The sequence below is a fragment of the Allokutzneria oryzae genome (assembly GCF_042429765.1).
Lineage (GTDB): Bacteria > Actinomycetota > Actinomycetes > Mycobacteriales > Pseudonocardiaceae > Allokutzneria > Allokutzneria oryzae.
The window spans coordinates 115,344-172,024 of record NZ_JBHLZU010000003.1 but is presented as its reverse complement, the minus strand read 5'-3'; the positions used below and the strand labels follow the sequence as shown (position 1 = coordinate 172,024).

The following is a 56,681-nucleotide window of genomic DNA, read 5'->3' as shown; positions in this document are numbered from 1 at the left end:
TCGTGGTCTCGACCTTGTTCGGGTAGAACGCCACGTGCCCGGCGATCTCCTCCACCGCGGCGTAGGGCTGCTCGTAGCTCCACACGGAGTCGATCAGCCCTTCGCCGCCGGTGATCGTGTAGTACGAGGCGTCGCCCTTGAACGGGCAGTAGGTCGTGGTGTCGGTGCGCGTCAGCTGCGACTGGTCGACGTCGTCGATCGGGATGTAGCGCACCGCCGGGTAGGTCGACTCCTGCAACACCAGCGCCCTCGTCGTGTCGGCGACAACGCGGTCGCCCACGCGCACCACGACGTGATCGGAGGACGGCGTCACGGTGATCGGGTGGTCGGGGCCTGGAACCTTGGCTTCGCGTGCCATGAACGGGTCGTCCTTCGGTCGACGTGGCGTGTGGACGGTTCAACCCACGTCCGAGGTCGGTCATTCCCCGGCGGCTGCCTGGCTCGGTGACCGCATCGGTGCATACCGCTGCTCAGGCCTTGTGACGGTCGTCCAGGGGGCACGCGACGACCAGGGGTTCGGGCGATGGCGCGACGCCGAGGAACGGCTAAGGCTGCAGAAACGGCAGCCCACCCCTGCGCCGCTCGTCGGCTGGCGTGGTCAGAGGCTTCGCGTTTTGTAGGCTTAATGTCCGAGAGAGCGCTCTCATTTCGCATTATGCCTACAAAACGCGAAAAGTGGGGGTGGCGGGGGCTCGTCGGGACAGCGGACCAGCCCCGCGATTCCAGACGAGTGGCCGTACTGGTGGGAGCCCCGGCCGTGGTAGGGGCAGTTCGCGTTGCGCGGCAAGGGGTTCCGGGTGGGTGTGCGCTCCGTGGAGGAGTGGCGTTCATGGCGGGGTTCCGGAACTTTCGCCGGAAGGAGGTTTTTCCGCCGTCCTCGCTGGAGCATTGTCGTAGTCGAGCCGCCGCACCCTGCACGACCGACTCGGGAGGTCCAACCATGCGGGACGCGAGCAGGAGCCGACGACGGCCCAGGAGACTGTCGTTGGCCATGCGTGCCCTTGCCGGCGCCGCCGCTCTGACCGTGCTTCTTCCCGGAGCCGCGTTCGCGGAACCGCCGCGCGCTCTGCCCGGCGGCGCCTCGGCGGACGAGCTCAGGTGGCAGCCGGCCTTCGACTACGACGGTGACGGCTGTTATCCCACTCCCGCGATCGGGCCGGACGGGACGCTCAACCCCGGGCTGAAACCGACCGGCGCTCTCAACGGGAACTGCCGCGACGCCTCCGATCTCGACAACACCAACACGTACTCGCGCGCCAAGTGCAACAACGGGTGGTGCGCGTACATGTACGACCTCTACTTCGAGAAGGACCAGGCCATTCCGCTGATCGAGAGCGGCCACCGGCACGACATCGAGCACGTGGTGGTGTGGGTGCGGAACAACAGCGCCCAGTACGTCTCGACATCCGCGCACGGGAACTACCAGACCCGGCCGTCCTCCCAGGTCGCGTGGGAGGGGTCGCACGCGAAGATCGTCTACCACAAGGACGGGATCTCCACGCACGCGTTCCGCCACGCCAGCGCCACCGAGCCGCCGGAGAACCACAAGGGAGCGTGGCAGTACCCGCCGCTGGTCGGCTGGGACCACTACCCGCCTGGCATCCGTGACCGGCTGGTCCAGGCCGACTTCGGCAGCGCCGGGTTCGGGCTGAAGGACAGCGCGTTCGGCGGGCAGCTGGAGAGGGCCAAGCCCTCCGGGATCCCGTTCGACCCGCACGGCTGAGGTTGCCGCGTCGGGCGCCCGGCCCTGGCAAGCGGGGCGTCCGACGCGAAAATGCTGCGGTCGGTATAGCGGTAGTGACCTACAGTGACACCGTGGGGCCGGCGGGGGAGCCGGTGGAGCACGGGGGGGCTGGGGGATGACGTCATGCCGGGCGCTTGCCGCGCGGCTCCGGGGAATCGCGACGAGCTTGCCGATCGAGCACCTCGTGCGTGCCGCGTCGCACGCGGAAGCGGCGGCGGCTCAGCTCCGCCACACCCAGGGGCGGCACGCGACCGCGCTCGCCGCGAGCGCGACGGACCTGGAAGCCGCGGCGGGGATCGCGACCACTGCGGCCGCCCAGCTGCGCCAGGCCGCCGAGTGGATGGACCGGTACTGCACCGACATCCTCGGAGTCGCCGCGCCCGGGCGCCCGCCGGACATCGGGCGCGAGCCCCCGGACCCGCTGCCCGCCTTCCTGGACGAGCACCTCTTCCGCGGCCACTCCCGGTACACCAGCGTGACCGGCTACCACCACCGGCGCGGCGGCCTGGACCGCGGCCGCATGAGGATCAGCGAACGCGACCCGGCCGATAGCCGCGGTGTCTACTGGGCGGTGGTGACAGGACCTACGACGACCGGGCGGTCGGCGCGGAAGCGGAGCGGGTCCACGTTCTTCCCCGACACCTGGTCCGAGGACGAGGTCCGGCACGCGGTGCGCGCCGCGTTCACCGCGCGACGCCGAATCCTCGACGACGATGGTGATGTGGTCCCGGGCAAGTGGGAGGGCGAGCACCGAGGCATCGTCATCCAGGGCTACCTGGTGCGGGGGACCGACTTCGACGCGGCGACCCTGGACGACATCGGCAGCCTCTACCCGCTACCCCTCACCCTGCCTCGACGAGCTGGAGACACATCACCATGACCGCACCCGACATCCAGGTCGTGCACCACGAGCAGCGCGGCGTCCGGGTCATCGTGCCCAAGGACCTCAAGCCGCTCGACCAACTGGTGCACGACGACCTCGCGTACTCGCCGACGTTCCTGGCCATGATGCTCACCGCGGCCGAGGACACCGGGCTCGACGAGTGGGGGATGGGCGGGAACAACTGCTCGGTCGACATCTCCGGGGACCGGGTCGCCGTCGTCAACGAGGGCAGCGGCCAGGCGACCGAGCTCGACCGCGCGGTCTTCGCCGACGTCCTTCGCCGCGTCGCTGGCATGCTCGGTGTGGCCGTCCCCCCTCCCGGCGGGACGGCCGACCACTGACGGGAGCGCGGCCGTGCCGAGAATCCTGGTGGCATCACTGCCCTTCGCCGGGCACGTCGGCGCGATGACCGCCGTCGCGGGCGAGCTGGTCCGGCGCGGTCACGAGGTGGTGGCCCACACCGGCGCCAAGTACGCGCCGCGCTTCACCACCGCCGGCGCGAAGTGGCTGGCCTGGTCCCAGGCGACCGACTTCGACGACGCCGACCTGGCGGCCACCTTCCCGGAGGTCGGGGACGGCAAAGGGGTGCGCGGTGGCAAGGCCAACACCGAGCTCGTGCTGTTCGGCACCGGCGCTGGCCAGGCCGAGGACATCCTCGCTGAGGCGCGGCGGGAGCCGTTCGACCTGATCGTGGGCGACCACCTGGCCTTCGGCGCGGCGCTGGCGGGCGAGGTGCTCGGGATGCCGTGGGCATCAGTCGCGGTGACCCCGTTGTCGCTGACCAGCCGGGACCTGCCTCCCGCGGGGATGCCCGTCCTGCCCGCGACCGGCCCGGTGGGCCGGGCGCGGGACGCCGTGCTGCGCGGTCTCGCCAAGGCCGCGTACCGGCGATTCGCCGACCCGATGCACAACCGCATGCGGTCGGCGATGGGGCTAGGACCCGCACCGGCGGGCAGTGGCCTTGACAGCCTGTACTCGCCGCATCTCGTTCTGGCCCAAGGAGTTCCCGGCCTGGAGTACCACCGTGGCGACCTGCCGTCGCACTTCCGCTTCGTCGGACGGCTGGCCGCCGCTGCCGCCACCGGCACCGAGCTCCCGCCCTGGTGGCCCGAGCTCGCAGCCGCCCGGGCCGAGGGGCGACCCGTCGTCCACGTGACGCAGGGGACGTTGGACGTAGACCCGAACGACCTGCTGAAGCCCGCGATCTCGGGACTCGCGGACCGGCGGGTGCTCGTCGTCTGCACCACCGGTGGTGCCCCGCCGTCCGCTCTGGGTGCCTTGCCGGACAACGTCCGGGCGGCCTCGTTCCTGCCGCACGACCTGCTGCTGCCCCTGGTCGACGTCATGGTCACCAACGGCGGGTGGGGCGGCGTGCTCGCGGCGGTGCGAGCCGGGGTTCCGCTGGTGGTGGCGGGCGCGTCATTGGACAAACCCGAGGTGGCTCGGCGGGTCGCCTGGTCGGGGACCGGCGTCGACCTGGGCACCGGCCGACCGGGCGCGAGCAAGGTCAGCCGTGCCGTGCTCCAGGTGGTGAGCCAGCCGAGGTTCCGGCAGCGAGCACAGGAGCTGTCGGTGTCGTTGACCGCTGCGGGCGGAGCGGACGCGGCGGGCGGTTTGCTGGAAGGACTGCTCGCCGCGCGGAGGTGAGCGGTGTCAGCCGGACGTCACCTCGGTGAGGGCCTGGTCGAGGATCTGGAGTCCTTCCGACAGCTCCTGCTCGGTGCTCGTCAGCGGTGGCGCGATGCGGAACACTCCGCCCATTCCCGGCAGCTGGACGATGTTCATGTGCAGGCCGAGCTCGAAGCAGCGGCGGGTGACCTGGCGGCCGAGCTCGTCGGAGCCTTGTTTGGTCTCGCGGTCCACCACGAGCTCAAGGCCCTGGAACAGGCCGCGCCCTCGGACGTCGCCGACGATGTCGTGCTTGGCGTGCAACGCTTCCAGGCCCGCTCGCAGGTGGGCGCCGGATGTGGCGGCACGGTTGGCCATGTCGTCGCGTTCGAGGACGTCGAGCACGGTGTTGCCCACGGCGGCGACGAGCGGGTCGGAGACGTGCGTGGTGAAGAACAGGTAACCGCGCTCGTGTGCCTGCTCTTCGAGCTCCGCGCTGGTGATCACCGCGGCGAGGGGAAGGCCCGCTCCGAGGGTCTTCGACAGGGTCAGGATGTCCGGGACGACGCCTTCCCGCTCGAAGGCGTACCAGGTGCCGGTCCGGCACAGTCCGGTCTGGGCCTCGTCGGCGATCAGCAGCATGCCGCGCTCGCGGCACTTCGCCTGGAGCGCCGTCAGGTAGCCCGCGGGCGGGTCGATGAGCCCTCCCGAGCTGAGGATCGGCTCGACGATGCACGCGGCGAGGCTGCCGACCGACTGGGCGTCGACGAGGTCGAAGGCGAAGTCCAGCTGCCGCCGCCAGTCGAGCTGCCCGTCGGGGGTGCGGAAGTCGGGGCGGTAGGGGTTCGGGGTCGGGATCGCGATGTTGCCCGGCACGGGCGGCCCGTAGCCCCGCCGCCCGGCGCTGTAGGTGGCGTTCACCGCCGCCTGGGTCATGCCGTGCCAGGAGCGGCTGAAGGAGACGATCTCGAACTTGCCGGTCACCAGCTTGGCGAGGCGGATCGCGGCCTCGTTGGCCTCCGCGCCCGTGGTCAGCAGCAGCGTCTTGCGCAGCGGGTCGGGCAGCGTCGCGGCCAGGCGCCGAGAGAGGTCTACGACCGGGCGGGAGAGCATGCCGCTGTAGAGGTGGTCGAGCGTGGCAACACCGTGGCGCACGGTGGCCACGATCTCCGGGTGCGAGTGGCCGAGGATCGCGCTCATCTGCCCGGAGGTGAAGTCCAGGATCGGCCGCCCGGCCTCGGTGAAGACGTAGCTCCCCCGGGCACTGTCGATGATCTCGGGGACGAAGTCCCCGCCGTAGCGGAGCACGTGGTTGTCGACGTCGGACCAGAACCGTGCGGAGTTCGACATGCCGGTCACGCTAGGTCGGTCCGACCATGCGGGTCCATCGATGATTTATGCTCAGGCTGTTCGGACTCCTCGAACAGTCGCGGCGATGGGAGCCCGTGTGCTCAGCCCCTGGCGGCTTCGGCTGCTCGTCCAGCTGGAGAGCCTCGGCACCATCCGCGCGGTGGCCGAGGCGCTCGCGATGAGCCCGTCCTCGGTGTCCCAGCAACTGTCCGTCCTGCAACAGGAAGCGCGCGCGACGCTGCTGGAGCACCACGGCAGACGGGTCACCCTGACACCGGCGGGTGTGCGGCTCGCGGCGCACGCGCGGGAGATCCTGCGGTCCATCGAGGTGGCCGAGGCGGACCTGGCCGAGCGCCGCACCGAACCGGTGGGCGAGGTCCGGGTCGCCGCCTTCTCCAGCGCGGTGCGCGCCTTCGTCCTGCCCACCGCGGCGGCACTGCGGCGGTCCCATCCCCGGCTGCGGATCACGGTCACCGAGCTCGAACCGCACGACAGCCTGCGGGAGCTGCGTCGCGGGGATGTGGACCTCGCGGTGCTCTACGACTTCGGCGACGGGTCGATACCGGTCGACGACCAGGTCCGCCGCGTGCGGCTCGGCGGTGACCCCGTTGTTCTTGTTCTGCCCCAAGGGCATCCGAGCGCGTCGGCGGACACGGTCGAGCTCGCCGCGATGGCGGGGGAGCGGTGGGTGATGGACCGGCCCAGCTGCCACCTGTCCGACCTCGTCACCCGCCTGTGCAGGCAAGCCGGGTTCGAGCCGGAGATCGCGGGCCACTACGGCAGCTACCCGTTGCTGCTGGACCACGTCGAGCTGGGGCTGGCCGTGGCGGCGCTTCCGGCGCTCGCCGTCCGCGGGCGCGACGACGTGGTCGTTCGTGACCTCGTCCCGACGGTCACCAGAACCATCTTCGCCGCCTTGCCAGCAGGTCCGACGCCGCTGTCAGCGGTCCGGGTGGTGCTCGACGAGCTTCGCGCCCGCGGCCGCGCGCTTCAGGGCACCCGATAGCTGATCCGCACCTTGAGCGGCGGCGCGTCCGGGGTGCCGCAGCGGTGCTCCACGGTTCCGGTGTCCCCGTAGGCACCGGCGAAGGTCCGGATCCGCTTGTCGTGGAACAGAAACTCGTCATCGGCGTCGAGCGCCCGCGAGGGTGATCGTGGTCGCGACTAGGACAGCGGACATCCTTCGCGTGGAGCCGAATTGTCCGAAGTGGGCGCGCACCAGTGATTCGATGTGTCGTCGGGGTTCCAGCGTGATCCAGGACTACGGAGGCTTGCGTGCGGCGTGTTCTCGGATTCTGTCTCGTCCTGTTGCTGATGTCCTTGCTGGGCAACGACGGCGCCGTGGCCGGGGCGTCACGGGGCGGGCAGCTCAAGACTGCCTCCGGCTTCTCGGCCGCGCTCGGAGAGGACGTGCGCTACACCGTGTACCTGCCGTCCGGCTACGACCGGGACACGGCCCGGCGCTACCCGGTGCTGTACCTGCTGCACGGGCGGGGCGACACGATGACGGCGTGGACTCGGGTCAAACCGGAGCTGGACCGGATGATCGCCGCCGGGGAGATCCCGCCCGTGCTCGCGGTCATGCCGGACGCGCCGTGGAGCGGTCGCGGCAGCTACTACGTCGACTCCGCCTACACCGGAACGGATCGCGGGCGCCCGGTGGAGACCGCGCTCACCCGCGACCTCGTGTCTCATGTGGACAGTTCGTTGCGGACGATCCCACAGCGGAGCGCGCGGGTGGTCGGTGGCTACTCGATGGGCGGCGCGGGTGCGCTCAGATACGCGCTGGCACACCAGGATCTGTTCGAGCACGGGTTGGTGCTCTCCCCTGCGGTCTACACACCACTGCCCCCTGCGGACTCCTCGACGCGCGAGTTCGGCGCGTACGGTGTGGGTGAGCGGCTCTTCGACGATGCGGTCTACCAACGGCTGAACTACCCGGCCCTGCTGAGCCGGCTGCGCGGGGAGCTGCCCACCCGGCTCTACATCGCGGTCGGCGACGACGAGTGGGCCAACCCCGACCCCGCGGACGCGCGGCACGACCTGGACTTCGAGTCCGCGGCGCTGTACAACGCGGCACGCCGGGCGCCCGGTGTCTCGGCGCAGCTTCGGATCACCGACGGCGGCCACGACTGGACGGTGTGGACTCCCGCGTTCGTCAACGGGCTCAGGCACTTCGCCCCGACGTTGGCGGTCGCGGCGGGTCAGTCGCGGTAGCTCCGCCGCCCTCGGAGTTCACTCCGCCGCGCCGGATGATCTGCGCTGCGGGAACACCCGGATGAGCCGATACTGCCGTGTGTGAGCACTTCCCGTGACGACAGCGCCGCAGACGCCCCTCCGCTGGACCCGGCGGTGACCGCCGGCCCCACGCCTCCGGCTGAGCCGCCCGCCCCGGCCGTGTCGCGGAGACCGCGGCCGACTCGGATCAGCGGCACCTGGGTCGCGGTGGTCGTGGCGATCGTGGTGCTGGCCTTCCTGCTGGTGTTCATCCTGCAGAACCTGACGGACGTGACGATCCACTTCCTGGGTGGCGCGTTCACGTGGCCGTTGGGGGTCTCGCTGCTGTTCGCCGCGCTCGCCGGTGCCTTGTTGGTGGCGTTGGTGGGTGCGGCCCGGATCCTGCAGTTGCGTCGTCAGGCCAAACGCGCGTCGCACTGATCCCGCATTCGCCGCCCGGAGTGCCCGAGTACCTGGTCACGGCGAACTCGGCCACGGAGGCGCGCACGATCGACGTGGTGGTGTTCCGGCTGGACTTCCCGGCCGCGGGCCCCGGTCCGGACGCCCGCGTCATCGTGCCCACGCTGGCGATCACCGTGCAGCGCACCGAACTGCGGCTGCCGGTGGCACCGGCCTGCTCGCCGCGGGCGGCGGCGTCCCGCAGACACAGGCGAGCTTCGTGTCCAGGGTGCCGGGCAGTCCCGAGTGGACGGTCATGGGCACCGGCACCGCCGGGCCGCACCGGGTGTTCGCCGACCTCTCCCGCCTGCCGAGCGCCCGGATCGAGCTGCGCGTGGTGGTCCGGGACGCGGCGGGCAGGCTCGGCGCGGACGGTGAGTTCACCACGCTGCCGCGATAGCCGGTCGCGTCATCAATGGCGGGACTCGCATTCCTCGCGGGCCCGCCTTGCGTGAGGACCAAGTGGCGGCCCGGTGGTTGCTCCCATGAAGTGATCATTTTGGCATTCGTGATGAACCGGACCAGGTGGGCATTTCCGGCGGTGTGACTCGGGCAATGCCGTGGCTACCTTGACGTCGTCATGATCGACAACTCGATGTGAAGGGAAGACGTCAATGGCGATTTCGGTGAACCTGAACAGTCAGCTCGACAAGGCCTACGAGCGGTTGTCGCTGGCCGAGATCCTCGCCGCGCCGGTGAGCGCGGTGGCCGGGATCACCCCGGCCGACGCCGAGAAGCTCAACGCCGCCTTCGGGATCAAGACGGTGCGCGACCTCGGGTCGAACAAGTTCATCAAGCTCGCTGTGGCACTCGTGGAGCTGGACCAGATGGCGACCCGGTGAGCTCCCGTGCGAGCCGATAACGACGTGCCTCGGCCACCTGCTCGGCGTCAGGCGCCGAGCAGGTGGCCGCGTTCGGTTCCAGGGCGACCGCCCCGGTCCGCGTGACCCTCAGGCTTTGCGGACCACGATCTCGATCAGGTTGTTGTCGTGCATGGGCGTCGTGTGCGTGCCGGAGCCGTACGTGTCGGGTCGCGTGACCGGATCGCCGTTCGGCTTGGTGCCACGGAAGTGCAAGGTGGCCTTGTAGCCGCTGCTGACCGTGATCTTCTTCGAGGTCTTGTTCGCGAGGTCGTGGCTGCCCTTCGCGTAGCAGCCCGACCAGTCGCTGTTGTGCCACTGCAACTTCGCGCCGGCGCACGCCGCCTGGGCGACGGAGGGTGCTGACGTCGTCACGAGCGCGGCGATGGCACCGATGAGGAGGCTGTTTCTCAAACGCATTGTGTGATGCTTACCTGTTCTGCGGAGACGTGCACATCGTGCTGAGCGGAATGTGCGGTTGCGCGGGATTCTACGAGCAGTTCCTGATGCCCGAGATGCCGTCGACGCTCAGGATCCTGCTGTCGAAGGTCTTGTCGCCCTTCTTCTTCGCCTTCACCGCGAGCATGCAGGAGGTGTTCGGTCCGGGCTCGCTGGGGTTGTCGAACTTGTAGGTGACCCTGATGCGGACCTGCTTGTCGCAGTGGTTGTTGTAGTAGAGGTTGGAGTACTTCTGGCCGAAGGCCCTGGTCTTGTCGGTGACCTTGTAGTTCACGCAGCCGAGCACGGTTCCGGTGTGCCCGGACTCCGCCGCGGTGCCGGTGGCTGGCAGGAGGAGGCCGGTCGCGCAGGCGAGCGACGCCGCGGCGGCCAGAACGAACTTGCGCATGGGAGATCCACTTCTGCGAAGGTGACGCACAAAAGAGGGAAATCTGTTCGTATTTTCCCGGGAGTTCCCGACTTTACCACCGTCGCCGGGAATGTCCCGCGAGCTTTCGGCGCTGGCCGACTGTTGTCACCCTGGTGCTTGGGAAATCCAAGGAAAACGTTCGGTCGCGGTAGCCCTCGTCTCACCCGCGCTGCCCTGCGTGCGGGCTGGCGTGGTCGGGTTTTGCGCGTTTTGTCACCTTGTTGCGGGATGGAGTGCTCTCATCTCGCGCTAAGTGCATGTCTTGTTTGGATCTCGGCGCGGTCCTCTAGTGCGATCTTCGGGAGCGGATGAGTTGTTGCGGCGGTTGGTGCCCGATGGGCTGTGGGCGGTGGTCACGGCGATGGTGTTTGTGGTGACCAGTGAGTGCCCGCCGTCGTTAGGGGTGGCGCACCGGTGGTTCACCACCTCGACCTGGGGCGGGGTGCGGGCGAAGCCGCATCTCTGCCCGGATGACCTCGGTTCCCAGGGGTTGATCGGCTGGTCGCGGGCGGTGCTGGAGGCGGCGTCCGTGCGGGCGACAGGGGGATCGCTGATCCGGTCCCGACCCGACCGGGGCACGCCCTTTCCTGCCCCGCCCCAATGGTCGAGGTGTCCGCAGCCCCCTCAACCGCCACCTCGCACCGGGAACCATGGCCACCGCAATCTCCCGCCGTACACCCTGGCCAGTTCCACGAGCCTCCCCGACTGAGGCACCCCTACGCGCCTGCCCGGCTTCGGCGATAGTGTCACGTTCGCCGACAGCGAAAGAATCAGCACACCATTTCACCCCATAGAGTCATGATCACTATTTTTGGCGAGATAGAATAGGAATATGACCCCCGACGAGACCCTCGATTCCATCGAGGACGCCTACCGTGCGGTGAATCGCGCGCACGCGGTCCTGGCTCGCTGTCTCGCCGAATTGGTGGTCAGCACGGATTTCGCGGAGTACCCGTATCTCGGGGATGAGGTCGGGGCGTTGTTGGCGATTTCCTCGCGCAAGGCCAGCACGCTGATCAACCACGCCGAGAACCTCGCCTCCCGCCCCGCCGTCCTCGCCGCCTTGGAGGAGGGTCGGATCGACCAGGGCAAGGCGTTGCTGATCGTGGACCAGCTGGAGTCGTTGACCGCTGTGGTGGCGGAGATCGTGGAAGCGGTGCTGATCGAGTACGCCCGCACCCACCACTACAGCCGGATCCGGCAGCACGCCCAACGCCTGATCGCCAAGATCGACCCGGAAGCAGCCGCGCGGCGGCACGAGGAGAAGAAGCGGACCCGGCGGGTGGAGAAGCTCAATCTCGATGACGCGATGTGTGCGTTGCGGTTCCAGTTCACCGCCCTCCAGGGAGCCCTGGTGTGGGACCGGATCGACCGCATCGCCCGAGGTCTGGACGATGAGCGCACCATGGACCAGCGCCGCGCCGATGTCGCCTTCGACCTGTTGATGGGTAAGGAGACTGGTGCGCCGCAGGGTGAGGTGAAGGTCCTGGTCACCCTTCCCGCCACGACGTTGATGGGGATGGACCAGGAGCCCGGGATGCTCGCGGGCTATGGGCCGATTCCCGCAGGCGTGGCCCGGGACATCGCAGCGGGTGGCACGTGGAAGCGGATCCTCACCGACCCCGTCACCGGGGTGGCGGTGGATGTGGGGCGCACGAACTACCGTCCGTCAGCGGCTCTCGCGGACCTGGTGCGGGCGCGGGATGTGACGTGTGTGGCGATCGGGTGTCGGCAACCGGCGCACCGGTGCGATCTGGATCATTGCGAACCCTTCGATGGCACGAACACGGTCGCGGATGATCTCGGGGCGAAGTGCCGGCGGCATCATGTGATGAAGCATCACACGCGGTGGAAACGAACCCAGCTCCCGGGCGGTATCCATATCTGGACCACACCGATGGGACGCACTTATGTCCGAGAGCCGGAACCGATAGCGGATCCCGCTCCACCGTTTTAAAACCCGACCCCGGCTAGCCCGCCACCATTAAAGGTGAGCGGGCTAGCGGTAGTGGATGCCCAAGGAAATCCGCGCCCGAGTCCGGAAGAATTGTCCGGGGGCAACCCGGCGGAGTCGGGGCGGCAGCACTGCCCTCAACGCCACCCCGGCCGTAAACGTCACCACAGCCTCAACGCCACCGTCACCACGGCCATTCGCGGGCTTATGGACGCTTCCGCGCCCCCACGAACGTCCATAAGTGGGCGTTTGGCCCCGGGAGTTCTGTCTTGTTCGGATTCAGGTGGCGTGCCAGGTCGGGGTCGATTCCCGGTGACGCGGCGGCGGAGCATGGGCCAGCCGAGGGTGCGCTCGGCCGCCCAACGCCTTGGCACTGCTGCGAATCCTCGGATGCCGGGGTCGAGGTGGCCAGCACTGCGAGCAGCGGGCCCAGGGTGTCGACGACGGCCCACGATCTTCTTCGCGGGGTCGGCGCCCTGGGTGGTGCGGGTCGACCCGCCGACGGGCTGCGTGCGAGTTCCACCGGGACACCGCCGCTCGGTGGGAGGCCGTTCAGGTGGCTTCTCCGTCGAACCCGCTCCGGCGGTTGCCCGGGGGGACAACGGGTACAGCGCCAGCGATGAGCGACACCGTTGCGAGGGAGCTGAGCGATGTGCCGACTGTTCGGGTTGTCCGCGGCACCGCATCGGGTGCGCGCCACGTTCTGGTTGCTGGAGGCGCCTGACAGCCTCGCCGAACAGAGCCGCCGCGAACCGGACGGGACCGGGCTGGGGGTGTTCTCGGAGAACGACGCACCACGGGTGTTCAAGGAGCCGTTGCCCGCCTATCGGGACAGGCAGTTCTCCTACGAGGCCAGGGAACTGGAGTCCGCCACGTTCGTCGCGCACATTCGCTACGCCTCGACTGGCGGGCTCGACGTGCCCAATACCCATCCCTTCGAGCAACACGGAAGGCTGTTCGCGCACAACGGGGTCGTCGAGAACCTTCCGGCTCTGGATGCCGAGCTCGGCGCCTACCGTGACCTCGTCGGTGGCGACACGGACTCCGAACGGCTCTTCGCGTTGATCACCAAGTACGCCGACATCCGAGATGGCGACGTCAACTCCGCGATCGAGGCCGCAGTCCGGTGGATGGCTGCCGAACTGCCGGTCTACGCGCTCAACTTCGTGCTGATCAGTCCGACCGAGATGTGGGCGTTGCGCTATCCGGACGTGCACTCGCTCTTCGTGCTGGAGCGCCGTGCTGGTGGGCCGCTCGGGTCACGGCACCTTGAGCACGCCAGCGCGGCGGGCCGCATCCGCGTCCGTTCCGGTGCCTTGTCGGGGCAGCCGGCGGTCGTGGTGGCCAGCGAACGCATGGACGACGATCCCGGCTGGCAGGCGTTGTGCCCCGGGGAACTGCTGCACGTCGACGACCGGCTCAACGCGACCCGCCGGGTCGTCATCGACCACGCGCCACGTCACCCGCTGGCGCTGGAGCAGCTCGGCGCCCATGCGGTCGCCTCGCAGGCAGGCTCCTGACCCGCGGTTCCAGGGGATCTCAGCATCCCGGTTCGCGCCGAGAGCCCGGCGGAACCCGTGCGGCGCGCTCCCATCGTGTCCTGCCAGCCGAGGACGGGGTCACCGGTGGCCCGGCGGATCCGGCCCAGAGGGCAGCGCTGCCCTCCTCCAGCGGCGCGTCCAGTGCGACCAAGAGGTTCATGTCGAGGCCGAGGTGTCAGGAGCCGTGCTTGTCGGTCAGCGGTTCGCTGCGCCAGGCCCACGACGTGCGGCGCGGGTGGCCGGGCAGGTCACCGCGGCCGGTGGCCCAGAGCAGAGTGGGCCAGGGCGGCGTTGTCGTTGGCGCTTCGGGGAAAAGCCGACCGAGTGCGCGGGTGCACAGGCCACCGGGCGGGTCCCACGGGAGGCCGAGCCCTTCGGCGAGGTCGTGGGTGTGCACCAGGGTTTCCACGATGCCCATCGCGGCGAAGCCTTCGGGGTCCGACACGCCGTTGCTGTGGTAGGCGCGGGTCGCCGCCGGGGCCGTGCGGACCATCGCGACCAGCAGAGCGCTGCTGGCTTCCAGCACTTGCAGCAGCCCCTCCGGTCCCGCCGAGCGGTCGGCGTGCACGGCGTTCCTGGGGCCGCCGGGCCTGCGGCTCTCCCACACGAAGGGGACGTTGCCGGTCAGCGGAGGCGACTTCGGCCCCAGTTGGACGGCGTAGGCGAAGAGGTCGTCGCTGAGGTGTTCGACGGTCTCCCAGCAGTCCCAGTCGAGCGTGCCCGCCTTGGCCTCCCAGGCTTCGGCGGGCGCTTGGCGCAGCGTCGTCACGGCGAGGTCGACCGCGCGGGCGAGGTGGTCCGGGGTGACGGGGGAGCGGTCGCTGACCGTGTTGAGGTAGGTGCCGATGGCGTCGCGGTTCTTGGCGAGGCAGCGCACCCGGGAGTCCAGCTGGTCGTGCTCGCGGCGCAGGGTCTCCACCAGCTCCCGCGAGGCGTCGGCGACGCGGATCGAGCACGGGGTGTCCAGGCAGGGGAGGATCTGCTTGATGATTTTGGTGGGCACCCCGGCGTCGAGCAGGCCGCGGATCTGCACGACGCGGTCCACCAGGGCCTCTGAGTAGTCGCGGTAGCCGTTGGCCTCGCGCTCCGGGGAGAGCAGGCCCTGCTCCTCGTAGTACCGCAGCAGGCGCGTGGGCACCTGGGTGCGTTCGGCCAGCTCTCCGATCCGCACGGAACACCGCCTTCCGATCCGGGCTTTCCCTCACACTAGTGTGAAGGTTTCACCATGGCGACATGATTGACCGACCTCTCGCGACCCTCGCCGTGCTCTCGGTGGCCCAGTTCCTCATCGCACTGGACTACTCGATCATCTTCATCGCGTTGCCGAGCGTCGCGAGCGACCTGAGCCTGGAGCCCGCGTTGGCGCAGTGGGTCGTCAGCGCCTACGCCGTGCTGTTCGCGGGTTTCCTGGTCGTCGGCGGCCGCCTCACCGACCGCCTGGGCGCGAAGCCGCTGTTCGTGGCCGCCGTTGTCGGCTTCGGCCTGGCCAGTGCGGTCGGCGGGATCGCCGAGACCGGCGGCGTGCTGCTGGCCGCCCGTGGTGCCCAGGGCCTGGCCGCAGCCCTGCTGCAACCCGCCGTGCTCGGCCTGATCGGCACGACCTTCCCCGCGGGCACCGCCCGGGGGAGGGCGCTCGCGGTGTGGGGCTCGGTCGGCGCTTCCGGGCTGGCCGCCGGGGCCATCCTCGGCGGGCTGCTGACCGTCGTGTCGTGGCGGCTGACCTTCATGATCAATGTGCCGTTGACGCTGTTGTGCGCTGTGGGTGCGGCGTTGTGGTTCGGCGCCTCAGGGCAGCGGAGCGCGGAGCGGGTCCCTGTCGGCGCCGCGGCACTTGGCACGGGTGCGGTGCTCACCCTGGTGCTCGGTCTGACCCTCGCCGCGGAGCAGGGGTGGAGCGCGACGCCGACCGTGGCGAGTCTCGCGCTCGCGGTGGTGCTGTTTGTTGGCTTCGTCCGCAATGAGCGCATTTCGCGAACGGTGCTGATCGAACACGTCCTGCGCCGCACGGCGTCGTTGCGGGTCGGCGCGGTCGCGACGGCGCTCTACATGGCCAGTGTCGGGTCGGAGTTCTACCTGCTCACCCTGCTTCTGCAAGCGATGAAGGGCTACACGCCGTTGCAGGCGGGACTCGCGTTCCTCCCGCTCGCACTGATGGTCACGGCGGGCAACGTCGTCGCCGGGCGGAGCGTGAAGCGGTTCGGTGATCGCGCTGTGCTCGCCGCCGGGTTCGTGCTCGCGACGGTCGGACTGCTGTGGATCGCCCTTGCCCTGCGAGGAGATTCCTACGCTGTCGACCTGCTTCCCGGAATCTTGTTGAGCGGGTTCGGGCACGGCGCGATCTACACGTCGATGTTCGTGATCGGCACGCATGACGTGGCCGACGCGCACCAGGGCACGGCGGGCGCGTTGTTGACCACCTCGCAGTACCTCTCCGGCGCGCTGACCGTTGCCGTGCTGACGCTCGCGCTGGGCGCGTCGCCGGACTACGGGGACTTCCGAATCGCGTTCCTGATCACCACGGCTGCCGCGCTGGGCGGTGTCGTGCTCAGCGCGCGCCCCTTGACGAAGAGAGCCCTTGCGTAGCAACGCGCTGGGCGGGCCACGTCGATGCCTTGTGCAGCAACCACTCCAGCGGCCCTCTGCCGAGTAGCCGGCGCCACACGATCGCGAACACCGCTGTCCCCGCGACCAGCGCAAGCCACGGCAGGTAGGGGTGTTGCGCTGCCATGGAGGCGAGCTGCTCCGGGCCGATGGCCTTCAGCGCCAGCAGGTGCCCGACGTAGGCGGTCAGCGCGAGCGCCCCGACCGACGACAGCGGTGTGAGCAGGACGCGCAGGCGGTCGGCCCACACGCAGATCCCGATCACGGCGAGCGCCACTCCCGTGGCGCCGATGATCTCGAACGAGGTGCCGCTGTGCGCACCGGCCGTCAGCAGCCAGACGGGGTCGGTGGTCGGGACGGCCCCGTAGTTGGACTCCAGCACCACGTCCAGCACCTCGGGCGGCACGCCCGGCGGGAGGGTCGACTTCAGGTGCGCCAGCGCGCCGAAGGCGTTCATCGCCAACCACGACGCGCCGTAGCCCAGCACGGCGAGTGCCGCGCCGATTCGAACGAGCTGGCCGCGCACGGCGTGCAGGTCGAGCCTGCCCACCGCCATGCCGGCGAGGAGGAAAGGCAGCCAGGTCAGCACCGGGTAGGCGCCGGTGAGCAGCAGGCCGTGCAGCAGTGTCCACATGCCCTCGGCCGAGCTGAACGCGGAGAAATCCGGGTGGTAGCCGATCAGGTTGGTCTGGATCCCCTTCCGCAGGAAGAAGGAGAGCACCGGGCCGACGATGGCGAGCACGGTCGCGAACACCATCAACGTCGTGGCGCGCAGTCGCAGCAGCGCCGTCGAGATCAGGAAGAGCACGCCGTAGAAAGCGAGGATGACCATGGCAGGAACGTGCAGGCTGGTCAGTGCGAGCCCCAGCGCGAACAGCAGCACCGCGCGGATGGCGATGCGCAGCCGCGCTCGCTTCAGGCGCGGACCTTCGAAGGGATCGGTGCCGCCGCTGAGCAACGCGATCGACACCCCGGCGAGCACCGCGAACAGGGCAGCCGCGCGTCCCGACGCCAGGGTGTAGAGCCAAGTGCCTGGCACGGTGTGCGCGGCGAACATGCCGAACACCGCGAGCCCGCGAGCGACATCCAAGCCGATGATGCGAGCGGAGGTGGATCTCGCCTGCGTCGCCGTCGTGGTCACCTGATCCCTGGAGCTCATGTCGTCAACCTAGGTGGGCCGACGTCTGTGCGGATCGACCGAAGGTGCAGGGGCACGTACTACCTTCCGGTAATGGGTCCACAGTGGACATCGCCCCTGACGGCACTGAGCGACTCCGGGGTTGTCGGTGCGTCCATGCGTGGCGGCTCAGCCCGCGGCCATTGACAAAGCAGATTTTTACGTAAAAACTCTGTTGTGTGATGAGGGACGTCCTCTACCTGGAAGAGCTGGGGCAGGCCGAGGCGCTGCTCAAGCCCCAGCGCGTGGAGGTGCTCCGGCGGCTGGCCGAGCCGCGGACCTGCACCGAGCTCGCGCAGCTGCTGGGGCAGACCCCGCAACGGGTCTACTACCACGTGAAACGCCTGGTGGAGGCCGGCTTGGTCGCCCAGGTCGCCGAGCGCAGGGTCCGCGGCATCACCGAGGGCAGCTACCAGGCGACCGCGCGCTCCTACTGGCTCTCGCCCCGGCTGGTCGGCCGGATCGGCGGCAGCCGCGCCACGCGGGACGAGCTCGGCCTCGGGTACCTGCTCGACCTGATGGAGGAGGTGCAGGCCGACGTCGCCAGGCTCGACCCGGCGGCGCGCGAGCTGCCCTCGGTCGGGGTGTCCGGCGAGATCCGGGTTCGGCCGGAGCAGCGCCAGGAGTTCTTGGACGACCTCAGGTCCACGTTGCAGGAGCTGTTCACGCGCTACGGCGGGGCCGAGGGCGACGCCTTCAAGCTCGCCGTCGCCTGCTACCCCACGGAGGAGATCGATGAGTGACCCGATGGTCCACCGCGCCCGGCTGGAGGCGCCCGTCGCCGACGTGCGCCGCGCGCTCACCGACCCGGTGGCGCTGCGCGTCTGGCTGGCCGAGCACGCCGAGGTGGAGCTGCCGCACCGCTTCGAGTTCTGGGGCCGCCACACCCCCGACGGCGACGCGCCGCACCAGCGGCTGCTGCGCGCCGACGACACCACGCTGAGCTTCACCTGGACGCTGGACGACACCGAGACCGTCGTGACCATCGAGCTGGCCGCCGAGGGTGCGGACGCCACGCTGCTCACGTTGTCCCAGACGGATCTGCCCGGCTTCGCGGACATGGTCGCCGAGGTCGGCACGCTCAGCCTGATGCACACCTTCTGGGCGCTGGCCGTGGCGAACCTGGTCGAGTACCTGGAAGGCCGCGAGCTCACGCCGAAGTGCGACTTCACCTCGCCGGTGATGCGGGAGCAGGTGGTGATCGCCACCTCGCCGCGGGAGCTCTACGACTCCCTGATGGACCCCGAGGTGTTCGCGAAGTGGTTCGGCGCCAACATCGACGTCGAGCCGCGCGTCGGCGGCCGGTGGGCCATGGGCGGCTTCGAGTTGAACCACGAGCCCGCGCTGATCGTGGACCTGGAGCCGGGCAACCGGATGGCGATGGAGTGGCCGGGCGGCATGACCACCACCTGGGAGATGGCCGAGTCCGACGGCGTGACGCGGCTGACGTTCGTGCAGAGCGGCTTCGACGAGGGCAAGCCGCCGTACGGCGGGTGGATGGGCTGGTTGAGCGGGATCGCGGAGCTGCGCCGGTTCCATGAGGTGCCCGGCTGGCGCGCGTCCGCGCTCGCGGTGGAGCTGGAGGGCATGCCGGAAGGGTTGCTGAGCACCTGAGCGCCGCACGCAGGAACCGGATCGCGCTGCTGGTCGCGCTCGGCGCCGACAACTTCGGCTCGGGCCTGTTCCTGCCGCTCGCCCTGGTCTACGTCACCCAGGTGGTCGGTCTGCCCCTGGGCACCGCGGGCACGGTGGTGGCGCTGGGAACCGCGTTCGGCCTGCTGGTGCCTCCCGTCGCCGGCCGGTTCGTCGACCGGGTCGGCCCGCGGCCGGTTGTGATCACCTCGCAGCTGCTCCAAGCGGCCGGAGCCTTCGCGTACCTGGTGGCGGACGGAGTCGTGCTCGTCGTGCTGGCGGCGCTGCTGCTCGCCGCCGGGCAACAGCTGTTCTACAGCTCGTTGTTCGCGCTGATCGCCGACGTCGCGGGGTCGGAGTCGAAGGACCGCGCGTTCGCGGTGGTCGGCATGGTCCGCGCGGGCAGCTTCGGCGCCGGGGCGCTGGCGGCGGGCGGCCTGCTCACGGTCGCGGGTCCCTTCGGGTTCCAGGTGGCCGTGGCCGCCGACGCGGTGAGCTTCCTCGGCTGTGCGGTGCTGCTGGCCGCGTGGGTGCGGGTCGAGCACGTGCCACGGCACCAGGACTCGCCCGCTCTGGCGCGACTGCTGACCGACAGGCCGTACCTCGCGTTGATCGGGATCACCGGGCTCGTGGCGCTGTCCACGGACTTCTTCCTGGTCGGTGTCCCGGTCTACGCGATCGACCAGCTGTCCGGACCGTTGTGGCTGCCGGGCGCCGCTCTCGCGCTGCACACCGCGGTGACGAGCGTGGGCGGGACCGCCGCGTTGCGCGTCACCAACAGGTTCTCCCGCACCACCGCCATGGCGATCGGCGCCGGTCTCGTCGCGTTGTGGTGCGTCGTCAGCCTCGTGGCCGTGCTGCTTCCCCTGGAGTGGCGGCCGGGGGCCGTGCTGGCCTCCACGTCGGTGCTCTCCGTTGGCGGGCTGTTCTTCGCGGCGAGGGGGAACGCGATCGCGGTGGAGATCGCCCCGCAGGAGGTTCGAGGCCGCTACCTGGCCGCGTTCCAGTACGCGTACACCGTTCCGGGATTCGTCACCCCGGCGGTGGTGGGGTTGTTCTCGGTGTCGGTCTGGCTGCCTTGGATGATCGTCGCGGTGTGCTCAGCCGTTGCCGTGGTCGCGTTGCCCCGGCTGGCCAGGCGGCTGCCCGCCCACGCGCTCACAGCAGGATGACGCATCCCTTGCGCGCCAAGGCGTCGAACAGCCGGGGGTGTGGTTCGACGTCGTTCCACCGCAGGTCCAGCTTCTCCAGCGACGGCAGCCGCTCCAGCCAGTCCGGCAGCGCACGGAGCTGGTTGCCGCGCAGGTCGAGCTGCCGGAGCAGCGGAAGCCCGGCCAGCTGCTCCGGCACTTGGACGAGGGCGTTGTCACGCAGCTCCAGGTGACGCAGCTGGGTGAGGCCGGCGAAGGAGCCAGGCAGGCCGCTGATGCGGTTGCCGCGCAACCACAGCTCGCGGAGCCCGCCGAGGCGGCCGATGCTCTCCGGCAGCTCCGTGAGCTGGTTGTGCTGCGCGCGCAGCTCGATGAGCCCGCGCAGGTCGCCGAGGGAGTCAGCGAGCGCGGTCAGCCGGTTCTCGCCGACGTTCAGGTAACGCAGCTCGACCATGCGCCCCAACGACTCCGGCAGCTCCGTGAGGCAGTTGTCGTGCAGGTAGAGGAAGTCGGTGACGGTCGGCAACTCGTCCGGGAGCGTAGTCAGCCGGTTGTGGCCGAGGTCCAGGGTGCGCAGCCGCGACAGCTCCGCGATCCGGGGCGAGAGGTCGGTGAGATCGTTGTCGGCGAGGATCAGCACGTCGAGCCCCGTCCGCTGCCACACCGACTCCGGAACCGTGCCGAGCCGCTGCTTCCAGAGGTTCAGTGTCGTCGTCACGCGAACATCCTCCGGGCCGCCGCGCGGGCCTCATAACGGGAGCAGGCTGACCGTGTAGACGGCGCCTAGCGCCACCAGGATCGCGATGCTCGCGACGAACAGGTCGTGGTTGCTCTTTCCTCTCACCACGCCATGGTCGGCCCCGGTGAACGCCGCGCGCAGCGCACCAGAGGCGCCGCGACCGTAGACGAAAGTGGCTAGCGCCGTGCCCTTCACGTAGCCCCGTGGACCGACCCAGCTCTGCGATGCGCCGCGCGTGGACTGGCGTGGTCAAGTTTTCGCGTTTTGTAGGCTTAATGTCCGAGAGAGCGCTCTCATTTCGCATTAAGCCTACAAAACGCGAAAAGGGGCACGCGTGAGTGGGCTTCGGGGGGTGGAGGCGGGGGCGGGCTTCGGGGGTGGGGGGCGGGCTTCGAGGGGAGGGCGGGGGTTGGGACGCGACGCGCGTCGATGAGGGGGTCCCGCTGCTGGTGGGGTTACTGGTGTGTTGTCGTGGGGCGAGGTCGCGCGGCGGGGGAGTTCATAATCTGCGGGTGCTCATTGCTGCGGAGATCGTGGCGCTGGTGGTGACCGTTCTGCTGGTCACCGCGGCGGCGAGGAAGTTCGACTGGCCGGCGCCGTTGTGCCTGATCGGCGTCGGGGTGCTCGCCTCGTTCGTGCCCGGGGTGCCCGAGGTGCACCTGGAGCCCGAGGTGGTCCTGGTCGGCTTGCTGCCGCCGCTGCTCTACGCCACCGCGATCTCCACCTCGGTCAGCGACTTCCGGGCCAACCGGGGGCCGATCGCGCTGCTGTCGGTCGGGCTGGTCGTGTTCACCACGTTCGGGGTCGGGCTGGTCGCGTGGCTGGTGGTGCCCGGCCTGCCGCTGGCGGCGGCCATCGCGATCGGGGCGGTGATCGCGCCGCCGGACGCGGTGGCGGCGACCGCGGTGGCCCGGCGGGTGGGGATGCCCCGCACCATCGTGCGCATCCTGGAGGGCGAGAGCCTGGTCAACGACGCGGCGGCGCTGGTGGCGCTGCGGACCGCGATCGCGGCCATCGCCGGGTCGGTGAGCCTGTGGCAGGTCGGCGCGGACTTCCTGCTCGCGGCGGGCGGCGGGGTCCTGGTCGGGCTGCTCGTGGGGCTGGCGGCGTCGATGATCCGGGCGCGGCTGGAGGACTCGGTGACCGACACCGCGCTGTCCTTCGCCCTGCCGTTCATCGCCTACCTGCCCGCCGAGGCCATCCACGGCTCCGGGGTGCTCGCGGTGGTGCTCTGCGGGCTGATCATGGGGCACAAGGCGCCGAGCCTGCTGTCCGGGCCGTCCCGCCTCGCGAGCAGGCTGAACTGGCAGACCGTGCAGTTCCTGCTGGAGAACGTGGTCTTCCTGCTGATCGGGTTGCAGATCCGGCCGATCCTGAGCGATGTCGCCGAGAGCGGGCTGAGCGGGGCGGAGCTCGTGGGCATCTGCGCCGCCGTGTTCGCGGCCACGGTCGTGACCCGGGTGGTGTGGACGTTCGCGATCGCGGTGGTGCGGCGGCTGTTCCGGCTGCGGGCGTGGCGCTGGGGCTACACGACAGTTGTCGCCTGGGCGGGGATGCGCGGCGTGGTCACGCTGGCCGCCGCGTTCGTGCTGCCGCAGGACACCCCACAGCGGCCCGTGCTGCTGCTGGCCGCTTTCGTCGTCGTGGCGGGCACGCTGGTGCTCCAGGGCACGACGTTGCCGACGCTGGTGCGGCGGCTGCGGCTGCCCGCGCCCGACCCCGCCGAGGACGCGTTGCAGCGCGCCGCGCTGCTCCAGGACATGACAAGGGCCGCGCTGTGCAGGCTGGACGAGATCACCGGCCCGGACGACCCGCCGGAGGTGGTCGACCGCCTGCGCGACCGGGTGCGGCACCGCGCCGACTCGGCGTGGGAGCGGCTGGGCAGGCAGGGCGCGCTCGCGGAGACGCCGAGCGAGGCGTACCTGCGGTTGCGGATGGAGATGCTCGCCGCCGAACGCGACGTGTTCCTGCGCGCCAGGGACGAGGGCCGGGTCGACGACTCGGTGCTGCGCTCGGTGCTGGAGACCCTCGACATCGAGGAGTCGATGCTCGACCAGGCCGCCGACGAGGGCGAGGTCGTCGAGGGTGAGCTGCGCACGCCCACCGCGACCGCCGGATCGTGCAAGCACCTGACTCGCAAACGCGCACCAGTCGTGCCGAGCTCGGAGAACACCTGCGAGGAGTGCGTCGCTGAAGGACAGACCTGGGTTCACCTGCGGATGTGCCTCTCGTGCGGGCATGTCGCGTGCTGCGACTCCTCGGTCGGCAAGCACGCGACGGCGCACTTCCGCGACACGCTGCACCCGGTGATGCGCAGCCACGAGCCCGGCGAGACCTGGCGCTGGTGTTTCGTGGACAAACAACTCGGTTGAGCCCCCGGCCCGCATGAGCACCACTCCTGTGGTGGCGTTGACGAAGGCGACCTGCGCTGAAGCCTTGTCCCGAGCCGAGGTGCACCGGTCATCGCGATGGGGTACGCAGAGGGCATGGACCCGGTGTGGGCACTGCGCCAGATCGCCTTCCACCTCGAACGCGCCGACGAACCGACGTACCGCGTGCACGCGTTCCGGCGGGCCGCCGCGGTGGTGGCCGGGCTCGCGCCGGAGGACCTTCGCGAGCGCGTCCGGCGCGGCAGCCTCACCGACCTGCCCGGCATCGGGGCCACCACAGCCGGGGTGGTCACCGAGGCGGTCGCCGGGCGCGAGCCGGAGTACCTGACCAAGCTGCTCGCCCGCGCCGCGCCCGTGGCGACCGGCGGCGAGGAGCTGCTGGCCGCGCTGCGCGGGGACTGCCACACCCACTCCGACTGGTCCGACGGCGGCAGCTCGCCGCGCGAGATGGCCGAGGCCGCGCGGGACCTGGGCCGCGAGTGGATCGCGTTGACCGACCACTCGCCGAACCTGCGGGTGGCCAACGGCCTCAGCGCCCGGCGGCTGCGGGCGCAGCTGGACGCGGTTGCGGAGATCAACGCGGAGCTGGCGCCGTTCCGCGTGCTGACCGGGATCGAGGTGGACATCCTCGGCGACGGCTCGCTGGACCAGGAGGAGGACCTGCTCGCGTCGCTGGACGTGGTGGTGGCCAGCGTGCACTCCGCGCTGCGCATGCCGAAGGCGGCGATGACCGGGCGGATGCTGGCCGCCGTCGCCAACCCGCACGTGGACGTGCTCGGCCACTGCACCGGCAGGTTGCGGGTCGGCAGGAAGCGGCCGGAGTCGGAGTTCGACGCCGACGCGGTGTTCGCGGCCTGCGCCGAGCACGGCGTGGCCGTGGAGGTCAACTCCCGGCCGGAGCGGCTCGACCCGCCGATGCGGCTGCTGCGGCTGGCCGCCGACGCGGGGTGCGAGTTCGCCATCGACAGCGACGCGCACGCGCCGGGGCAGCTCGACTGGCTCGGCCACGGCTGCGCCCGCGCGCAGGCGTGCGGCATCACCGAGGATCGCGTGATCAACGCCCGCCCGGCGGACCAGGTCGGCTCATGACGCCGGGCGGCTGACCGAGCTGTCCTCAAAGGACTGTCGTTGTGGTGGCAACAAGTGTTGGCGCTCAACGACATTCTCGCTTCACCTCTTCGTGAAACTCGCTCGGGTGAAAAAACGATCATCGCGCGGCCCGCTGGGCGGGGGTCGTGCGATCCTCGACGCCTCATCGGCTCCCGCGCTCGTGGGTGATCCGTCCCCCGCGCTGTGGAGCTGCCAGAACGTGCACGTCGCTGTCACCGACCTCGTCGGCAACATCCTCGGCGAGCGCGAGCGCGCCGCACGACGCGCGGTGTCCAGCTCGACCACGACCGCCTGTGGACGCCGCACGTGCGGCCCAGCGCAGCAGCGAAGGAGCGCAAGCCCACGATGACCGTGCAGATCACTGACACGAACCACGGGCACTTCCCGGCGGCCGAGCCCGCGCCGGAGCCGACGGTCCAGGCACCGTCCGCGCCGAGTCCGTCCACCGTGGACGGATCGTGGTTCGCGATGATCGACAACGCTCAGCGGCACGCGGCCGAGGCGCACGCCGCCTGCCAGCGCATGCTGATCGACAGCCACCTGGCGTTCCTGCGGATGACCGAGACGTCCTTCGCCGCGATGCTCGGCATGCCCACCGGCGCGGGCGCCGCCGCGCCGCACGTCCCGGTGCCCCAGGCAGCCCCCGCACCGGACCCCGCGCCGGTCGAGCCCCAGGCCGCCACCGCTCTGGACGTCCCGGTGCCGGAGGCGGAGCCCGAGCACGACGAGCTCCACTCGGCCGCGCAGGAGCAGGAGGACGAGCCGCTCCCGCTCGACGCGGTCGCCACGACCCCGGTGGAGCTGGAGGTCCCGGCTCCCGGCGAGGTGGTGGAGGATGAGCGCGTCGAGCTGACCCGGCTCGCCGTGCGGACCGTGCCGACCCCCGCGCCCGGCCTCGCCATGGCCGCACTGGGTACCGGGCCGATCGCGGTGACCGAGGACGGGGCGGGCGTCGCCGGGAAGGTCGCGGAGAAGCTCACCGCCAACGGGGTCACCGCGACCGTGGTGACCGAGGTTCCCGCCACCGCCCGCGGTGTCGTCTTCCTCGGTGGCCTCGCCGAGGTCGGCTCGCCCGAGGACGGGGCGCAGGTGCGGCGGGACGCCTTCCACGTGGCGCGGTCGGTCGCCGAGCGCCTCACCACCGACGGCGGCGTCTTCGTGACCGTGCAGGACACCGGCGGTGACTTCGGGCTCAGCGGCGCGGAGCCGGAGCGCGCGTGGCTCGGTGGCATCGCCGCACTCGCCAGGACCGCCGCGAAGGAGTGGCCCGACGCCTCGGTCAAGGCCATCGACTGCGAACGCGGCGGGCGTGACGCGGAGGAGGTGGCCGACGCCATCGTCGCGGAGCTGCTCACCGGTGGTCCCGCCGCCGAGGTGGGGCTGCGCGCGGACGGCACCCGCAACACGACGCGGGCGGTGCCCGTCGCGGTGTCCGAGGAGCCGGACCGGAGTGTCCACATCGGACCCGATTCGGTCATCGTCGCGACCGGGGGAGCGCGCGGCATCACCGCCGCCGCCCTGGCCGACCTGGCGCGGACCCACCAGCCCCGGATCGTGCTGCTCGGCCGCACCGAACTCGTCGCGGAGCCCGAAGGGCTGTCGTCGGCCACCGACGAGGCCGCGCTCACCCAGGCGTTGGCGGAGCGCGCGGAGGTGGCCGCGCCCGCCGCGCTCACGGCGCACGCCCGCCGGATCCTGGCGACCCGGGAGGTCCGCGCCACGCTGGCGGAGCTGAAGCGCGCGGGGTCGCCCGCCATGTACGTGCCCGTTGACGTGCGTCACACCGAGTCGCTGGCCTCCGCGCTGGCCGGGGTGCGCGCCGAATGGGGTCCGGTCACCGGCATCGTGCACGGCGCCGGAGTGCTGGCGGAGGAGCTGATCGCCAACAAGACCGACGAGGAGTTCGACGAGGTGCTCGACACCAAGGTCGGCGGTCTGCGCGCGCTGCTCACGGCAACGCGGGCCGACCCGCTTGAGGTGATCTGCCTGTTCTCCTCGGTGGCCTCGGTGTTCGGCGATGTCGGGCGCGGCGACGACGCCATGGCGAACGAGGTGCTCAACCACGTCGCCTCCGCCGAGCGGGCGCGTCGGCCGCACTGCCTGGTCCGTTCCATCGCGTGGGGTCCGTGGAGCGGCGGGGCGGGTCCCCGGGACGAGGCGATCCCCACCGAACTGGGCGCCGCGGCCTTCACCGCGGAGCTGCGCGACCCCGGGGCCGACACCAGGATCGTGGTGGCCGCGGGCTCCGATCTGGAGTCGATGGCCGCACGGGAGCGGCCACGGTCGGCCGAGGTGCGGGTCAGCTCGCGCACCCATCCCTACCTCGTCGACCACGACGTGGCCGGGGTCGCGGTGCTGCCGGTCGCGATGGTGCTGGACTGGTTCGTCGGCGCCGCCGCCGCGTGGCGCCCGGCCGCGAAAGGCGTTGTGCTGCGCGATCTGCGGGTGTTCAACAAGATCGTGCTGCCGCGCCTGGGCAACGGCGGTCACCGGCTCGCCGTGCACGGCAGCGGCGCGCCGGGCGGGCTGAGCGCGGAGCTGCGGTGCGAGGACGGGCTGCCCCGGTTCCGGGCCGAGCTGGACACCGAGCCGAGCGAGCCCCGGTCGGACTGGACGGTTCCCGCCGGACCGGCCCGTTCGGAGGTCTACGACGGCGGGCTGCTGTGCCACGGCCCCGGGTTCCAGGCGATCCAGACCCTTCACGGCGTCTCCCCGGAGGGCGCGGAGGCGACCGTGACCGGGGTGGGGGAGCTGGGCTGGCAGGGCGAGACCTGGCAGCTCGACCCGGCCGCGGTGGACGGCGGGTTGCAGGTGGCGGCGGTCTGGGCGGAGAGCGTGCTCGGCCACGCGTCGCTGCCGATGGGGGTCGCGGAGTGCCGGGTGCACCGGCGCGGCCGGATCGAGGACACCGCGCGGTGCGTTGTCAAGGCAGGCAAGGTCAACGACACCGGAGCGCGCTGCGACCTCGCGCTGATCGACCCGGACGGTTCGCCGAGGGTCGAGCTGTTCGGCGTGGAACTCGTCCGCCGCCCCGACTGAGCCCGAAACTGAGGACAGGCAATGGGATTCGACCCGATCGCCATCGTCGGCAGGGGCTGCGTGCTGCCCGACGCGCTGGACCCGGACACCTTCTGGGACAACATCGCCGCGCGTCGGTGCAGCCTCGCCCCGGTGCCGGAGGGCCGGTGGCGGTTGCCGCACCGCTGGGCGCTCGGCACGGTCGAGGACCACCTCGATCGGACCTGGACCGACGTCGGTGGCTACGTCAGCGGCTTCGAGTCCGTGTTCGACCCCACTGGCTTTCTCGTTGCCCCGCAAGAGATCCTGGGATTGGACCCGCTGTTCCACTGGGTGCTGTACGGGGCTCAGCAGGCGTTGCGGGAGTCCGGTCACGACGGGCCGCTCCCGCGCGCCGGGCTGGTGCTCGGGACCCTGTCGTACCCGACGAGCGCGGGTGCGGCCTTCGCCGAGCAGGTGTGGCGGTCGAAGGGGGACCGGCCGGACGCGCGCAACCGGTTCTCCTCGGGTCTGCCCGCGCACTTCGCGGCGAAGGCGCTCGGGCTCGGCGCCGGGGCGTTCGCGCTGGACGCCGCGTGCGCGTCTTCCTTGTACGCCATCAAGTTCGCCTGCGACCGGCTGCACGACGGGACCGCCGACCTGATGGTGGCGGGAGCGGTCAACCGGGCCGACAACCTGTTCCAGCACATCGGTCTCTGCGGCCTGGAACTGGTGAGCCGGACCAGCCGCAGCCGTCCGTTCCACCGCGACGCCGACGGGCTCATGCACGGTGAGGGGGCCGGGTTCGTCTCCTTGATGCGGCTGCACGACGCCCTCGCCGCCGCGGCGCCCGTGCTCGGCGTGATCCGTGGCATCGGCCTGTCCAACGACGGTCGCGGTGACGGGCCGCTCAGCCCGGCTCGGGAGGGCCAGGAACGCGCCATGCGCCTGGCGTACTCGATGGCCGGGATCTCGCCGGAGACAGTGTCCCTTGTGGAGTGTCACGCGGCCGGGACGCGGCTCGGCGATGCGGTGGAGGCCCGCGCCATGGCAAGCGTCTTCGCCGACAACGCCGACCTGCCGATCGGTTCGGTGAAGTCCAACATCGGGCACGTGCTCGCCCCGGCGGGAGCCGGTGGCCTGCTGAAGGTGCTCGGCGCGATGCGCGCGGGGGTCCGTCCGGCGACGCTGGGCGCGGACGAGCCGCTCGCCGAGCTCGACGGCACGCCGCTGCGGGTGCTCACCGAGGCGGAGCCGTGGGAGGGGCCGCGCCGCGCCGCGGTGAGCGCGTTCGGCTTCGGCGGAGCGAACGCGCACCTGATCGTCGACGCGTGGGACGGCGCGAGCGCGGCGGTCGCGGGGCCGGTCCCGGTCACCCCGAACGAGTCGGTCGCGATCGTGGCCATCGGCGCGAGGGTCGGCGACGGCGGCAGTACCGCCGACTTCCGCACGGCTGTGGTCGAAGGACAGGTGCGCGGCCCGGCGGTGGAGATCACCGCGCCGCTGACGGTGACAAGCGCAAGGCCGCAGCAGGTCCTCGTCCTCGAAGCCGCCCATGAGGCGGTGCGGGGACTCACTCTGCCGCGCGAGCGGACCATGGTGCTCATCGGCACGGGAGTCGATCCGGAGATCGCCCGCGCGGGCGCCCGCTGGCGGGTGGGGCCGTGGTTGGAGGAGGCAGGGCTGCTCGATCCCGAGCGGCTCCGGCTGGCCCGGGACGCCTTCGCCGAACCCGCGACGACGGACTGGGTCGCCGACACGCTGCCCAACCTGGTCGCCACCCGCGTCAACGCCCAGCTCGACCTCGGCGGCCCCAGCTGCGCGGTGTCGGCGGAGGAGGCATCCGGCCTGGTCGCGCTCGACCTCGCGGCCAGGGCCCTGCGGGCGGGCGAGGCCGACGCGGCCCTCGTCGGCGCGGTCGATCTCTCGCACGAGGCGGTGCACCGCGCCGCGCTCGCCGAGCTGGGGCTTCCGGAGGACACCGGTGACGCGGCGGTCGTCCTGGTGCTCAAGCGCCTCGCCGACGCCCGCAGGGACGGCGACCCGGTGCTCGCGGTGCTCGACGACACGGAGTCCGAGCCGGATCTCGTTGTGGGAGAAGAGGGATTCGATCCGGCGCGACTCGTCGGCCGGGCGCACGCCGCCCAGGGCCTGGTGTCCGTCGCGGCCGCGGTCACCCTGCTCCGGGACACCGCCGAGGTCGTGGTCCACCCGATGGAGGCATCGGCGGCGCGGGTCCAGCTGCGCGCCCCTCGGCTGTGCGTGTTCTCCGGAGCCGACCGCGCCGAGGTGCTGGCCGCGCTCGACGCGGGACGGGAGTCCGATGTCGGCCCGGCCCGGCTCGTACTCGTCGCGGACGGGGAGTTCGAGGCGTTGCGGGCGGCCGCCAGGCGCTGGCTGACCGGGAGCGGGGCGCGTCCCGCCGGTGCGCGCTACCGGGACACCCCGATCGGCGGCGAGCTGGGTTTCGTCTACACCAACGGTTCCGCGGCGTATCAGGGCATGGGCCGTTCGCTGCTGCGCGCCCTGCCCGCGCTCGCCCAGGAACCGGTCGACCCCGGCGAGGGCGTGCTCGGCAAGATCTGGTCGGCGGCCTGGCTCGCGACCGTCCACACCGGACTGTCCAGGGGGCTGCTCGGCCTTCGGCCCTCCGCCGCCATCGGCTACTCCTCGGGGGAGACCGCCGCGCTCACCGCGTTGGGCGCGTGGCCGGACGTCGCGGGCCTGTGCCGGGACACCTGGGAGAGCGGCCTGTTCACCACGGAGCTGACCGGCGAGCTCCGCGCGGTGCGGAGGGCGTGGGAACGCGTTGGTGTGCGGGGAAACCAGTGGTCCAGCTACCTGGTGGCCGCCTCGGCGGAGCGGGTGCGGGCGGAGCTGGCCGATGAGCCCGCCGTGCACCTGATGGCGGTCAACGCCCCCGACGTCTGTGTGGTCGGGGGAGAGGCGGCGGCCTGCGCCGCCGCCGTGGCCCGGCTCGGAGCGGGCGCGATCCCGGTCGGCTACGACCTCGCCGCGCACGCCCCCGAGCTGGCCGAGGTCCGCGAGAGGTGGCGACGGCTGCACCTGCGGTCCACCGTCGAGGTGCCGGGGGTGCGCTTCTACAGCGCCGCCAGCACGCGTTCCTACGCGCTCACCGCCGAGTCGGCGGCCGACGCGGTCACCGCGCAGGGCGTCGGCATGATCGACTTCGCGGGGACCGTCGAGCGGGCGTGGGAAGACGGAGTGCGCGTCTTCGTCGAACACGGCCCGCGCGGGCTGTGCACCGGCTGGATCAAGCGCGTCCTCGGCGAGCGCGACCACGTGGCGGTCGCGCTCGACTCGCCCTCCGGCGGGGTGCGGCAGCTGTGTCTCGCCGTCGCCGAGCTGGTCGCCGCCGGGGTGGCCGTCGACGCCGCCGCGCTCTTCGAACACCTGCGCCGCCCCGCGCCCGAGGTGGCTGAGGACGTCCCGACGACCAGCCTTCCCGCTCACCCGGAGATCACGTTGCCGCCCCTGGACGTCGTCGCCGCACCCGAGCCCGCCGTGGTACTGGAGAGCGCTCCGGAACCGGAGGTGCTGGCTGTCCCCGCGACAGTGGTCGCGCCCGAGCCCGAGCCGGAAGCGGTGGTGGTGCCCGAGGTCGCGGTGGTGCTCGTGCCGGAGGTTGTGGCCGAGCCCGCCGTGGTGCTGGAGGGCGCTGTGCCCGAGGTGGCGGTGGCGTCCGAGCCGGAGGTTGTGGCCGAGGCAGTGGTCGAGCCCGTGCGGGAAACGGTGGTCGCGCCCGAGCCCGAGCCCGAGCCGGAAGCGGTGGCTGTGCCCGAGGCAGCGGCTGTCCCCGCGACAGCGGTCGTGCCCGTGCCAGAGGTTCCCGTGCCGCCGGGCGCGGTGGACGTGCGCCCCCTGATCGCCCTCCAGACCCACCGCGTCACAGCGCTGCACCAGGAGGTCATCGCCCAGCACGTCCAGGCGCACCAGCAGTTCCTCCGGGCCAGAGCGGACCTCGTCTCCGGCCTCGCGCGCGCGGCGGCCGTCCAGATGTCCGCGTCACCGCTCACCGTCGAAGCCCCCGCCGCCCCACCCGCTCCCGTCGTGGTCCCGCACTCGGAGATCCCGAGCGAGCCCGCCGTCGATGCCGAGCGGCCGGAGGAGGTCGCTGAGCAGCCCGTGGAGAGCCGGCCCTCGGTGGTGGAGTCCGTGCTCGACCCCTCGATCGACACCTGGGTCACCGACCACTGTCCTACGTGGACGATCCCGGCGCTGCCGATGATGTCGGTGGTGGACCGGCTCGCGCGGGCGGCGGCGGACTACACCGGGCTGGCCGTGCTCGCCGTGCACGACGTGCGGCTCCAGCGGTGGATCCTGGTGCCCGAGGCGCTGCGGTTGCGGACCGAGGTCATCGAGACCGGCGACGGCCTGACGGTGAAACTGCTGGTGCGCCAGGAGTCCGCGACGGCGTCACGGTCCGGGTTCGAGGAGCTGGCCACGGCGACCGTCGTGGTCGGCGCCCAGCGCGAACCGGAGCCCGAGAGGTTCGAGCCGCTGCCGGACGGGGTGCGCGAGCGGGAGCCGTACGAGTCGGCCGGACTCTTCCACGGCCCCGCGTTCCAGTACGTCACGTCGTGGGAGATCGGCTCGGCGGGCGCGTACGGCGTGCTCGACGCCGGGCGGGGGACGGTGCCGAGGGGGTGCCTCGGTCAGGGGGTGCTGGACGGGGCCGTGCAGGTCATCCCGCACAAGGACCTGGCGCGGTGGGTGCCGGAGATCGGCGAAGGACACGTCGGCTTCCCGTGGCGGGTGGACTCGCTGGAGCTGTTCGGCGACCTGCCCGACACCGGCGAGGTCGAGGTCGCGGCGCGCTTCGCCGGGTTCGACGACGAGAACGGCCTGTTCCCCGTCACCGAGCTCCAGCTGTGGCGCTGCGACCGGGTCCTCGCCGCGCTGCGGGTGGTCGACGTGGTGCTGCCCGCGGGCGGCATGGCGGCCGGTTCCCTCGCCGAGCGCCGGGACTTCCTCGGCCCGAACCGCGAGGCGAACGGCCTGGGGCTGTCCACGACGACGAACGGCATCACCAGGCTGAGCACCGGTGACGTCGAGATCGTCGACTGGCTGCCCGGCACCGTGGCGGACGTGTGGGGCCTGCCGGCGGGCTGCCGCGTCGCCGACCACGTCGAGGTGATCGCGGTCAAGGACCACGTCGGCCGGATCGCGGGCGCTCATCCGTCCACAGTGGAGGTCGGTGGGGACCTGCGCACCGCGGTCGTCGCCGGGCGGACGCACCACGTCGAGGTCACCCGCGCCCGCGACAAGATCACCGTGCGGTCGGTGGACGCGGACTGACCGGCGAGCGTGCTCAGGTGAGCAGCCGCAGCAACAGGTCGCGGACCTCGTCCTGGTGCTGTTCGAGGAAGAAGTGGCCGCCCTCGAACACCCGCAGGTCGAACGAGGCGCGCGTGTGCTGCTGCCACAGCCGCGCCTCCTCGGGCGTCACGTCCGGGTCGGCGTCACCGAGGATCACCGTGACCGGGGTGTCCACAGTGGTCTCCGGCGGGCAGCGGTAGTCCTCGTTCGCCTTGTAGTCGCCCCGGAGCGCGGGCAGCACCAGCGACCGCAGCTCGGGGTCGGCCATCACCTGCGGGTCGAACCCGCCAAGCGCCTCGACCTCGGCGACGAACTCGTCCTCCGGCAGCTCGCTGAGCCGGACCACCTCGGCCACCCGCGACGGCGAGACCTGCGCGGAGGCGACGAGGTGCCGCACCGGGAACCGGCGGGCCAGCTCGAAGGCCACCAGGGCGCCCATGCTGTGGCCGAACAGCGCGGGCGGCTGGTTCTGCCACGGCTCCAGTGCCCGGTGCAGCTCGTCCGCGAGGGTCGGCACGTCCTCGACCACCGGTTCACCGAGCCGGTCCTGGCGGCCCGGGTACTGCACCGCCAGGACCTCGACGTGCGGAGCCAGCGCGACGCTGAGCCAGTAGAAGCCGCTCGCGGTGCCCCCGGCGTGCGGCAGGCACACCAGGCGCGGCGCACCGGGGTCGCAGGGGCGGAACCGCCGGATCCACCGATCGTTCATCGCTCTCCGGTCGTCGACTGGCCTACGCGGGGTCGTAGTCCAGGTTAGGCCGCAGCCACCGCTCGATCTCGGCCAGGTCCGCGCCGCGCCGCCGCGCGTAGTCGGCGACCTGGTCCCGGCCCAGCCGCCCCACGGTGAAGTACCGCGAGGACGGGTGGGCGAAGATCAGGCCGCTCACGCTGGCCGCCGGGGTCATCGCGAAGGACTCGGTGAGCCCGATGCCCAGCTCGTCCGCGCCGAGCAGCTCGAACAGCTCCCGCTTCTCGCTGTGGTCCGGGCTGGCCGGGTAGCCCAGCGCCGGGCGGATGCCGCGGAAGCGCTCCGCGTGCAGGTCCGCCAGCAGCGGCCGCGAGTCCGGCTCGAACCAGTCCCGCCGCGCCTGGAGGTGGATGTGCTCGGCGAAGGCCTCGGCCAGCCGGTCGGCCAGCGCCTTCACCATGATCGCCCGGTAGTCGTCGTTGTCCGCCTCGTACTTCGCCGCGAGGTCCTCGGCGCCGTGGATGGTCACCGCGAAGCCACCGAGGTGGTCGCCCGACGGCGCGATGTAGTCCGCGAGGCTGCGGTTGGGGCGGCCCTCGGGCTTGCTGGTCTGCTGGCGCAGCATCGGGAACCGGGCACTGCCGTCGTCGAGCACGATGTCCTCGCCGTCGGAGTGCGCTGGCCAGAAGGCGTAGGCGCCCTTCGCGCGGAACGAGCCGTCGGCGATGATCTGGTCCAGCAGCGCGTTGGCCTCGTCGAAGAGCTCACGGGCGACCGGCTGCTCCAGGATCGCGGGGTACTTGCCCTTCAGCTCCCACGCCAGGAACAGGAACTGCCAGTCGATCATCTCGCGCAGCGCGGTCAGGTCCGGCTCGACCACGCGCACGCCGGTGAACACCGGGGTCGGCAGCTCGTCGAAGGAGACCACCTCGCGGTTCGCCCGCGCCTGCTCCACCGTCAGCAACGGCCGCCGCTGCTTCGACGCGTGCTGCTCGCGCAACCGCTCCTGCTCCGCGCGGTTGCTCACGGCCAGCTCCTCGGCCCGGTCGGAGTCCAGCAGGTCCGACACCACGCCGACCACCCGCGAGGCGTCGAGCACGTGCACGGTCGTGCAGTCGTAGGCCGGGGCGATGCGCACCGCCGTGTGCTGCCGCGAGGTCGTGGCGCCGCCGACGAGCAGCGGCAGCTTCAGGCCCCTGCGCTCCATCTCCGCGGCCACCGTGACCATCTCGTCCAGCGACGGGGTGATCAGCCCGGAGAGCCCGATCGCGTCGGCGCCCTCGGCGACGGCGGTGTCCAGGATGCGCGCCGCCGGGACCATCACGCCGAGGTCGATCACCTCGTAGTTGTTGCAGCCCAGCACCACGCCGACGATGTTCTTGCCGATGTCGTGCACGTCGCCCTTGACCGTGGCGAGCACGACCTTGCCCTGGCCGCGCTCGGCCTCCTCCCGGCCCTCCAGCCGCGCCTGCTCCTTCTCGGCCTCCATGAAGGGTTCGAGGTAGGCCACCGAGCGCTTCATCACCCGCGCGCTCTTGACCACCTGCGGCAGGAACATCTTGCCCGAGCCGAACAGGTCGCCGACGACCTTCATGCCGTCCATCAGCGGGCCCTCGATGACGTTGAGCGGCCGGGCCGCCTTCTGCCGGGCCTCCTCGGTGTCCTCCTCGATGAAGTCCACGATGCCGTGCACCAGCGCGTGGGACAGCCGCTCCTCGACCGTGCCCTCACGCCAGGACAGGTCCACGGTCCGCTTGGTGCCCTTGCCGTTGACCGTCTCGGCGAAGGACACCAGGCGGTCGGTGGCGTCGGGGCGGCGGTCGAAGATCACGTCCTCGACCAGCTCCAGCAGGTCCGCCGGGATGTCGGCGTAGACCGCGAGCTGACCGGCGTTGACGATGCCCATGTCCAGCCCGGCACGCACGGCGTAGAGCAGGAACGCCGAGTGCATCGCCTCGCGCACGACGTCGTTGCCCCGGAAGGAGAACGACAGGTTCGAGATGCCGCCGCTGGTCCGCGCGCCCGGACAGCGCTGCTTGATCAGCGGCAGCGCGTCGATGAACGCCTTGGCGTAGCCGTTGTGCTCGGAGATGCCGGTGGCGACGGCGAGCACGTTGGGGTCGAAGATGATGTCCTCGGCGGGGAAACCGGCCTTCTGGGTGAGCAGGTCGTAGGCGCGGGCGCAGATCTCGACCTTGCGCTCGGTGGTGTCGGCCTGGCCCTGCTCGTCGAAGGCCATCACCACGACGCCCGCGCCGTAGTCACGGATGCGGCGGGCCTGCTCCAGGAACTGCTCCTCGCCCTCCTTGAGGCTGATGGAGTTCACCACCCCCTTGCCCTGCACGCACTTCAGGCCCGCCTCCAGCACGCTCCACCGGGAGCTGTCGATCATGACGGGGATGCGGGCGACCTCGGGTTCGGTCGCGATCAGGTTCAGGAAGGTGGTCATCGCCTGCTCGCTGTCGAGCAGGTCGGCGTCCATGTTGACGTCGAGCAGGTTCGCGCCGCCGCGCACCTGCTCCAGCGCGACGTCCACGGCGGCCTGGTGGTTGTCGCCCTCGATCAGGCGGCGGAAGCGCGCCGAGCCGGTCACGTTGGTCCGCTCACCGATCATGATGAAGCCGGTGTCGGGCTGGATCTCGAAGGGTTCCAGACCGCTGAAGCGGCTGCTGCGGCGCGGCTGCGCGACCGGGCGCGGCGCGAGGTCCTTGACGGCGGAGGCGATCTGCTCGATGTGCGCGGGGGAGGTGCCGCAGCAGCCGCCGACGGCGTTGACCATGCCCTCGGTGGCGAACTCGCGCAGCAGCGCCGCGGTCTGCTCCGGCGTCTCGTCGTAGCCGCCGAAGGCGTTGGGCAGGCCCGCGTTGGGGTGGCAGGCGGTGTAGGTGTCGGCGAAGCGCGCCAGCTCCGCCACGTGCGGGCGCATCTCCTCGGCGCCCAGCGAGCAGTTCACGCCGACGACCAGCGGGTTCGCGTGCTCGATCGCGGTCCAGAACGCCTCGACGGTCTGGCCGGAGAGCGTGCGCCCGCTGAGGTCGACGATGGTCACCGAGATCCACAGCGGCAGCTGCGGGGCCACCTCGCGCGCGGCGGCGATCGCGGCCTTGCAGTTGAGCGTGTCGAAGATCGTCTCGATCAGCAGCACGTCGACGCCGCCGTCGGCCAGCGCCTGGATCTGCTCGGCGTAGGAGTCCCTGACCTGGTCGAAGGTCACCGCGCGGAAGGCAGGGTCCTCGACCTTGGGGGAGAGCGAGAGCGTGACGTTGAGCGGGCCGATCGAGCCCGCGACGAAGCGCCCGCCCACCTCGTCGGCGGCCTGTCTGGCGAGTTCGGCCCCGCGCAGGTTCATCTCGCGCACGCGGGACTCCAGGCCGTAGTCGGCCTGCCCGATGCTCGTCGCGGTGAAGGTGTTGGTGGTGGTGATGTCCGCGCCGGCGGCCAGGTACTGCCGGTGCACGTCCAGGATGACGTCGGGGCGGGTCAGGTTCAGCAGGTCCGGGTCGCCGGTGACGTCGTGGGTGTGGTCGGCGAGCCAGTCCGCCCGGTAGTCCTCCGGAGCGAGCTTGGCGTTCTGCAGCATCGTGCCCCACGCGCCGTCGAGCACGGCGACACGGCTGTCGAAGAGCTCGCGAAGTTCCTGGATCCTGCTCACGGCCTACCTCCCCGATGGGAGGCGCCCTTGTTGCGGATCGTGAAGGGTCGAGCGTGGCGGGCCGGGTGCGTCCCCTGAGCCCGTTGCAGCGCCTCTCGACCTGATCATCAAGCTTACCGGAGTCCGCCGGTCAGGCCGAGCGAGACTCTTCGATGTCGGCAGGACGGATGACACCCCGCCCGCCGCGCCCGCGTCGCGAATGACAATTCTCATTTTCTTCCACTTTCTTTTCGCGACTTTTTGGCGTCGGCCGAAGAAATTGCTTTTTCGGGTCTTGTGCGTACGGTTGCCCGCGGATCGGTTTTGTGGGTTCGCCGGTCCTTTCTTTTCTTGAGAGGTATTCATGATCAAGCGTTTCGTGCTCGCCGCCGTCCTCGCGGCGGGCGTCGTCCCGGCCCTCGCCGGCCCGGCCTCCGCCGCCGACGCCGGATGCGGTGCCGAGGTGGGCGGCCTGCGCGCGTGCCTGGTGCTCCAGGGCGGGCAGCTCGTCGCCACCGGCCACGCGGCGACCGAGGCCGCCAAGAAGAACGTGAAGATCGAGATCTGCCGCCGCTACGAGGCGTGCACCCCGATGACCCCGGGCCTGAAGCTCAAGGGCTGGCCTGACGCCAAGGGCCACCACGGTTCCTTCGAGGCCGTGGTGTTCAACGGCAAGCACTCCGCGCAGAGCAAGGTCCTGGTCATCCCGGCCAAGCCCCGCGCCTGACGCCTGTACTCCGCCAGCGCCCATATCCCCGCTGGCGGAGTACGGCAGTCTTGAAGACTGGCGAACCACCGCGCGCGGAGAGCTAGCGTGCGGTGGCCCAGAAGGAGCACTTGTGGCTGGCGGCGACGTCGATCGGGGTGACGTCGCCGGGGGCCAGGCGCATGGCCTGCTTGCCGTCCGTGGTCTTGGGCCAGGTCGGAGCGCCCTCGTGGTTCGGGTCGCCGGTGTGCGCGAAGCGCGTCCAGTAGCCGACCATCGTGCGGCCCAGCCGGCGCTGCGGTTCCTCGCGGAGCAGGTCGACGCCGTTGAGCTCGAACAGCGACGGCAGTTCGCTCGCGTGCGTCGGGCCCATGGGCAGGCCGGGCACGGTGATCTGGTTGACGTTGGGCGCGTTCTCGTCGGCGAACTCGAACGCGAACACAGCAGTGTGCCTGGCGAGCAGGCGATGACCTTCCTGGGCCTGGCACGCCCATGACTGGTCGCTGTTCACGGTCGCCCACGCGAGCCCGGCGGAGCCGTACTTGGCGATCGGGTACTCCTTCGCCACGGCGTCCGCGCGAGCGCCGAAAGCCTTGGACAGCAGCGTCGGGTAGGTCTTCTCGGTGATCAGCTCGGGGTTGTACATGATCGCGCCGCCGACGAACGAGCGCGCCTCGTCCCTGACACCGCCGGACATCACCGGGATCTTCGCGAAGTCCCCGTCGCGCAACGCCTTCTTCGGCTCCTTGGGCAGCAGGTCGGTGCCGTAGGCGACGTGGTCGGAGAACGGCTGCATCATCGGCATCAGCTGCTCAACGGTCTTGCCGCGCAAGCATTCCAGCGCCGAACCCGGCGCGCAGCCGAGCTTCTCGGCGGCGGAGAGCCCGTCGGTGACGCCCTGCGCGAGCGGGACGTACGGGCCGTGCTCGGGGGTACCGGGGAAGAGGCTGCCCGTCGGCCAGTTCAGCTCGCAGGAGCCGGAGGACACGATCGCCTTGTCGATCAGCCCCCGCGCCTTCGGTGAGGTGATCATCGCGCAGGTCGACATGCCGCCCGCCGACTGGCCGAACACGGTGACGTTGCCGGGGTCTCCGCCGAACGCGGCGGCGTTGCGGTCGGCCCACTCCACGGCCGCGAACTGGTCGGCGAGGCCGAAGTTGCCCGATCCGGCGAGCCCTGGCAGGCCGAGGTAACCGAGCACGCCGAGCCGGTAGTTCGCCGTCACGACGATGACGTTGCCCTGGTCGGCCATCCGCTGGGTGTCGTACAAGTTGCCGCTGTCCCTGGTGAAACCGCCGCCGTGCAGCCACACCATGACCGGCAGCTTCTGGTCAGGGCGCTGAGCGCGCGGCGTCGTCACGTTCAGGACCAGGCAGTCCTCGGTCAGCACCGGCTTGCCGCCCGGCGCGGCCTGCGGGCACATGGGCCCCATCCGGCTCGCGTCGCGGACGCCGTCCCACTTGTCGGGCGGTTGCGGCAGCTGCCAGCGCAGCGCGCCCACGGGCGGCTTGGCGTAGGGGATGCCGAGGAACTGGCGGCTCTTCGCGGTGGCGATCCCGCGCAGCTCGCCGCTGTCCACGCGCACGGTCAGCGGCTCCGGTGCCGACTCCTGGGCCTGGCCCCGGGGCGAGCACCCGACCACCAGGGTGGCGGCCAGTGCGGTCGCGAGACCCAGTGCCGCGTGGCGGGTCTTCGTGGAAGGCATGTCTGTCTCACTTCGGACCTGGGGGATGTTCATGTCGGTCCAAAATTTAGCAGGGCTGTTTAACCTGCGGGCGCTGCTCGGTCGAAATGGCCCGTGACCTGGTGTTACCTGCGGACCGCCGTCGCGGCGTCGAAGATCTCCAGCAGCTCGGCGGCGTACGGCTCGACCTCGCCGCCCGCGAGCACGTGGCTCAGCGCGCCGTCGAGCGCGCCCCGGATGCTGCGGCACATCACGTTCACGTCGAAGTCGCGGAACTGCCCCTGCTCCTGCCCGGCGAGCAGGATGCGCGAGAGGTCGGAGACCTCCTGCTGGTGCCGCTGGTCGTCGGCGCGCTCGGTGCGGCTGCCCGCGAAGATCTCGGTGAGCGCCAGCATGTCCCGGGGATGCGCGGCGTACAGCTCGACGCTGCCCTGGATGAACGTCAGCAGCGCCTCGCGAGGAGACCGCGCCACCACCATCTTCGGACCGATCAGCTCGGCGCCGAGCGCGTACACGTGCTGGACGACCTGCTCGATCAGCTCCGCGCGGTCGCGGAAGTGGTAGGTGAGCACGCCGCGGCTCACTCCCGCCCGCTCGGCGATCCGCACGGTGGAGGCGTTGGCCAGCCCCAGCTCGGCGATCACCTCGACGGCGCAGCCGATCAGCTGCTTGCGGCGCGCCTGGTGGATGAACGTGTCATCAGCGGTTCTCGTCATGGTGGGTCGAACGGTAGTAGCGCTGGTCAGAGGTGGGCAAGAAGGCCACCGCCCGCGGTCGACCACGGGCGGCGGCCTCCGGTGGAGACGGCTCAGCGGTTCGGCGTCAGCTCCGTGCCCAGCGCCTGCCAGTCCAGCTGCCGGCCCGCGAAGTCGCTGATCGAGGCGAGCAGGCCCAGCCGCGCGGCGCGCACATCGGGGTCGTCCGCCATCACCATGACGTCGTCGAAGAAGGTGTTGATCGGCGCGGTGAGGACCTCGGCCACGTCGACGAACACGCTCAGCGGAGCCTCGGCGGGCAGCGCGTCGCGCGCGTCGCCCAGCGCGTCGAGCACGGCGCGCTCGGCGGGCTCCTTCAGGTGCTCGGAGTCCAGCGACGGCGCGGTGCCTGCGGGCACGATGCGGCGCACCCGCTGCAACGCCGCGACCAGCTCGCCGAAGGACGCGTCACCCGCGCGCCGCGTCAGCTCCGCCAGCGACCGGTCGGCCGCCGCCGGGCTGTCCGCGAGCGGGAGCACCGCGCCGACGAACTGGTGCGGGTTGCCCGCGTCGATCAGGTGCAGCTCGTAGCGCCGGAGCACGAACTCCCGCGCGTCGGTCAGCGCCTGCTCGGGGATGTCCACGCCCTGCGCGCGGAACTGCTCCGCCGCCAGCTCCAACGCCGCGCCGAGCTTGACCTCGCGCAGCGCGGGAACGCCCCGCAGCACGCCGATCGCGCCGAGCGCGGCACGCCGCAGGCCGAACGGGTCGGAGCTGCCTGTGGGGTTGGCACCGACGCCGAACAGGCCGACGAGCAGGTCGAGCCGGTCAGCCAGCGACAGCACCGCGCCGGGCACGGTGGTCGGCAGCGCGCCGCCCGCGGTCCTGGGCAGCTCCATCTCGAACAGCGCCTTCGCGACGGCGGGAGACTCACCGGCGCGCAGCGCGTACTCCCGCGCCATCACGCCCGCGAGGCTGGTCAGCTCGACCACCATCTGCGAGGCGAGGTCGAACTTCGCCAGCTCCGCCGCGCGCGCGAGCGCCTCACTGTCCTCAGTGGACAGTTCGGCGCCCAGCGCGAGCGCTATGCCCGCGATGCGCTTGGCGCGGTCGGCCATGGAGCCGAGCCGCTCCTCGAAGGCGAGCTTGTCCAGCCCCGCCTTCATGTCCTGCGGGCTGACCTGGAGGTCCGCGCGCCAGAAGAACGCGGCGTCCTCGTAGCGCGCCCGCAGCACCGCCTCGTTGCCCGCACGCACCACGTCCGGGTCGCAGTCCCCGTTCGCGACGGCGACGAACTTCGGCCTGAGCGAGCCGTCCGCCGCGCGCACCGGCAGGTACCGCTGGTGCTTGCGCATCACGGTGGTCAGGATCTCCGGGGGCAGCTCCAGGTAGCGCTCCTCGAAGGAGCCCAGCAGCGCGTTCGGCCGCTCCACCAGGTTGGTGATCTCCTCCAGCAGCGCGTCCTCGCCCTCGACAACGCCGTTGACCGACGCGGCCAGCTCGGCGGCAGCGGCGACGATCTGCTCGCGCCGCGCGACCGGGTCGGCCACGATTCCTTGCTGCGCGAGGAAATCCAGGTAGCCGTCGGCGCTGGGCACGCGCACCGTCGGCGAGGCGGCGGTGCGGTGCACGCGGGTCTCGCGACCGCTGGCCAGCGCCGAGACGACGACCGGGACCTCGACATCGCCGAGCAGCGCGACGAGCCAGCGGACGGGGCGGGTGAACGACAGCTTCGGGTCGTTCCACCGCATGTTCTTGTCCGCGCGCAGCTCGCCGACGACCTGCGCGAGCTGCTCGCTGAGCACCTCGACCGCAGTGCGACCGATCTCGGTCTTGATCACGCCGACGTGCTCGACGCCGTTGACGTCGATCTTCCGCAGCTCGCTCGGGTCGATGCCCTGACCGCGCGCGAAGCCCTGCGCCGCCTTGGTCGGGTTGCCGTCGGCGTCGAAGGCGGCGGAGGCGCGCGGCCCCTTGACCGTCTTCTCCGCGTCGGCCTCGCGCGGCGCGACCGCGTCCACGGTGATCACGACGCGGCGCGGGGTCGCGTACGCGCGGACCTCTCCGTGCTCCAAGCGCGTGCCGCCGAGCCGGGTGGTGATCGACTGGCGCACGGCCTCGGCGGTCTTCGCGACCTCGGCGGCGGGCAGCTCCTCGGTGCCGATCTCGAACAGCAGCGTGGCGGGCTTGTCGGTGGTGGGCAGCGTCGCGGGCAGGGCCACGGCGGCGGGGGCCTCGGCGAGCCCCAGCGGGTGCCCCAGCTCCTCGCGCCGCTCTGCCCACAGCTTCGCCACCCGGCGGGCCAGGCCGCGCATCCGCCCGAACGCCTTGGCGCGCTCGGTGGTGGACACGGCGCCGCGCGCGTCGAGCACGTTGAAGGTGTGCGAGCACTTCAGCACGTAGTAGTGCGCGGGCACCGGGAGTCGCTGTTCGAGCTGGCGCTCCGCCTCGGCCGCGTAGTCCTCGAAGAGCCTGCGGTTGGTCTCCACGTCGGCGTCGTCGAGGTAGTAGCGGCTCATCTCGTACTCGGCCTGGCCGAACGCCTCGCCGTAGGAGATGCCCGGCGCGTACGCGATGTCCTTGAAGTGATCGACTCCCTGGAGCGCCATCATGATGCGCTCCATCCCGTAGGTGATCTCCACCGACACGGGGTCGAGCGTCATGCCGCCCGCCTGCTGGAAGTAGGTGAACTGGGTGATCTCCAGCCCGTTCAGCCACACCTCCCAGCCCAGGCCCCACGCGCCGAGCGCGGGGGAGGCCCAGTTGTCCTCGACGAACCGCACGTCGTTGGCCTCGACGTCGATGCCGAGCGCCTTGAGGCTGCCCAGGTACAGCTCCTGCGGGTTGCCGGGGTCCGGCTTGAGGATCACCTGGAACTGGGTGTGGGTCTGCAGGCGGTTCGGGTTCTGCCCGTAGCGGGCGTCGTCGGGGCGCACGCTGGGCTCGACGTAGGCCACCCGCCACGGCTCGGGACCCAGCACCCGCAGCACGGTCGCCGGGTTCAGGGTGCCCGCTCCGACCTCGGTGTTGAACGGCTGCACCATCATGCAGCCGCGGTCGGTCCAGTACTTCGTCAGCGCGAGCAACGCGTCCTGCATCGTCAGCACAGTGCTACCTCAATCGGTCCGGTCATGTCCGAGGTGACGCTACGGTGGTCTCATGATTGACTTCGAGAAGGCGTCCGTGTTCAAGCTGTCCCCTTGCCGGGTCCAGGACGTCCTCGGGTCGGTCGGCCCCCTGATCATCCCAGGTGAGGATGTCGTCGCCGCGTTCAAGTCGGTCCGAGACTACGTCGCCTTCACCAACAAGCGGCTGATCGCGGTCAACGTCCAGGGCATCACGGGCAAGAAGCGCGACTTCACCTCCCTCCCGTACAACAAGGTCCAGGCCTTCTCGGTGGAGACCGCGGGCACCTTCGACCTGGACGCCGAGCTGGAGCTGTGGTTCAGCGGCCTGGGCAAGGTCCGCCTGGAGTTCAAGGGCAGCTCCGACATCGTCGAGATCAGCCGTCTCATCGCCCACCACGCGCTCTGAGCCGAAAGAAGTTCCGGCGCGGTGTCGATGTGCGGTGCGGCCGTTCGTGTAGAGGGTGAGAACACCCCAGAACGAGCCCTGGAGGCACCGTGAAGCAGCAGTACATGCTCAGCATCTACCAGCCCGACGGCGGGACGCCCGCGCCCGAGGTGCTGGAACCGATCATGCGCGAGCTGGACGCGCTCAACACCGAGATGCGGGCCGTGGGCGCGTGGGTCTTCGCCGGTGGCATGCACGAGCCGAGCACCGCGACCGTGCTGCGGCTCAAGGACGACGAGGTGCTGGTCACCGACGGCCCGTTCACCGAGGGCCGGGAGCACCTCGGTGGGTTCACCGTCATCCGGGCCGCCGACCTCGACGAGGCGCTGGAGTGGGGGCGCAGGCTCGCGCGGGTGGTCACGCTGCCCGTCGAGGTGCGGCCGATGCGGTACGGGTCGTGCTGAGCGGGTCCTGATGAGCACCGAGATCGCGCGCGTCTTCACCGAGGAGTACGGGCGCGCCGTCGCGGTCCTGGTCCGCGTCTTCGGCGACATCGACCTCGCCGAGGAGGCGGTCCAGGACGCGTTCACCGTCGCGCTCGGCAGGTGGCCGGTGGACGGGATCCCGCCGAGCCCGGCCGGATGGATCATCACCACCGCGCGCAACCGCGCGCTCGACCGGGTGCGGCGGGAGTCCACCCGCGACCGGCGGCACGCCGAGGCGGCGCTGCTGCACGCCCGTGACGAGCCGGGGGAGGAGGGGCCCGTGCGCGACGACCGGCTCCGGCTGATCTTCACCTGCTGTCATCCCGCGCTCGCCCCGGCCGCGCGGGTCGCGTTGACGCTGCGCCTGCTCGGCGGGCTGTCCACGGCGGAGATCGCCCGCGCGTTCCTGGTGCCCGAGCCGACCATGGCGCAGCGCCTGGTCCGGGCGAAGGGCAAGATCCGGGACGCGCGCATCCCGTACCGGGTGCCCGGCGACGCCGACCTGCCGGACCGGCTGCGCGCGGTGCTCGCCGTGGTCTACCTGATCTTCACCGAGGGCTACGCAGCCGAGCGCGCGGAGCTGTGCGGGGAGGCCGTGCGGCTCGGCCGCCAGCTCGCCGAGCTGATGCCGGACGAGCCGGAGGTGACCGGCCTGCTCGCGCTGATGCTGCTCATCGACTCGCGCCGCGCCGCGCGGATCGGAGCGGACGGCGGGATCGTGCTGCTGGCCGACCAGGACCGCGCGCTGTGGGACGCGGACAAGATCGCCGAGGGGCAGGCGTTGGTGCGCAGGTGCCTGCGCCGCGACCAGCCCGGCCCGTACCAGGTCCAGGCGGCGATCAACGCCGTGCACAGCGACCCGCCGACGGACTGGTGGCAGGTCGTCCAGCTCTACGACCAGCTGCTCGCGTTCACCCCGACCCAGGTCGTGGCACTCAACCGCGCGGTCGCGGTGGCCGAGGTCGAAGGGCCGGAGGCCGGGCTGCGACTGGTCGAGGAGCTCGACCTCGGCGGCTACCACCTGTTCCACGCGGTGCGCGCCGACCTGTTGCATCGGGTCGGTCGTGCAGAGGAGGCGGTGCGCGCCTACGACGCGGCCATCGAGCGAGCGGAGCACGCGGCGGAGCAGGAGCTTTTGCGCCGCAAGCGTTCTGCCGTCAGCGAAGGCTGAGCGCGTCGCCTTGCGGCGAAGCCCCGCCTGCCCGCAGCTTCGGTGGCCATGGGGCAGAGATTCCTGATCTTCGCGCTCTCGCGGGGCTTGTCGGTCTTCGGTGACATGGCGGCGATGTCCGCGCTCGCCGTGCACGTCTTCGCCGAGACATCCAGCGGGCTCGCGCTCAGCGGGCTCTTCGTCGCCAGGGTCGTTCCCCGGGTGTTCGGCGCGTTCGCGGGCACCCTGAGCGACCGGCTCGACCTGCGACGACTGCTGATCATCTGCGACGTGCTCTCCGGAGCGCTGTTCGCCGTGATGGCGGTGGCGCAGCCGTCGTACTGGGTGCTGCTGGCGCTGGTCCTCGTCGCGGAGTCGGTCGCGACGGTCGCGTTGCCCGGCAGCCGGACCCTGGTGGCGCGCAGTCTGCCGCCGGAGCGGATGGGCCGGGCCAACGCCGTGCTGATGGCGGCGACCGCGATGGGCTTCGCCTCGGGAGCGGGGTTCGGTGGCCTCGCCGCCGGGCTGTGGGGGTACCAGTACGCGCTGCTCGCCAACGCGGGCACGTTCGTGGTCTCCGCGCTGCTGCTGACGCTGGTTCCCCGGGTCCCACCAGCACCGACCACGTCGTCCACAGTGGACGGAGTGCGTGCGCTGCTCGCCGACCGCGAGATGGTGGTCGTCGCGGTGGGCATGGTCGGTGTCGCCCTCGCCGCGGCCATGGACCGGCCCGCGCTGGTGGCGTTGACCCAGGGGGAGCTGGACGCGGGCGGCCTCGGCTACGGCATCGCGCTCGGCGCGATCAGCATCGGCGTGCTGGCCGCGGCCGCGTTCGGCGGCAAACAGCTGTTCCTGACGGGCATCCTGCTCCAGGCTGCCGGGCACCTGCTGTTCGGGCTCGCGCCGTGGATCGCGCTGGTCGCTGCGGCCGCCCTGGTCGCGGGCTACGGCAACGGGCTTGAGAACGTCAGCGGCACCACGCTGCTGCAACGCGCCGCGCCCGCCGGCGCGACGGGCACGGTGATGGGCGCGGTGGTCAGCGCGACGTTCCTGGCCGACGCTCTCGGGTCGCTGATCGGCGGCCCGCTCGTCGACCTGCTGGGGCCGCGGCCCGTCTTCTGGGTGGCGTCGGTGCTGATGGTGGTGTGCGCCCTAGTTGCAAAGACGAGTTTGCAGAGACGGGCTTGCAAAGGCTAGTTTGTAACTATGACCGAGCCCAGGGAGATCACCGATCCCGAAGCGCTGCGCGCGCTGGCGCACCCGTTGCGGCAGCGCATCCTGCGCCGGCTCGCGGACAGCGGCCCCGCGACCTCGACCACCCTGGCGAAGGCGCTCGGCGAGAACACCGGCGCCACCAGCTACCACCTGCGCCAGCTGGCCGAGCACGGCTTCATCGAGGAGGCCCCCGAGCTGGCCAAGGGCCGCGAGCGGTGGTGGCGCTCGCCGCCGAAGGACCTGCGCTTCCCGGAGCGCAGCAGGCAGACCCCGGAGATGCGGTCACTGCTGGACGAGATGCACAACCAGCAGTTCGCCGCCGACCTGGAGCTGTTCGCGAAGTTCCAGGCCGAGCGCGACCAGCTCGGCGAGTGGGCCGACGCCGTCCCGTTCTCCCGCGGTTCCATCCGCGTCAACGGCGATCAGCTGCTGGAGTTCTTCGAGGAGTACATGAAGCTGCTCAAGCGCTTCCAGCCCTCGGAGGAGGACGCGGCTCCGGGCGCGCGGCGCGTGCTCACCCGGTTCATCGCGTTTCCGGCACCGACCCCGCGGGAGGACCCCGAAGACTGACAAGAGGCCGGGGCACCGAGTTGCAGCTCGGTGCCCCGGCAGTGGGAACCCGCACGAACACGCCGCGAAGGCGTGCCTTCTCCCGTACGCACTCCCGAGGAAAGGAGAGCACTTCGTGCTGCTCCAACGCAAACGCGCCGCCCTGATCGGGTTGGCCGTCCTGGCATTGAGCACGATCACTCCCACGGCCGAGGCTGCCGAGTACACGACGAGCGACGTCACCTTCGGCATCAGTGGCCAGACCACGACGGGCACGGTCTACGCCCCGCCTGGCTCGCAACGGCGCCCCGGCGTGGTGCTGGTGCACGGGTCCGGCTCCAACACGCGCGAGCAGTACCGGCAGTTCGCCGAAGCCTTCGTCGCACACGGGATCGTCGCCCTCGTCTACGACAAGAGGACTGTGGGCTATTCCCAGTCACAGCGCGACTATTCGCAGCTGGCCGATGATGCGCTCGCCGCCTTCCACGTGCTGCGTGAGCGCCCCGAGGTCGATCCCGCGCGGGCCGGGCTGTGGGGCCTGTCCGAGGGCGGCTGGGTCGCGCCGCTGGCCGCCTCGCGCTCCGACGACGTGGCGTTCCTGATCACCGTCGGCGCCAACGGCGGCACGCCCAGCCGTCAGCAGGCGTGGGCGGTCCGGGAACGCCTCGTGCGCATGGGCGTGTCCGGATCGATGGTGGATGCCATCGCCACCAACGGAATGCGCCAGGTCGTCCACAATGGAATGTTCCCGGAGGCCGACTACGACCCGGTCCCGGTGCTGAGACGGCTGAAGCAGCCGACGCTGGGCATCTGGGGCGGCAAGGACCGGCTCACCCCGCCCGGCGAGAGCCTGCGGGTCTTCCAGGAAACCGTGCGGCACCACACGTTGCGGGTGTTCCCGGACGCGGAGCACGCGGCGCACCGCACCACCACCGGCTTCGAGCGGCTACCGGAGCTCGCGTCGGGCTACGCCGAGCTGGTCGGTTCGTGGGTGAACGGGCTGCCCGGCTCGGCGGCCACACCCAGCGCTGATCCGCCGCCGCACCAGGACACCACCGCCGGGCCGCTGCGGCCACTGGCCGGGTGGGAGACCGGCCAGGTCCAGATCGCCGTGCTCGCCGTGCTGCTGCTGGCCTTCCTCGGTTACGGGCTGAGCGGGATCGTGAAACGCTGGCGCCCCAAGGCGAACGGCCCGGCGAAGTGGCTGGCCGCCGGTGGGCTGGCCGTCGTGCTCGGATGGCTGGTCTACGCGTTCATGCTGCTCACCAACGGACGGCTTCCCTTGGGGCCGTTGGTCTTCGGCCGCACGCTGCCGTGGCTGGGGATGCAGCTGCTGTCCGTCGCTGTCGTGGTGCTGCTGGTGCTGACGGCGCTCGGCACCCGCCGCGACCTCGCGGAGGCTGGAGCCGGGGCGCGCGTGCGGCGCGGGATCCTGCTCGCCGGTGGGGCGCTGTTCGTGCCGTGGGCAGTCTACTGGGGACTGCTGCTGCCATGATCATCTGATTACTGGCAGCAGCCCGTGGGTCGTGCTTTGCTGGCAGGCATGGAACTCGCGGTTCACTACCCGAACTTCACGCTCCCCGGTGGGGCGGAGGCACTGGGGCCGACCCTGGCCGCCACGGCGAAAGCAGCCGAGGCGGGCGGGGTCGCCTCGTTCACCTTGATGGACCACTGGTTCCAGATCGAGCACCTGGGCACCGCGCGGGACCCGATGCTGGAGGGCTACACCGCACTGGGGTTCCTGGCCGGGCAGACCAGCTCCATGGACCTCGGTCTGCTGGTCACCGGCGTCACCTACCGCCACCCCGGCCTGCTGGCGAAGATCGTCACCACCCTGGACGTGCTCTCCGGCGGCCGCGCCTTCCTGGGCGTCGGGGCCGCATGGTACGAACGCGAGCACCAGGGGCTGGGCGTGCCGTTCCCGCCGGTCGCCGAGCGGTTCGAGCGGCTGGAGGAGACGCTCCGGATCTGCCGCCAGATGTGGAGCGACGACGAGGGCCCGTTCCACGGCACGCACTACCAGCTCGCGGAGACGATCTGTGTGCCGCGCCCGATCCAGCGCCCCGGACCGAAGGTGCTCATCGGCGGCAGCGGTGAACGCAAGACCCTGCGCCTGGTCGCCCGCTACGGCGACGCGTGCAACCTGTTCTCCCCGGAACCGGCCGTGGTGGCGCACAAGATCGATGTGCTGAACCGGCACTGCGAGGCGGAGAACCGCGATCCCGCCGAGATCGAGAAGACCATCATCTACAGTGGCGATCCGCTCGCCGCGGACTTCCTGCCGCTCATGGCGGAGTACGCCGCGCTCGGCATCAGCAAGGTCTGGCTGAGCGCGTCCGGCTCGGACCCGGTGGGCTGGGTGGAGCGGGTCACCGCCGAGGTCGGTGCACCGCTCCGGGAGCTTTGAAGGTGCCGAAGTCCTTATGGGGAGCCATTTTCGCGGTGGCCACGGTGCTGCTCGCCGCACTCGTGTTCGAGGTCCGGGTGCTGCTCGGCTTCGACAGCGTGATCTGGTTCTGCGTCCTGCTGGCCCTGGCCGCGCTTGGAAGCGGTCTACACCGGCTACCTCCGGGCCCAGACCCGTCTCGCCCTCCAGGTGGTTCCGCCGGAGGTGGACGTGCTGATGGGGGTCCCCGCCTATCGCGAAGGGTCGATGCACACCGACGCGGAGACGGTTGCCGCAGCGGTCAAGGGAATCCGGCTCGGCGTCACCAGCGCCCCCGGACGGCGGGTCGGAGCCGCGGTGTACGTGGACTTCGCGGCCACGCCGCGGGACTGGGAGCAGTACATGGCCTGCTGGGTAGGGGCGTGAGCGCACGCCCCCACCCAGGGCTCAGAACGTGCCGAGCCAGCGCAGGCGCGGCCACAGCTGCGACCACGGCTGGACCGGGTCGCGGCACACCAGGATCTCCTTGTCACGGTCCAGCACCGGCAGCTCGAAGGTGAACTTCCCCCGCGCCTCGCACTGGCCGAACAGGGCGCTGAAACGCGCGCGGTCCACCCCGAACGCGATCACCACCGTCTTGTCGTCGGCGGGCCGGGCGAAGTCGGCGTAGGAGTTGTGTCCACTGTAGACAGCGGGCAGTCCGATCTCCGGTCCGTACCGGTCCACCGCACCCGCCTGCGCGTAGTTGTCGCCGTAGATCACCGCGCGCGCCTGGTCCTGAGCGGGCAGCGCATGGTAGACCGCGCCGATCTGGGTGGTCAGCTCCTGCCAGCCGGTCTGCCCGACTTGCGGTTCACCGAAGCCGCCGAGCGGGCCGTCCTCGCCGTAGGCCCCGATCGGGAGCACGGGCAGGGCGAGCAGCGCCGCGATCACGGTGTTGCCGACGACGGCCGTGCCGAGCAGCGCGGAACGGGAGAGCTTCGACGCCCACTCCGCTGCGACAACGCAGCCCATCGCGAGGAACACCGTGAGCAGGCCCTCGGTGTAGCGGGCCTGCGCGCCCAGGACCGCCAGCAGCGCGAAGATCAGCAGGTAGGCCACGCCGAACGCGCGGTACTGCCTCCACTGTGGACGGCGGAACAGCGCGACAAGGCCGATCACCCAGACCGGCGTCAGCAGCGGGCCGATCATCAGGACCGAGCTGATCACCAGGTTGACCACGCTCTCGACGCCGAACGGGCTGGACAGCTCCGAGGCCATGCCGAACTGCGGCCAGCCGTTGACCGCCTGCCAGAGCAGCGTCGGCGCGGCCAGCACCACCCCGACGCCGACGCCCGCGAGCAGCCGCCAGTCCCGCAGCAGCGCGCGCGGGCCCGCCACCAGCAGCCCCGCCGCGAGGCCGAGCACCAGCAGCAGCACCAGGTACTTCGCCAGCAGGCCCACGCCGACCACCGCGCCGACCCCCAGCCAGAGCCGGGTGTCGGAGGTCCTGATCATCCGGATCACCAGCCAGCACGCGGTGAGCCACACGACGTGGTCGACCGCGGTGGGGTGCAGCACGTGCCCGGCGGCGAGCGAGGCCAGCGACCCGGCGGTGGCCGCGGCGGTGAGCAGCTGCGCCCGGTGCGAGCCGCCCAGCTCGCGCGAGATCAGCGCCGTCACCAGCACCGTGGTCCCGGCCAGCAGCGCAGGCACCACGCGCAGCGCGAAGACGCTGTCGCCGAACACCGCGATCTGCACCTTGGCCAGCAACGCGACCAGCGGCGGCTGGTCGGCGTAGCCCCAGTCGAGGTGGTCGCCGGAGACCCGGAAGTACAGCTCGTCCATGTAGTAGCCGTAGCGCCCCGCGAGCAGGAGCAGCACCGCGACCAGGACGGCGCACACCGACAGCAGCGGCAGCCAGCGCACCGGCTCCGGCGACCGCTGGTCGCGCCCGCCGCCGGGCGCGCCGGAATCGCTTTCCAGGCCGGACAGATCTGACAGAGTCGACACGGGCGGAACCCCACATTCTTTTCCGTGCCCGAACGAATCCGTTCCGTCCCATTCGCTCCGGGCGGTGCGATGTGCGCTTTCGGCAGGGGCAATACCGTGCGCAGATCGTGCTGGTGCCGGACCTCGGCGGTCAAAGCCTTGATTTGTGGGCGAAATTCCCAGCTCACCCGGGGCGCGAGCTTGTCACCAGCGGATTTGCCCGCCTACGGTCGCTCTGTCGCCGGAGGGAGCTGGGGAGTTCGTGAATATGGTGCGACGCGCACGCGTGGGAACGGCGGAATCCCGGTGAACATGGTGGTCGGCGGTGCCGGGCCCCTGTCGCACAACAGGTGGTGGCGGGCCGGAACCGTGCAGGACGTGGCCCCGCCGGAAATTCTCGACCTCGGCCCCGGATATCTCGATCCGGGACTGCTGCCGGTGGACCTGGTGCGCGAGGCCTACTCGACCGCGCTCGCCGAGTTCGGCTCGGCCGCGCTGACCTACGGCGCGAACCAGGGCGCGCAGGCGCTGCGCAAGGCGCTCGCGGTGCGCTCCGCGCGGGCCGACGGGGTGGCCTGCGGCGCGGAGCAGGTGCTGGTCACCGCCGGGTCCTCGGCGGCGCTGCACCTGCTCGCCACGACCATGGCCGCCCCCGGCGACGTCGTGCTCGTCGACCAGGTCGGCGGCGACCTCGGCCGCCGCATCCTCACCGACCGCGGGCTGCGCGTGCGCGAGGTGCCCGCCGACCCCGACGGGATGGACCCGCGGGCCCTCGGCGAGGCCGTCACCGCCGAGCGCGCGGCGGGCAACACGGTCGCCTTCGCCTACCTCACCCCGACCTTCCACGACCCGACCGGTCTGCTCATGCCGGCGGCCCGCCGCCGCGACATCGTCGAGACCGCCGCCGACCACGAGCTGTGGATCGTCGAGGACGGCGCGTACGCCGAACTCGGCCTCGGACCGGAGCGGCCGCCCTGCTCGCTCGGCGGGCTCGCGCGCTACCGCCGGGTGGTCCGGCTCGGCAGCTTCTCCAAGACCCTCGCCCCCGGCCTGCGGCTGGGCTGGCTGGTCGCCGACCGCGAGATCGTCGACCGCATCGCGGGCAGCGGGCTGCTCGCCAGCGGAGGCTCGCTGAACCACCTGGCCTCGCTCGCGGTCGCGGTGCTGCTGCGCGACGGCGGCTACGACAGCCACCTCATGTGGCTGCGCGCGCAGCTGCTGCACCGCAGGGACACCCTCGCCGAGGGGCTGCGCGAGCGGTTCGGCGACGGGCTGGACTTCGCCGTTCCCGAAGGCGGGGTCTTCCTCTGGCTGCGGTCCACAGTGGACGAAAGGAGCGGGGACGAGCTGGTCTCCCTCGCGGACGCGCACGGGGTCCGGGTCGTGCCCGGCGCGCGGTTCGGCGCGTCCGGGCGGCGCGGCGTCCGCCTCGCCTACGGGCTCACCCCGCCCAGCGGCCTGGTCACCGCGACGCACCGGCTCGCGCTCGCCTGGAAGTCCGGCCGCGCGCTCACACGGATTTCGTGATCGCCGGACGCCGGGCATGCTGGGCGCATGCCATGGTTCAGCGCGTCGGCGCGGTACGCGGTGATCGTCGAGTGCGACGGTCTCGATCTCATCGCCCGTTCGGTGTGGGTGTTCTCCCAGCCCGACACCGGCGAGCGGATGTGGGCGGACGCGCACGAGAAGGCCCTGCGGATCGCCAGGGAGCAGGAGGACGTCTACCGCAACGTCAACGGGCGGCGGGTGCACTGGAAGCTCGTGGACGTCCAGACGCTCGACCTGCTCGGCGAGACGGTCACCGACGGCCGCGAGGTCTACTCCGAGCTCGGTGACCCCACCACCGCGCAGCTGCGCGAGTGGGACTCGCGCACCGCGTTCGACCCGGATGGCACGGTGCCGCATCAGACCGGGGTCTGAGCGCTCCCAGCGGCTTAGACTCCCGGCGTGATCCCGACCGGGCGTTCCCGCGAGCTCGGCGCGCTGCTGCGCACCGGGCCGTTCCACGCCGCGCTGCGGCTGGCCATCAAGGAACGCGGGCTGACGCTGGAGCGGTTGCGCGCGCACCTGGCGCGGCACGGCGTCTCGGTCGGCCTGTCCAGCCTCAGCAACTGGCAGCACGGCCACAGCCGCCCCGGCCGCGCCGACTCCGAGCACGTGGTCAGCGCGCTGGAGGAGGTGCTGTGCCTGCCGCCGCTGTCCCTGGTGACGCTGCTGGCCAGGGCCACGCCGCAGCGGTCCCGGCTCAGCGAGCACATCGGCCCGCTCGGCGACCTGCTGGTGGAGTTCACCGACTCCCAGGCGGAGCACGTCTCCGTGCTCAACCGGCACGACAAGGTCACCGTGGACGACCTCGGCCACATCCGCCGCGTCTGGAACCGCACCACCGTGCGTGCCCGGCGCGACGGCGTCGACCGCTACCTGGTGCGCTACTTCGGCGGCGCGGGCAGCGAGATCGGCAGGACGGGCGTGCGACCGCTGGAGAACTGCGAGCTCGGCCGGGTCCGGCGGCACCCGGACTCGCCGGTGCTGGTCGCCGAGCTGCTGTTCGGCCACACCTTGCGCGCGGGGGACACGTGGATCTTCGAGTACGAGGGGATCGACGCCAACCACAACCACAGCACCGACTTCGCGCACGCCTTCCGCTACCCGGAGAAGCAGTACCTGATGGAGGTCCGCTTCCACCCCCGCCGCCGCCCGGCGCGCTGCCGGTCCTACACCAGGGCCGACCTCTACACGGCCAAGCGCCACACCGGCGAGCTGGAGCTCAACGCCCACAACGGGGTGCACGTGATCGTCTCGGACGCGACCTCGGGCGTCGTCGGCATCGAGTGGGACTGGGACTGACACGCGCGTGCGTGGTCGCCGCGACCGCGCCAGGATGGACGGGTGACTCGCCACCAGCCGGACCCGAGGCGCTGGAAGGCGCTCGCGGTCAGCCTCAGCGCAGGCTTCATGGGCCTGCTCGACGTCAGCATCGTCAACGTCGCGCTGCCCTCGATGCAGCGGGGCCTCGGCGCCTCGGCCGGCGCGGTGCAGTGGGTGGTCTCCGGCTACGCCCTGGCCTTCGGCCTCACCCTGGTGGCGGGCGGCAGGCTCGGTGACGCGCTCGGCCGCCGCAGGATGTTCCTGGTCTCACTCGTCGGCTTCGTGCTGACCAGCGCGCTGGCGGGCGCGGCGCCGGACACCACCTGGCTGGTCGTGGCGCGGCTGCTCCAGGGAGCCTCGGCGGGGCTGCTCACACCGCAGAACTCCGGGCTCATCCAGGACCTGTTCCACGGCGCCGAACGCGGCAGGGCCTTCGGCCTGCTCGGCGCGTGCATCGGGATCTCCACCGCGGTCGGCCCGGTACTGGGCGGGCTGATCATCGCCACCTTCGGCGCGGACGAAGGCTGGCGCTGGGTGTTCTACGTCAACGTGCCGATCGGCGCGTTCGCGCTGGTCTTCGCCCTGCGGCTGCTGCCGGGGGACCGGCGCCGCCCGGCCAGGATCCGCTCGGAGGTCGACTTCGCCGGCGCGCTGCTGCTCGGGCTCGCGGTGCTCTGCGTGCTGTTCCCGCTGGTGCAGTTCGACAACCACGGCCTCGCCCGGTTCTGGTGGCTGTTCCCGGTCGCCGCCGCGCTCAGCTGGGCCTTCGTCGGCTGGGAGCGCCGCACCGTCCGAAAAGGACACTCGCCGTTGCTGGACACCAGGCTGTTCACCGACACCGCCGGGTACCCCTCCGGCGCGGCGATCGGCATGACCTACTTCTGCGGCTTCAGCGGGATCTTCGTGGTGCTGTCGATGTTCTTCCAGACGGGGGAGAACTACACCGCGCTGGAGTCCGGGCTCGTGGTGACGCCGTTCGCGCTCGGTTCCGCCGCGGCGGCCGCGGTCGCCGGGCGGCTGGTCTCCCGGTTCGGCCGCCGCGTCACGGTCACCGGGCTGAGCCTGGTCACCGCCGGGTTCGTCGTCGCGGGGGTACTCGCGCTCACCGCGCCCCAGGACCAGCTCGGTCTGTGGGTGGCGCTGCCGCTCGCGGTCGCCGGGCTCGGCGGCGGCGCGGTGATCTCGCCGAACACGACGCTGACCCTGGAGAACGTGCGCGGCGAGATGGCCGGGGTCGCCGGCGCGGTGCTGCAGACCGGCCAGCGGATCGGCACCGCGATCGGCGCGGCGTTGCTCGTGGCGGCCTTCCACAGCGTGGCGGTCGGCACCGACTACCGCACCGGACTTGCCGTGGCACTGGCCTGCGCGACCGCGATGGTGCTGATCGCGCTGGTGCTCGCGGTGCGGGAGCTGCGCACGTCACTGCGGAGCGCGGCGAAGGAACAGTCGCCCGAGCCACTGCTCTAGCGCCTGTCGTGCAAGTCCTCCCCATGCCCCGCTGTGCGCAATGCCCCGCTGCGCGCACGTGGCTTGGCTGGCGCCGTAGGGGTTTTCGCGTTTTGTCACCTTGATGCGCAAAAGAGCGCTCCCATTTCGCATTAAGACTACAAAACGCGAAATGGGGGGCACGCGGGTGTGTGCGCTGGGGGAGGGCGCTAGGGGGTGGTGAGGTGGTGTCACCACTTACAGGACACGGCGTAGACGGCCTGCGGCTTCCCGTCGCGTATCCACACCCGCAGCCGGGAGTGCTCTGTCTCCCGATACGGGTGCGTGACGAGACCGCCTGGCCGCACTCATGTGGTCGCCGCACCTCCCTTGTGCGGCTTCTGGGACACCGTGTGGGTGGGTCTGGTTGACATGCAGCCAAACGGCTGCCTATGTTTCAGGCAGCCAAACGGCTGCATAACGGAGGGCGGCGGATGGACGAGGTGTTCAAGGCGCTCGGCGACGCCAGCAGGCGCCGGTTGCTGGACAGCCTCAACGCCTGCAACGGGCAGACACTGCGCGAGCTGTGTGCCGGGCTGGACATGGCCCGGCAGTCGGTGAGCAAGCACCTGGCGCTGCTGGAGGCCGCGCACCTGGTGACCACCGTGCGGCGCGGGAGGGAGAAGTTGCACTACCTCAACGCCGAACCGATCAACGCCATCGCCGACCGCTGGATCGGTCAGTACGCCCGCGAACGCGTCCGCGCGTTGGCCGACCTCAAGACCGCATTGGAGCAGGAAGCCATGAGCGACACCCAGTTCGTCTACACCACCTACATCAAGACCACGCCGGAGCGGCTCTGGCAGGCGCTGACCGACCCGGCCTTCACCAGCCGCTACTGGGGTGGCGTCACCTTCGAGTCGGACTGGGTCAAGGGCTCGCCGATGACGTGGCTGGTGGGCGGCACGCGCATCGCCGACCCCGAGCAGGTCGTGCTGGAGTCCGACCCGCACCGCCGCCTGTCCTACACCTGGCACTCCTTCACGCCGGAGTTCATCTCCGAGCAGGGCATCGACGACGAACTCGCCGCCGCC

46 protein-coding genes and 2 pseudogenes (2 of these 48 cut by a window edge) are annotated in these 56,681 nt (G+C 71.2%); 34 read left to right on the top strand and 14 right to left on the bottom strand.

Going from position 1 to position 56,681, the window contains the following annotated elements; translation table 11 throughout:
• Positions 1-358 carry the 5' portion of a DUF427 domain-containing protein gene (locus tag ACFFQA_RS04550; protein WP_377850330.1) on the bottom strand. Its footprint begins 23 nt before the window's first position, so only the first 358 of its 381 coding nucleotides appear in the window; its start codon is at positions 356-358; its stop codon lies beyond the left edge, outside the window.
• Positions 359-991: 633 nt separating this feature from the next.
• On the opposite strand from ACFFQA_RS04550, the gene ACFFQA_RS04545 reads away from it, so the two are divergent.
• From ACFFQA_RS04545 to ACFFQA_RS04530, 4 genes are all read left to right on the top strand, one after another.
• The gene (locus tag ACFFQA_RS04545; RefSeq protein WP_377850329.1) at positions 992-1,723 is read left to right on the top strand and encodes an NPP1 family protein; all 732 of its coding nucleotides are present in this window, start codon (positions 992-994) and stop codon (positions 1,721-1,723) included.
• 136 nt (positions 1,724-1,859) lie between these two features.
• Complete coding sequence (locus ACFFQA_RS04540) at positions 1,860-2,624, top strand: EndoU domain-containing protein (protein WP_377850328.1); 765 nt, start codon at positions 1,860-1,862, stop codon at positions 2,622-2,624.
• Complete coding sequence (locus tag ACFFQA_RS04535) at positions 2,621-2,968, top strand: hypothetical protein (RefSeq protein WP_377850327.1); 348 nt, start codon at positions 2,621-2,623, stop codon at positions 2,966-2,968. The genes ACFFQA_RS04540 and ACFFQA_RS04535 overlap by 4 nt, the downstream gene beginning before the upstream one ends.
• 13 nt (positions 2,969-2,981) lie before the next feature.
• A complete protein-coding gene (locus tag ACFFQA_RS04530; RefSeq protein ID WP_377850326.1) occupies positions 2,982-4,274 on the top strand; it encodes a glycosyltransferase in 1,293 nt (430 codons plus the stop codon).
• A 6-nt stretch (positions 4,275-4,280) separates the two neighbouring features.
• Here ACFFQA_RS04530 and ACFFQA_RS04525 read toward each other — a convergent pair whose 3' ends face one another.
• Positions 4,281-5,585, bottom strand: coding sequence for an aspartate aminotransferase family protein (locus ACFFQA_RS04525; protein WP_377850325.1), 1,305 nt, complete (start codon positions 5,583-5,585; stop codon positions 4,281-4,283).
• 85 nt (positions 5,586-5,670) lie between these two features.
• Between ACFFQA_RS04525 and ACFFQA_RS04520 the strand changes: the two genes are divergently transcribed.
• From ACFFQA_RS04520 to ACFFQA_RS04500, 5 genes are all read left to right on the top strand, one after another.
• Positions 5,671-6,591 carry a LysR substrate-binding domain-containing protein gene (locus tag ACFFQA_RS04520; protein ID WP_377850324.1) on the top strand — a complete coding sequence of 307 codons (921 nt, stop codon included), beginning with the start codon at positions 5,671-5,673 and terminating at the stop codon, positions 6,589-6,591.
• A 269-nt stretch (positions 6,592-6,860) separates the two neighbouring features.
• Positions 6,861-7,802 carry an alpha/beta hydrolase gene (locus ACFFQA_RS04515; RefSeq protein ID WP_377850323.1) on the top strand — a complete coding sequence of 314 codons (942 nt, stop codon included), beginning with the start codon at positions 6,861-6,863 and terminating at the stop codon, positions 7,800-7,802.
• An 81-nt stretch (positions 7,803-7,883) separates the two neighbouring features.
• Positions 7,884-8,243, top strand: coding sequence for a lipopolysaccharide assembly protein LapA domain-containing protein (locus ACFFQA_RS04510; protein WP_377850322.1), 360 nt, complete (start codon positions 7,884-7,886; stop codon positions 8,241-8,243).
• A 238-nt stretch (positions 8,244-8,481) separates the two neighbouring features.
• The gene (locus ACFFQA_RS04505) at positions 8,482-8,661 is read left to right on the top strand and encodes a hypothetical protein (protein ID WP_377850321.1); all 180 of its coding nucleotides are present in this window, start codon (positions 8,482-8,484) and stop codon (positions 8,659-8,661) included.
• A gap of 214 nt (positions 8,662-8,875) precedes the next feature.
• Positions 8,876-9,103 (top strand): hypothetical protein, encoded by a 228-nt coding sequence (locus ACFFQA_RS04500; RefSeq protein ID WP_377850320.1) that lies wholly within the window; start codon positions 8,876-8,878, stop codon positions 9,101-9,103.
• A gap of 108 nt (positions 9,104-9,211) precedes the next feature.
• On the opposite strand, the gene ACFFQA_RS04495 is transcribed toward ACFFQA_RS04500, so the two are convergent.
• Both ACFFQA_RS04495 and ACFFQA_RS04490 read right to left on the bottom strand, forming a co-directional pair.
• The gene (locus ACFFQA_RS04495) at positions 9,212-9,541 is read right to left on the bottom strand and encodes a hypothetical protein (protein WP_377850319.1); all 330 of its coding nucleotides are present in this window, start codon (positions 9,539-9,541) and stop codon (positions 9,212-9,214) included.
• A 70-nt stretch (positions 9,542-9,611) separates the two neighbouring features.
• Positions 9,612-9,968: a hypothetical protein gene (locus ACFFQA_RS04490; RefSeq protein WP_377850318.1), complete on the bottom strand. Its 357-nt coding sequence runs from the start codon at positions 9,966-9,968 to the stop codon at positions 9,612-9,614.
• Positions 9,969-10,350: 382 nt separating this feature from the next.
• Between ACFFQA_RS04490 and ACFFQA_RS04485 the strand changes: the two are divergent.
• From ACFFQA_RS04485 to ACFFQA_RS04475, 3 genes and pseudogenes are all read left to right on the top strand, one after another.
• A pseudogene (locus ACFFQA_RS04485) lies at positions 10,351-10,572 on the top strand (IS5/IS1182 family transposase); the annotation flags it as partial.
• A gap of 249 nt (positions 10,573-10,821) precedes the next feature.
• On the top strand, positions 10,822-11,946 hold the full coding sequence (locus tag ACFFQA_RS04480; RefSeq protein ID WP_377850317.1) for an HNH endonuclease signature motif containing protein: 1,125 nt from the start codon (positions 10,822-10,824) through the stop codon (positions 11,944-11,946).
• Positions 11,947-12,593: 647 nt separating this feature from the next.
• Complete coding sequence (locus tag ACFFQA_RS04475; RefSeq protein ID WP_377850316.1) at positions 12,594-13,463, top strand: class II glutamine amidotransferase; 870 nt, start codon at positions 12,594-12,596, stop codon at positions 13,461-13,463.
• 823 nt (positions 13,464-14,286) lie between these two features.
• On the opposite strand, the pseudogene ACFFQA_RS04470 reads toward ACFFQA_RS04475, so the two are convergent.
• Positions 14,287-14,655, bottom strand: a pseudogene (locus tag ACFFQA_RS04470) (MerR family transcriptional regulator); the annotation flags it as partial.
• Positions 14,656-14,717: 62 nt separating this feature from the next.
• Between ACFFQA_RS04470 and ACFFQA_RS04465 the strand changes: the two are divergent.
• Positions 14,718-16,067 carry an MFS transporter gene (locus tag ACFFQA_RS04465; protein ID WP_377850315.1) on the top strand — a complete coding sequence of 450 codons (1,350 nt, stop codon included), beginning with the start codon at positions 14,718-14,720 and terminating at the stop codon, positions 16,065-16,067.
• On the opposite strand, the gene ACFFQA_RS04460 is transcribed toward ACFFQA_RS04465, so the two are convergent.
• On the bottom strand, positions 16,030-17,244 hold the full coding sequence (locus ACFFQA_RS04460; protein ID WP_377850314.1) for a DUF418 domain-containing protein: 1,215 nt from the start codon (positions 17,242-17,244) through the stop codon (positions 16,030-16,032). The two genes, ACFFQA_RS04465 and ACFFQA_RS04460, sit on opposite strands and share 38 nt — an antisense overlap.
• 200 nt (positions 17,245-17,444) lie before the next feature.
• Between ACFFQA_RS04460 and ACFFQA_RS04455 the strand changes: the two genes are divergently transcribed.
• From ACFFQA_RS04455 to ACFFQA_RS04445, 3 genes are read left to right on the top strand one after another with little or no spacing between them, the layout of a single operon-like run.
• Positions 17,445-18,005 carry a helix-turn-helix domain-containing protein gene (locus ACFFQA_RS04455; RefSeq protein ID WP_377850313.1) on the top strand — a complete coding sequence of 187 codons (561 nt, stop codon included), beginning with the start codon at positions 17,445-17,447 and terminating at the stop codon, positions 18,003-18,005.
• Entirely contained in the window at positions 17,998-18,876 is an 879-nt protein-coding gene (locus ACFFQA_RS04450) for an SRPBCC family protein (RefSeq protein ID WP_377850312.1), read from the top strand. Before ACFFQA_RS04455 ends, ACFFQA_RS04450 begins: the two co-directional genes overlap by 8 nt.
• Complete coding sequence (locus tag ACFFQA_RS04445) at positions 18,873-20,066, top strand: MFS transporter (RefSeq protein ID WP_377850347.1); 1,194 nt, start codon at positions 18,873-18,875, stop codon at positions 20,064-20,066. Before ACFFQA_RS04450 ends, ACFFQA_RS04445 begins: the two co-directional genes overlap by 4 nt.
• On the opposite strand, the gene ACFFQA_RS04440 is transcribed toward ACFFQA_RS04445, so the two are convergent.
• Together ACFFQA_RS04440 and ACFFQA_RS04435 are read right to left on the bottom strand one after the other, a co-directional pair.
• Positions 20,053-20,763: a leucine-rich repeat domain-containing protein gene (locus ACFFQA_RS04440; protein WP_377850311.1), complete on the bottom strand. Its 711-nt coding sequence runs from the start codon at positions 20,761-20,763 to the stop codon at positions 20,053-20,055. The two genes, ACFFQA_RS04445 and ACFFQA_RS04440, sit on opposite strands and share 14 nt — an antisense overlap.
• Before the next feature lie 30 nt (positions 20,764-20,793).
• Positions 20,794-20,979, bottom strand: a complete 186-nt coding sequence (locus ACFFQA_RS04435; protein ID WP_377850310.1) for a hypothetical protein — start codon at positions 20,977-20,979, stop codon at positions 20,794-20,796.
• 317 nt (positions 20,980-21,296) lie between these two features.
• Between ACFFQA_RS04435 and ACFFQA_RS04430 the strand changes: the two genes are divergently transcribed.
• From ACFFQA_RS04430 to ACFFQA_RS04415, 4 genes are all read left to right on the top strand, one after another.
• The gene (locus ACFFQA_RS04430; RefSeq protein WP_377850309.1) at positions 21,297-23,156 is read left to right on the top strand and encodes a Na+/H+ antiporter; all 1,860 of its coding nucleotides are present in this window, start codon (positions 21,297-21,299) and stop codon (positions 23,154-23,156) included.
• Positions 23,157-23,270: 114 nt separating this feature from the next.
• A complete protein-coding gene (locus ACFFQA_RS04425; RefSeq protein ID WP_377850346.1) occupies positions 23,271-24,263 on the top strand; it encodes a PHP domain-containing protein in 993 nt (330 codons plus the stop codon).
• A 366-nt stretch (positions 24,264-24,629) separates the two neighbouring features.
• A complete protein-coding gene (locus ACFFQA_RS04420; protein WP_377850308.1) occupies positions 24,630-27,323 on the top strand; it encodes an SDR family oxidoreductase in 2,694 nt (897 codons plus the stop codon).
• 21 nt (positions 27,324-27,344) lie between these two features.
• Positions 27,345-32,600, top strand: coding sequence for a beta-ketoacyl synthase N-terminal-like domain-containing protein (locus tag ACFFQA_RS04415; RefSeq protein ID WP_377850307.1), 5,256 nt, complete (start codon positions 27,345-27,347; stop codon positions 32,598-32,600).
• Positions 32,601-32,613: 13 nt separating this feature from the next.
• On the opposite strand, the gene ACFFQA_RS04410 is transcribed toward ACFFQA_RS04415, so the two are convergent.
• Both ACFFQA_RS04410 and metH read right to left on the bottom strand, forming a co-directional pair.
• Positions 32,614-33,330 carry a thioesterase II family protein gene (locus tag ACFFQA_RS04410; protein ID WP_377850306.1) on the bottom strand — a complete coding sequence of 239 codons (717 nt, stop codon included), beginning with the start codon at positions 33,328-33,330 and terminating at the stop codon, positions 32,614-32,616.
• A 22-nt stretch (positions 33,331-33,352) separates the two neighbouring features.
• Positions 33,353-36,961, bottom strand: coding sequence for a methionine synthase (gene metH, locus ACFFQA_RS04405; RefSeq protein WP_377850305.1), 3,609 nt, complete (start codon positions 36,959-36,961; stop codon positions 33,353-33,355).
• A 343-nt stretch (positions 36,962-37,304) separates the two neighbouring features.
• Here metH and ACFFQA_RS04400 point away from each other — a divergent pair, with 343 nt between their 5' ends.
• Positions 37,305-37,667, top strand: a complete 363-nt coding sequence (locus ACFFQA_RS04400; RefSeq protein ID WP_377850304.1) for a hypothetical protein — start codon at positions 37,305-37,307, stop codon at positions 37,665-37,667.
• Positions 37,668-37,749: 82 nt separating this feature from the next.
• Here the strand turns inward: ACFFQA_RS04400 and ACFFQA_RS04395 are convergent, their stop codons facing one another.
• From ACFFQA_RS04395 to ACFFQA_RS04385, 3 genes are all read right to left on the bottom strand, one after another.
• On the bottom strand, positions 37,750-39,351 hold the full coding sequence (locus ACFFQA_RS04395; protein WP_377850303.1) for a carboxylesterase/lipase family protein: 1,602 nt from the start codon (positions 39,349-39,351) through the stop codon (positions 37,750-37,752).
• A 104-nt stretch (positions 39,352-39,455) separates the two neighbouring features.
• Complete coding sequence (locus ACFFQA_RS04390; protein WP_377850302.1) at positions 39,456-40,046, bottom strand: TetR/AcrR family transcriptional regulator; 591 nt, start codon at positions 40,044-40,046, stop codon at positions 39,456-39,458.
• 92 nt (positions 40,047-40,138) lie between these two features.
• The gene (locus ACFFQA_RS04385) at positions 40,139-43,123 is read right to left on the bottom strand and encodes a glycine--tRNA ligase (RefSeq protein WP_377850345.1); all 2,985 of its coding nucleotides are present in this window, start codon (positions 43,121-43,123) and stop codon (positions 40,139-40,141) included.
• Positions 43,124-43,184: 61 nt separating this feature from the next.
• Between ACFFQA_RS04385 and ACFFQA_RS04380 the strand changes: the two genes are divergently transcribed.
• The 8 genes from ACFFQA_RS04380 to ACFFQA_RS04345 all read left to right on the top strand — a co-directional run bounded on the left by ACFFQA_RS04380 (position 43,185) and on the right by ACFFQA_RS04345 (position 49,749).
• Positions 43,185-43,559, top strand: a complete 375-nt coding sequence (locus ACFFQA_RS04380; protein WP_377850301.1) for a PH domain-containing protein — start codon at positions 43,185-43,187, stop codon at positions 43,557-43,559.
• Positions 43,560-43,663: 104 nt separating this feature from the next.
• Complete coding sequence (locus ACFFQA_RS04375; protein ID WP_377850344.1) at positions 43,664-44,002, top strand: YciI family protein; 339 nt, start codon at positions 43,664-43,666, stop codon at positions 44,000-44,002.
• 10 nt (positions 44,003-44,012) lie between these two features.
• Complete coding sequence (locus tag ACFFQA_RS04370) at positions 44,013-45,194, top strand: RNA polymerase sigma factor (RefSeq protein WP_377850300.1); 1,182 nt, start codon at positions 44,013-44,015, stop codon at positions 45,192-45,194.
• A 48-nt stretch (positions 45,195-45,242) separates the two neighbouring features.
• Positions 45,243-46,370: an MFS transporter gene (locus tag ACFFQA_RS04365; RefSeq protein WP_377850299.1), complete on the top strand. Its 1,128-nt coding sequence runs from the start codon at positions 45,243-45,245 to the stop codon at positions 46,368-46,370.
• 9 nt (positions 46,371-46,379) lie between these two features.
• Positions 46,380-46,958 carry an ArsR/SmtB family transcription factor gene (locus ACFFQA_RS04360; protein ID WP_377850298.1) on the top strand — a complete coding sequence of 193 codons (579 nt, stop codon included), beginning with the start codon at positions 46,380-46,382 and terminating at the stop codon, positions 46,956-46,958.
• Positions 46,959-47,073: 115 nt separating this feature from the next.
• Complete coding sequence (locus ACFFQA_RS04355; RefSeq protein WP_377850297.1) at positions 47,074-48,432, top strand: alpha/beta hydrolase family protein; 1,359 nt, start codon at positions 47,074-47,076, stop codon at positions 48,430-48,432.
• A gap of 48 nt (positions 48,433-48,480) precedes the next feature.
• Positions 48,481-49,344: an LLM class F420-dependent oxidoreductase gene (locus ACFFQA_RS04350; RefSeq protein ID WP_377850296.1), complete on the top strand. Its 864-nt coding sequence runs from the start codon at positions 48,481-48,483 to the stop codon at positions 49,342-49,344.
• Positions 49,345-49,479: 135 nt separating this feature from the next.
• Positions 49,480-49,749, top strand: a complete 270-nt coding sequence (locus ACFFQA_RS04345) for a hypothetical protein (protein WP_377850295.1) — start codon at positions 49,480-49,482, stop codon at positions 49,747-49,749.
• Positions 49,750-49,770: 21 nt separating this feature from the next.
• On the opposite strand, the gene ACFFQA_RS04340 is transcribed toward ACFFQA_RS04345, so the two are convergent.
• The gene (locus tag ACFFQA_RS04340; protein WP_377850294.1) at positions 49,771-51,315 is read right to left on the bottom strand and encodes an ArnT family glycosyltransferase; all 1,545 of its coding nucleotides are present in this window, start codon (positions 51,313-51,315) and stop codon (positions 49,771-49,773) included.
• A 291-nt stretch (positions 51,316-51,606) separates the two neighbouring features.
• Between ACFFQA_RS04340 and ACFFQA_RS04335 the strand changes: the two genes are divergently transcribed.
• The 5 genes from ACFFQA_RS04335 to ACFFQA_RS04315 form a co-directional block, all read left to right on the top strand.
• Positions 51,607-52,821: an aminotransferase class I/II-fold pyridoxal phosphate-dependent enzyme gene (locus tag ACFFQA_RS04335; protein ID WP_377850343.1), complete on the top strand. Its 1,215-nt coding sequence runs from the start codon at positions 51,607-51,609 to the stop codon at positions 52,819-52,821.
• Positions 52,822-52,848: 27 nt separating this feature from the next.
• Positions 52,849-53,214, top strand: a complete 366-nt coding sequence (locus ACFFQA_RS04330) for a DUF4288 domain-containing protein (protein WP_377850293.1) — start codon at positions 52,849-52,851, stop codon at positions 53,212-53,214.
• Positions 53,215-53,241: 27 nt separating this feature from the next.
• Positions 53,242-54,141, top strand: coding sequence for a hypothetical protein (locus ACFFQA_RS04325; protein ID WP_377850292.1), 900 nt, complete (start codon positions 53,242-53,244; stop codon positions 54,139-54,141).
• Positions 54,142-54,183: 42 nt separating this feature from the next.
• Entirely contained in the window at positions 54,184-55,629 is a 1,446-nt protein-coding gene (locus ACFFQA_RS04320; RefSeq protein WP_377850291.1) for an MFS transporter, read from the top strand.
• A gap of 452 nt (positions 55,630-56,081) precedes the next feature.
• On the top strand, positions 56,082-56,681 hold the 5' portion of the coding sequence (locus ACFFQA_RS04315; RefSeq protein ID WP_377850290.1) for an ArsR/SmtB family transcription factor. The gene runs 195 nt beyond the window's last position; the window shows 600 of its 795 coding nt (coding positions 1-600); the start codon lies at positions 56,082-56,084; its stop codon lies off the right edge, out of view.

Excerpts from the sequence above, each read along its gene's own strand:
- ACFFQA_RS04545 (WP_377850329.1), top strand. The coding sequence starts at position 992 with ATGCGTGCCCTTGCCGGCGCCGCCGCTCTGACCGTGCTTCTTCCCGGA.
- ACFFQA_RS04540 (WP_377850328.1), top strand. The coding sequence starts at position 1,860 with ATGACGTCATGCCGGGCGCTTGCCGCGCGGCTCCGGGGAATCGCGACG.
- ACFFQA_RS04535 (WP_377850327.1), top strand. The coding sequence starts at position 2,621 with ATGACCGCACCCGACATCCAGGTCGTGCACCACGAGCAGCGCGGCGTC.
- ACFFQA_RS04525 (WP_377850325.1), bottom strand. The coding sequence starts at position 5,585 with ATGTCGAACTCCGCACGGTTCTGGTCCGACGTCGACAACCACGTGCTC.
- ACFFQA_RS04520 (WP_377850324.1), top strand. The coding sequence starts at position 5,671 with ATGGGAGCCCGTGTGCTCAGCCCCTGGCGGCTTCGGCTGCTCGTCCAG.
- ACFFQA_RS04500 (WP_377850320.1), top strand. The coding sequence starts at position 8,876 with ATGGCGATTTCGGTGAACCTGAACAGTCAGCTCGACAAGGCCTACGAG.
- ACFFQA_RS04495 (WP_377850319.1), bottom strand. The coding sequence starts at position 9,541 with ATGCGTTTGAGAAACAGCCTCCTCATCGGTGCCATCGCCGCGCTCGTG.
- ACFFQA_RS04490 (WP_377850318.1), bottom strand. The coding sequence starts at position 9,968 with ATGCGCAAGTTCGTTCTGGCCGCCGCGGCGTCGCTCGCCTGCGCGACC.
- ACFFQA_RS04480 (WP_377850317.1), top strand. The coding sequence starts at position 10,822 with ATGACCCCCGACGAGACCCTCGATTCCATCGAGGACGCCTACCGTGCG.
- ACFFQA_RS04475 (WP_377850316.1), top strand. The coding sequence starts at position 12,594 with ATGTGCCGACTGTTCGGGTTGTCCGCGGCACCGCATCGGGTGCGCGCC.
- ACFFQA_RS04465 (WP_377850315.1), top strand. The coding sequence starts at position 14,718 with ATGATTGACCGACCTCTCGCGACCCTCGCCGTGCTCTCGGTGGCCCAG.
- ACFFQA_RS04460 (WP_377850314.1), bottom strand. The coding sequence starts at position 17,244 with ATGAGCTCCAGGGATCAGGTGACCACGACGGCGACGCAGGCGAGATCC.
- ACFFQA_RS04455 (WP_377850313.1), top strand. The coding sequence starts at position 17,445 with ATGAGGGACGTCCTCTACCTGGAAGAGCTGGGGCAGGCCGAGGCGCTG.
- ACFFQA_RS04450 (WP_377850312.1), top strand. The coding sequence starts at position 17,998 with ATGAGTGACCCGATGGTCCACCGCGCCCGGCTGGAGGCGCCCGTCGCC.
- ACFFQA_RS04425 (WP_377850346.1), top strand. The coding sequence starts at position 23,271 with ATGGACCCGGTGTGGGCACTGCGCCAGATCGCCTTCCACCTCGAACGC.
- ACFFQA_RS04420 (WP_377850308.1), top strand. The coding sequence starts at position 24,630 with ATGACCGTGCAGATCACTGACACGAACCACGGGCACTTCCCGGCGGCC.
- ACFFQA_RS04415 (WP_377850307.1), top strand. The coding sequence starts at position 27,345 with ATGGGATTCGACCCGATCGCCATCGTCGGCAGGGGCTGCGTGCTGCCC.
- ACFFQA_RS04410 (WP_377850306.1), bottom strand. The coding sequence starts at position 33,330 with ATGAACGATCGGTGGATCCGGCGGTTCCGCCCCTGCGACCCCGGTGCG.
- ACFFQA_RS04400 (WP_377850304.1), top strand. The coding sequence starts at position 37,305 with ATGATCAAGCGTTTCGTGCTCGCCGCCGTCCTCGCGGCGGGCGTCGTC.
- ACFFQA_RS04395 (WP_377850303.1), bottom strand. The coding sequence starts at position 39,351 with ATGCCTTCCACGAAGACCCGCCACGCGGCACTGGGTCTCGCGACCGCA.
- ACFFQA_RS04390 (WP_377850302.1), bottom strand. The coding sequence starts at position 40,046 with ATGACGAGAACCGCTGATGACACGTTCATCCACCAGGCGCGCCGCAAG.
- ACFFQA_RS04385 (WP_377850345.1), bottom strand. The coding sequence starts at position 43,123 with ATGCAGGACGCGTTGCTCGCGCTGACGAAGTACTGGACCGACCGCGGC.
- ACFFQA_RS04380 (WP_377850301.1), top strand. The coding sequence starts at position 43,185 with ATGATTGACTTCGAGAAGGCGTCCGTGTTCAAGCTGTCCCCTTGCCGG.
- ACFFQA_RS04375 (WP_377850344.1), top strand. The coding sequence starts at position 43,664 with ATGCTCAGCATCTACCAGCCCGACGGCGGGACGCCCGCGCCCGAGGTG.
- ACFFQA_RS04370 (WP_377850300.1), top strand. The coding sequence starts at position 44,013 with ATGAGCACCGAGATCGCGCGCGTCTTCACCGAGGAGTACGGGCGCGCC.
- ACFFQA_RS04365 (WP_377850299.1), top strand. The coding sequence starts at position 45,243 with ATGGGGCAGAGATTCCTGATCTTCGCGCTCTCGCGGGGCTTGTCGGTC.
- ACFFQA_RS04360 (WP_377850298.1), top strand. The coding sequence starts at position 46,380 with ATGACCGAGCCCAGGGAGATCACCGATCCCGAAGCGCTGCGCGCGCTG.
- ACFFQA_RS04350 (WP_377850296.1), top strand. The coding sequence starts at position 48,481 with ATGGAACTCGCGGTTCACTACCCGAACTTCACGCTCCCCGGTGGGGCG.
- ACFFQA_RS04335 (WP_377850343.1), top strand. The coding sequence starts at position 51,607 with ATGGTGGTCGGCGGTGCCGGGCCCCTGTCGCACAACAGGTGGTGGCGG.
- ACFFQA_RS04330 (WP_377850293.1), top strand. The coding sequence starts at position 52,849 with ATGCCATGGTTCAGCGCGTCGGCGCGGTACGCGGTGATCGTCGAGTGC.